Below are 56,349 nucleotides of genomic sequence, written 5' to 3'. Positions count from 1 at the left end.
TCCGTTCTGCTCGCGCAGTCGGGCCGGCGTGAGGCGCACCGAGAGCAGCGTGATGGCGAGGAAGGCAGCCATGCCGAGCAGCCGCTCGAGCCCGATCGGCTGCCCCAGCACCGAGACCTCGCGGAGCGGCGCCACCCCCATGCCGAGCACCACCGCCAGCACGGCGCCGAGCAGTGCGACGTTCAGCCAGCCTTCGACGCGCAGCGCCTCGCGCGCCGCGCTGCGCGGCGGGGGCACCGGGCGCTCCCGCGCCCAGGCAAGGCGGTCCAGCGCGTGGTGCGCCGCCAGCAGCAGCGCCGCGCAGAACAGGAACTTGTCGAACAGGTGCGTGGTCGGCCAGAAGAACGCGACCCCCTTGAGGAAGCCGAGATAGAGCGGGGGGTCGCCGAGCGGCGTCAGGCTCCCGCCGATGTTGCTGACGAGGAAGATGAAGAAGACGAAGGTGTGGGTCTTGCGCCGCCGGAACGCGTTCGCTCGCAGCACGGGCCGGATCAGCACCATCGAGGCCCCGGTCGTGCCCATCACGCTCGCCAGCGCCGTGCCGGCGGCGAGCAGCGCGGTGTTGACCGCCGGGGTGCCGACCAGCGTGCCGCGCAGCAGGACACCCCCGCCCGTGGTGTAGAGCGCGAGCAGCAGGGCAAGGAACGGCAGGTATTCCTGCACCAGGACGTGGGCGAATTCCTCCCACGCTGCCTCGGGCCCGAACGCCAGGGCGTAGGGCACGAGGAACAGCGCCGCCCAGCCGGCGGAGATCTTCCCGTAATGGTGGTGCCAGACCCGCCCCGCCGCGAGCGGCATCAGCGCGATCGAGAGCAGCACGCCGAGGAAGGGGAGGCCCCAGAGGGGCGACAGCCCGCCCCCATGCGCGGCGGCCGTCTCCGCCCCGAGCGCGGGCGATGCGACCAGAAGCGGCAACGAGGCCGCCGCGAGCACGGCGAAGTACATCCCTGCGCGGTTCTCCGGAGCGGGATCGGGCCCCGTCCGGCCCTCCTACACCAAGATCGGCAGCGTCACGAGTGCACCGCCGCCGCGCGGGCCGCGCCGCGGCGGCCGGCGGCGCGCCGGGGACCGGTCCCCGCGCATCGTCGACCGCCGGCGGCAGGGTCCGCGACGCAGCCGAGTCCGGCGAAGCCCCGCGCCGGAGCGGCTGCCGGTTGCGATCGGCGGGCGGCTGCGCGATCGCATCCTCGCGTAGCCGGGCTTCCGACCCCGCGGGCGCCGCGCCGGTCTTGATCGGAGCCTTTCGCCGGCGACGGTCGCGCGCCCGCCTGGTCCGGCGTGCTGCCGCCGATCATGGAGGGGCAGCGGCCTGCCGGTCCACGACCCGGCCCTGGCGGGGACCTTGCGGCCGAGGCGAACCCGGCGCCCACCGGACCCGCTTCCGCCGCGCCTGCCACGGCGTCCCACGGTTTCACCCTTTTGCGAAGGAGTCAGGCACGGCCGTGCCTCGCAGCGCCGAAAGGCTCCTGCCCTGTCGCGGCGATCCGCGCCCAGCCGGGGCGCCCGACCGCAGCACGCACCTCCGCGCAACCGCAAGTGTCCATGCCCGCGGCCCATCGCGCCCGTCGGGGGGTTTCCGGGCCCGTCCCGCCGCCCTAGTGTCCGGCCCGAACATGCTGCGCGATCGCGGTCGGCCGCCCGCCACGGCGCCGCCGGCAGGTCGTTCCGCGCCGCGAGATGGAGGCGACCATGGAGATGACCGGTGAGCGGCGCATCCCCGCGCCGCGCCAGCGCGTCTGGGAGGCCCTGAACGACCCCGAGGTGCTTCGCGCCTCCATCCCCGGCTGCGAATCGATCGAGAAGACCGGCGACGATTCCTTCTCCGCCCGCGTGGCGGTGAAGATCGGCCCCATGTCGGCCAAGTTCACCGGCAAGGTCCGCCTTGAGAACCTCGACCCGCCGAACGCCTACACCATCGTCGGCGAGGGCCAGGGCGGCGCGATGGGCTTCGCCAAGGGCGGCGCCGACGTCGCCCTGCGCGAGGAAGGCCCGGCCGAGACGGTGCTCACCTACGCGGTGAAGGCCCAGGTCGGCGGCAAGATGGCCCAGCTCGGCGCGCGGCTGATCGATTCCACGGCCCGGCAGATGGCCGACCAGTTCTTCGACCGCTTCGCCCGTCTGCTCACCCCGGCCGAGGCGGTGGCGGTCGCCGGCGCGGCGGCGGGTGCGGAGGCGCCCGGGGCGGCCGGCGTCACGCCCGTGCCCGGCACCGACACCGAGTACCTTGCGGACCGCGAGCGGCTCGCGGCCAGCCCGATCGCGCAGCACGGCGTGCCGCCGGTGCCCGGCACCCGCCCCGGTGCGATCGCGCCGCCGCCGGCCGAGCCCTTCGACCTGAGGCCGCTCCGGCTGTTCTTCGCGATGGAGCCCTTCGGGCTGCCGATGCAGTTCTGGATCGGCGCGGTGCTGATGCTGATCATCCTGATCCTGCTGTTCGTGGTGGGCTGACCCGGTGGCGCTTCCCGCAACGGTCGAGGCGACCCAGCGCCTGCTCGCCGCCGGCGGCTACGTCGCCGACCGCGCCCTCGCCACCACGGTGCATCTCGCGCTGCGCATGGGCCGGCCGCTGTTCCTCGAGGGCGAGCCGGGCACCGGCAAGACCGAGATCGCCAAGGTGCTGGCGGCGCAGCTCCCCCGCCGCCTGGTGCGGCTGCAGTGCTACGACGGCATGGACCTCGCCGCCGCGGCCTACGAGTGGAACCACGCGCGCCAGCTCATGGCGATCCGCCTCGCCGAGGCCACCGGCGAGGTCCAGGACCGCGCGGCGCTCGAGCGCGGCATCTACGACCGGCGCTTCCTCCAGGAGCGGCCGCTGCTCCAGGCGCTGGACGGCGACCCGGCGGTGCTGCTGATCGACGAGCTCGACCGCGCCGACGAGCCCTTCGAGGCCTTCCTCCTCGAGATCCTCGCCGACTTCCAGATCACCATCCCGGAGCTCGGCACGATCAAGGCGAAGGTCCCGCCGGTCGTCGTCATCACCTCCAACCGCACGCGCGAGGTGCACGACGCGATCCGCCGCCGCTGCCTCTACCACTGGGTGGACTACCCGGACGCGGCGCGCGAGCGGGCGATCCTGCGCATCCGCGCCCCCGACGTGCCGGAGAAGCTCTCCGCCGAGGTCGTCGCCTTCGTCCAGCGCCTGCGGCAGGGGGACTACTTCAAGCTGCCGGGCGTGGCGGAGACGATCGACTGGGCGATGGCGCTCAACGCCCTCGACCGCCAGGAGCTGGAGCCGGCCGCGGTGGACGAGACGCTCGGCGCGCTGCTCAAGTACCAGGACGACATCGCCAGGCTGCGCGGCGCCGAGGCGGCGAGGCTGGTGGCCGAGGCGAAGCAGGCGGCGGCCGCCTGATGGCCCTCGCCCCGGCCAGCGCGATCGTCCGGGCGGGGGTCGGCGGCGGTCACCTGGTCTCGAACCTCCTCGCCTTCGTCCGGCTGCTGCGCCGCGCCGGCCTGCCCGTCGGCGCCGGCGAGGCGATCGCCGCGGCCGAGGCGCTGACGATCGTGGACCTCGCCGACCGCGCGCAGGTGCATGGCGCGCTGCGCGCCGTCATGGTCCACCGCCGCGAGCATTTCGAGCTGTTCGACCAGGCCTTCACCCTGTTCTGGCGCAGCCCCGAGGCCGGCCGCCAGGCCGCCGCGCTCGAACTGTTCGAGGCCGGCAAGGAGAAGGAGCGCCCGCCGCCCACCGCCCGCCGCGTCGCCGAGGCGCTGATGGCCGACCGGCCCCGCCCGCCGCCGCAGGAGGCCGAGCCCCCTCCCCCGCTGCGCGAGGCGACCCTCACCGTCTCGGACCGCGAGCGCCTGCAGAGGATGGACTTCGAGGCGATGGGCGCGGCCGAGATCGCCGAGGCGAAGCGCGAGATCCGCCGGCTCGTCCTGCCGCTCGACGAGCGCCGCACCCGCCGCTTCCGCGCCGATCCCTCCGGCCCCGGCCTGGACCTGCGCGCCACCATCCGCGCCTCCCTGCGCGAGGGCGGCGAGATCCTGGCCCTGGCGCGGCGCCGGCGGATCACCCGCCCGCCGCCGCTGGTCGCGCTCTGCGACATCTCGGGCTCGATGGCGCGCTACGCGCAGATCCTGCTGCACTTCCTGCACGCCGTGACGAACGAGCGCGACCGCGTCCACACTTTCCTGTTCGGCACCCGGCTCACCAACGTCACGCGCCAGCTCCGCCATCGCGACGCCGAGGTGGCCTTCGAGCTGGTCGCGCAGGCCGTCCCCGACTGGTCCGGCGGCACGCGGATCGGCGAGTCGCTCGCCCGGTTCAACCGCCTCTGGGCCCGGCGCGTGCTCGGCCAGGGGGCGGTCGTGCTGCTGATCACCGACGGGCTCGATCGCGAGGGCGCCAAGGGCCTCGCCGAGGCCACCGACCGGCTGCGCCGCTCCTGCCGGCGGCTGATCTGGCTGAACCCGCTGTTGCGCTACGCGGGATTTCAACCCAAATCCCAGGGCATCCGGGCGATGCTCCCCCATGTGGACGAGTTCCGCCCGGTGCACAACCTTGAAAGCCTGCGCGCGCTGGTCGAGAGCCTCTCCGCTCCGCAGCCGCGCGCCGGGCACGGGAGGAGGGCCGCATGACCAGCCGCGATTCGGAGGACGTCCTCGGCACCGCCGCCGCGTGGCGCGCCGCGGGCGAGACGGTGGCGCTGGCGACGGTGGTCGAGACCTGGGGCAGCTCGCCCCGCCCCGCCGGCAGCCGCATGGCGGTGACGGCGAGCGGGCGGATGGCCGGCAGCGTCTCCGGCGGCTGCATCGAGGGCGCGGTCGCGGACGCGGCGAAGCAGACCATGGCGACCGGCGCGCCGCAGCTCCTCGACTTCGGCATCAGCGACGAGCGCGCCTGGGAGGTCGGCCTCGCCTGCGGCGGCAAGCTCAAGGTCTTCGTGGAGAAGCTGTCGTGACGCCGGAGATCCTCCAGCGCCTGCTCGCCGACCGCGACGCCGGCCGGCCGGTGGCGCTGCTGACGCGCCTCACCGACGGCCGACAGTGCCTCTGGCCCGACGACGCCTGCCCGGGCGCGCTCGCCGAGGCCGCGGCGGCGGCGCTGCGCGACGACACGGCGCGCACGGTGAGCCTCGACGGCGAGCCCTGGTTCGTCCACCCGCACAACCCGCCGCTGCGCCTCATCGTCGTCGGCGCCGTGCACGTCGCCCAGGCGCTGGTGCCGATGGCGGCGCGGCTCGGCTTCGCCGTCACCGTCGTGGACCCGCGCCGCGCCTTCGCCACCGAGGAGCGCTTCGAGGGCGTCACCCTCTCCACCGACTGGCCCGACGAGGCGATGGACGCGCTGCGCCCCGACGCGCGCACCGCGGTCGTCACCCTCACCCACGACCCGAAGCTCGACGACCCCGCGCTGGAGCGCGCCCTGAAGAGCCCCGCCTTCTACATCGGCGCGCTCGGCAGCCGGCGCACCCACGCCAAGCGCGTCGCGCGGCTGAAGGAGATGGGCTTCGACGACGCCGCGATCGCGCGCATCCACGCGCCCGTGGGCCTCGACATCGAGGCGGTGACGGCGCCCGAGATCGCGCTCTCCATCCTCGCCGAGATCGTCGCGGTGCGCCGCGGCGCCGCGATCGCCACGAAGAAGGCCGCTTCGGCCCCCGGGGCGGCAGCCGCATGATCTTCGGTCCCACGCCGCTCGAGGAAGCGCGTGGCGCCATCCTCGCCCATACGGTCCGGCTGCCCGGCGGCCGCGTCATCAAGAAGGGTTCCGTGCTCGACGAGGGCGCGCTGACGGCGCTGCGCGAGGCCGGCCGGCGCGAGGTCGTCGCCGCCCGCCTCGAGACCGGCGACGTCCCGGAGGACGAGGCCGCCGATCGCGTGGCCGAGGCGCTGCGCGCGCCGCTCGTCGCCCGCTCCCGCGCCTCGACCGGCCGGGTCAACCTGTTCGCCGAGACGGCCGGCCTGCTCGTCCTCGACGCCCGAAGGATCGACCGCATCAACGCGGTGGACGAGTCGGTCACCGTCGCCACGCTGCCGCCCTACGCGGTGGTCGAGCCGCGCGAGATGATCGCGACGATCAAGATCATCCCCTTCGCCGTCCCCGGCACGGTGCTCCAGGTCGTCGAGGCGGTCGCCCGCTCCGGCGCGCCGGCGTTGCAGGTCAAGCCGTTCCGCCCGCTCCAGGTCGGCCTGGTCTTCACCGAGCTGCCCGGCCTCAAGGAGAGCATCATGGAAGGCGCGGTGGAGGCCACGCGCGCCCGGATCGAGGCGCTGCGCGGCACGCTCCTTCCCGTCGAGCGCTGCCGTCACGAGGAGCCGGCGGTCGCCGAGGCCCTGAACCGCCTGAAGCGCGCCGGGGCGGAGCTGCTGCTGATCGCCGGCGCCTCGGCGGTGGTGGACCGGCGCGACGTGGGCCCGGCCGCGATCGTGCGCGCGGGCGGGACGGTCGAGCATTTCGGCATGCCGGTGGATCCCGGCAACCTGATCTGCACCGGTCGCATCGGCGACATCCCCGCCTTCGTCCTGCCCGGCTGCGCGCGCAGCCCGAAGCTCAACGGCTTCGACTGGGTGCTGCAGCGCACCTTCGCGGGGGTACCGGTGACGCCGCGCGACATCATGGCGATGGGGGTCGGCGGTCTGCTCAAGGAGATCGAGACCCGTCCGCTGCCGCGTGAGCAGGCGCCGAAGACCCCGCCGCCGGCCACCGCGCCGCGGCGCCCCCGCAAGATCGCGGCGCTGGTGCTCGCCGCCGGCCGCTCGCGGCGGATGGCGCCGCTCAACAAGCTGCTCGTCACCGACCCGCGCGGCACGCCGATGATCGCGCGGGTGGTGGACAACGTCCTCGCCTCGCACGCCCGGCCGGTGATCGTCGTCACCGGCCACGAGCGCGAGCGGATCGAGGAGGCGCTGACCGGCCGACCGGTGCTGTTCGCCCATGCGGAGGACTATGCCGAGGGCCTGTCGGCCAGCCTCAAGGCCGGGCTGCGCGCCCTGCCGCCGGACGCCGAGGGCGTGCTGGTCTGCCTCGGCGACATGCCGCTGGTCACGGGTGCGATGATCGACCGGCTGCTCGCCGCCTTCGACCCGGAAGAGGGCCGGGCCATCGTCATGCCGACCTTCCGCGGCAAGCAGGGCAACCCGATGCTGTGGAGCCGCGAGTTCGTGCCGGAGATGATGGCGATTACTGGCGACGTCGGCGCCCGCCACCTGGCCGGCACCCACGCGGACCGGGTGGTCGAGGTGGAGATGGCTTCGGACGCCGTGCTGCGCGACTTCGACACCACCGATGCGCTGAAGGCCGCCGCCGGGCTCGCCGCGCCGGCGCGCTGAGCCGGCCGCGCCCCGGCAGCGGCGGGAGGGCCCTCAGAAGTGGCTCCAGCCCTCGCGCGCCAGGGTGAGCGGCGCGCCGTCCCGGCCCCGGACCGTAACCTCCGGGGGGCCGGCGACGAAGCGCCCGATCCGCATGACAGGCGTGCCGGCGGCGGCGGCGCGCCGCGCGACCTCCGCCTCCGCCCCCGCCGGCGCCGCGAACAGCAGCTCGTAGTCGTCGCCGCCCGTGAGCGCGAGGAGGAGCCGCGCCGGGTCCTCCTCGACCAGCGCGCGCGCCGGCGGCGAGAGCGGCACGGCGGCCGCCTCGATCTCCGCCCCGCAGCCGGCCGCGCGGCAGAGATGGCCGAGGTCCTGCACCAGCCCGTCCGAGACATCGAGCGCCGCGCGCGCCAGGCCGCGCAGCGCCCGGCTGAGCGCCAGCCGCGGCTCCGGCAGCCGGTAGCGCCGGGCGAGATGCCCCTCCGCGTCGCCCGGCAGCTCGCCGCGCAGCACCCGCAGCCCGAGCGCGCCGTCGCCGAGCGTGCCCGAGACCCAGACGGCATCGCCCGGCCGCGCGCCCGCCCGCCGCAGCGCCTGGCCGGGCGGCACGGTCCCGAGGATGGTCAGCGACAGGCAGGCCGGCCCCGGCGTCGCCGTCGTGTCGCCGCCGAGCAGCGAGAGGCCGAAGATCCGCTGGTCCTCGGCGAGGCCGGCGACGAAGCCGGCGATCCAGGAATCCGCCACCCCGCGGGGCAGGCTCGTCGTCATCAGGTAGCCGAGCGGCTCGGCGCCCATCGCGGCGAGGTCGGAGAGGTTCACGCGCAGCAGCTTCCGCCCCACCGTCTCCGGCGGGTCGGCGGGGAGGAAATGCACCCCCTCCACCATCGCGTCCGCCGCCAGCACGAGCTGGCGCCCGGGCGGCGGGTCGAGCAGCGCCGCGTCGTCGAGCAGGTCGAGCGCGCCGGGTCCGGCGAGCGGCCGGAAATGCCGGGCGATCAGCGCGAATTCCGGCGGCAGGCTCAAGCCGTCCCGTCCCGCGCCGCCGAACCGGGCGCGAACTCCGCCGGGCGGAGGCGCTTGGCCACCGCGTCCAGCACGCCGTTGGCGAAGCGCACGCCCTCGGCGTCGAGGAAGCCGTGCGCCACGTCGAGATACTCGTTGATCACCACCCGCGCCGGCGGCCCGGCGGGATCGCGCAGCTCCGCCGCGGCGGCGCGGAACAGGGCGCGCAGCACGGGGTCTATGCGCTCCATCGGCCAGTCGGCGGCGAGCGCCGCGCGCACCACCTGGTCGAGCGCCCCGGCCTCGCGCGTCGCGGCGCGGACGATGGCGGCGAAGAGCGGCACGTCCGCCTGCGGCACGCGGCCTTCCTCGAAGCCGCCCGTCCCCGGCAGCGCGCCGATGCGGTGGCGCACGAACTGCTCGATCACCGCCTCGGCCGGGTCGCCGGTCTGCTCGGCCTGGAACAGCGCCTGCACCGCGGCGACACGCGCGCCGGTGCGGGGGCGGCTCGGCGGGGCGGCGGCGGCGCGCGACGGCTTGCGGCGTTTGCCCCCGCTCATGCCACGCCCCAGCGCCGGGCGAGGGCAAGCTGCATCAGCAGCGCGTTCGCCGCCTCCGCGCCCTTGTTGTGGCGGTCCTCCGGCCGCGAGCGCGCCTCGGCCTGGGCGAGGCTGTGCACGGTGAGCAGGCCGAAGCCGATCGGCACCCCCGTCTCCACCGCGATGTCCATCACGCCGCGGCAGGCCTCGCGGCAGATGTGGTCGTAATGGTCGGTCTCCCCCTTCACCACGCAGCCGAGCACCAGGAACCCGTCCCAGCGGCGGCCGCGCGGCGCCTTGAGCGCGAGGCGGAGCGCGCCGGGCAGCTCGAAGGCGCCGGCGACCTCCGCGGTCTCGACCTCGGCGCCGACCGCGGCGAGCAGCGCATCGGCGCCGCGCCGCATGCCCTCGATGACGGCGCGGTAATAGGGCGCCTGCAGGACGAGGATGCGCGGCGGCGGCCCCTCGATCCGCGGCGGCGGCCGCTCCGGGCTGTCGGCCGTGCTCAACAGCAGGCCTCCTGGGCCGGCAGGGGGATCGGCCGCGTCTCCACCACGCGCAGGCCGTAGCCCTCGAGCCCGACCACCGGACGGGGGTTGTTGGACAGGCGGATCATCTCCCGCACGCCGAGATCGGCGAGGATCTGCGCGCCGATGCCGTAGTCGCGGATCTCCGGGGCGAGCGCGCGGCGCTCGCGGATGCGCCGGACCTGCTCGGAGAGGCCGGTGGCGCGCCAGTCGCGGAGCAGCACGACGACGCCGCGGCCCTCGGCGGCGATCATGCGCATCGCGGCGTAGAGCTCGCGCATGTTCCGCCCCGCCGCGGCCTCCAGCATGTTCGCCGCGTGCATGCGGACCAGCACCGGGCCGGGGCCGTCGAGGTCGCCCTTGACCAGCGCCGCGTGCTCGCCGGGCTCGAGCGTCGTCTGGAACACCACCACGCGCCATTCGCCGCCGACGGCGCTCGGCAGCACCCCCTCCTCGACGCGCCGCACCAGCCGCTCGGTGCGGCGGCGGTGGGCGATCAGGTCGGCGATGGTGCCGAGCTTGAGGCCGTGGTGCTGCGCGAAGGCGACCAGGTCCGGCATGCGGGCCATGGTGCCGTCGTCGTTCATGATCTCGCAGATCACGCCGGCGGGGATCAGGCCGGCGAGCCGCGCGAGGTCCACCGCCGCCTCGGTGTGGCCGGCGCGGACCAGCACCCCGCCCTCGCGCGCCACCAGCGGGAAGACGTGGCCCGGCGTGACGATGTGCTCCCGCCCCAGCTCCGGGTTGATCGCGACCGCGATGGTGCGGGCGCGGTCGTGGGCGGAGATGCCGGTGGTCACGCCGTCCCGCGCCTCGATCGAGACGGTGAAGGCGGTCTGGTGCCGCGTGCCGTTGGCCTGGGCCATCAGCGGCAGGCCGAGCTGCTCGACGCGGCTCCGCGTCAGCGCGAGGCAGACCAGGCCGCGCGCGTGCTTGGCCATGAAGTTGATCGCGTCCGGCGTCGCGAACTGCGCGGGGATGACGAGGTCGCCCTCGTTCTCGCGGTCCTCGTCGTCCACGAGGATGAACATGCGCCCGCGCCGCGCCTCCTCGATCAGCTCCTCGGTCGGGGCGACGAAGTCGTGCAAGCTGGCGCGCAGGGGGCGGGTCCCGCTCGCGGCGGCGCTCATGTCCGGGCCTCCAGAAGGCGAGCGACGTAGCGGGCGAGCACGTCGGTCTCGAGGTTCACCGCGTCGCCCGGCCGCAGCGTGCCGAAGGTGGTGACGGCGCTGGTGTGGGGGATGATGTTGACGCCGAAGACGGCGCCGTCAACCTCGTTGACGGTCAGGGAGACGCCGTCGAGCGCCACCGACCCCTTCGGCGCGATCAGCGGCGCCAGCGCCGCCGGCGCGCGGAAGCGCCAGCGGACCGAGGCGTTCTCGGGCGTCGCCGACAGCACCTCCGCCACCCCGTCCACATGGCCGCTGACCAGGTGCCCGCCGAGCTCGTCGCCGAGGCGGAGGGGCCGCTCCAGGTTCACCCGGCTGCCGGCGCGCCAGCGGCCGAGCGTCGTGCGGGACAGCGTCTCGGCGGAGGCGTCCACGGCGAACCAGTCGTCGCCGAGCTGCACCGCGGTCAGGCAGCAGCCCGAGCAGGCGATCGAGGCGCCGGGCGCCGCCGGCGCGGGCTCGCGCAGGAAGGCGGGCGCCACCCCGACGACCAGGCGCAGGTCGTGGCCCCCGCCGATCGGCTGCACCTCGCGCACCATGCCGAGGGCCGTGACGATTCCGGTGAACATGCCTTCCCTGCGCCCCGCTCGTCAGTTGCCGCGTTCGAATTCGGTGAGCCAGTCCTCGCCCAGGGGGCGAGAGGCGACGCGCTGGAATCTGGGCATCTGCGCCAGCCCTGTCACCGGCAGGTGGTCCACCGCCGCCCGCCCCTCGGCCCCGAGGATGCCGGGGGCGTGGAACCAGGCGATCCGGTCCACCAGGTCGGCCCGCAGCAGGGCGGCGGCGAGCGCCGCCCCGCCCTCGGCGAGCACCCGCGTCACGCCGCGCTGCCCGAGCGCCCCGAGCAGCGCGCGCAGGTCGAGGCCGCCGTCGGGCTCGGCCGCCGGCACGGCCAGGATCTCCACCCCGGCCTCCTGGTAGGGGGCGCGCCGGGCCGGCGGATGGCCGGGGCGGGTCGCGAGCCAGGTCGGGATCTGCCGCGCGGTCGCGACCAGCCGGGCGGAGAGCGGCGTGCGCAGCCGCGAATCGGCGACCACCCGCAGCGCGGGCACCGCCGCCATGCCCGGCAGGCGGCAGGTGAGGTCCGGATCGTCGGCCAGCACCGTGCCGCTGCCGACCAGCACCGCGTCGTGGCGGGCGCGCATCGCATGCCCCTCCCGCCGGGCGGCGGGGCCGGTGATCCAGCGGCTCTCCCCGGTGGCGGTGGCGATGCGGCCGTCGAGGGTGGTGGCGAGCTTCAGCGTCACCAGCGGCAGGCCGAGGCGGATGCGGCGGATGAAGCCGGCGTTGACCGCCCGCGCCTCGGCCTCGCAGAGGCCGGTCTCGACGGCGATCCCGGCGGCGCGCAGCCGGTCGAGGCCGCGGCCGTTCACCCGCGAATCCGGGTCCTGCAGGGCGACCACGACGCGGGCGACGCCGGCGGCGATCAGCGCGTCGCAGCAGGGCGGCGTGCGGCCGTGGTGGGAGCAGGGCTCGAGGGTGACATAGGCGGTGGCGCCGCGCGCGGCCTCGGGCCCGGCGCGACGCAGCGCCTCGGTCTCGGCGTGCGGGCGGCCGCCGGGCTGGGTCCAGCCGCGGCCGACCACGCGGCCGTCGCGCACCAGGACGCAGCCCACCGCCGGATTGGGCCAAGCATTGCCGAGCCCGCGCCGGGCCAGGGCGAGGGCGGCGCGCATGTGGGCGAGGTCGTCGGATGCGGCGGCGGGCGGCATGCGGAGGGGGTTAGACCGCCCCGGAGGCGCCGCCGCAAGGCGCCGCGGCGCGCGGCCCGGGGCGCCGCGCGGCCCCGGTCGCGGGGACCGGGGCGCGCCCCCCGAGCGGAAGACCCGCCCCGTCGCCTCAGCCGGCGTCGAGCTGCCCCAGGAACGCCTGGAAATCCTTCGCCTCGCGGAAGTTCCGGTAGACGCTGGCGAAGCGCACATACGCCACCTGGTCGAGCTCCTTCAGCACCTCCATCACCATCTCGCCGATCTGGCGCGAGGTGATCTCCTGCTCGCCCTCGGTCTCCAGCCGCCGCTGGATGCCGTTGACGATGCGCTCGATGCGGTCCTCGTCCACCGGGCGCTTGCGCAGCGCCACGCGGATCGAGCGCGCGAGCTTCTCGCGGTCGAAGGGCACGCGCCGGCCGTCGGACTTGATGACGGTGAGCTCGCGGAGCTGCACCCGCTCGAAGGTGGTGAAGCGCGCGCCGCAGGACGGGCAGGCGCGCCGGCGCCGGATCGCGCCGCCCTCCTCGGCCGGGCGGCTGTCCTTCACCTGCGTGTCCTCGCCTCCGCAGAACGGGCAGCGCATGGTCTCCTCCCTGCCTCCAGCGCGCCGCCGCCGTCCCTAGGCCGCCTGATAGATCGGGAAGCGCCGGCAGAGCGCGAGCACGCGCGCCTTCACCGCCTGCTCCACCGCCTCGTTGGCCTCCGGCCCGTCGGCGCGCGCGAGGCCGTCCAGCACCTCGCCGATCATCGCCGCCACCTCGCGGAACTCCGCCTCCCCGAAGCCGCGGGTCGTGCCCGCCGGCGTGCCGAGGCGGATGCCGGAGGTGACCATCGGCTTCTCCGGGTCGAAGGGGATGGCGTTCTTGTTGCAGGTGAGGTGGGCGCGGTTCAGCGACGCCTCCGCCGCCTTGCCGGTCAGGCGCTTCGGGCGCAGGTCCACCAGCACCAGGTGGTTGTCGGTGCCGCCGGTGACGATGCCGACCCCCTGCCCCGCCAGCGTCTCCGCCAGCGCCCGGGCGTTGGCCACCACCTGCCGGGCATAGGCGCGGAATTCCGGCCGCAGCGCCTCGCCCAGCGCGACCGCCTTGGCGGCGATCACGTGCATCAGCGGCCCGCCCTGGGTGCCGGGGAAGACCGCGGCGTTGACCTTCCTCGCGATCGCCTCGTCGTTCGTCAGGATCATCCCGCCGCGCGGCCCGCGCAGCGTCTTGTGCGTCGTGGTGGTGACGACGTGCGCGTGCGGGAAGGGAGAGGGATGCGCCCCGCCCGCCACCAGCCCGGCGAAATGCGCCATGTCCACCATGAAGTGGGCGCCGACCTCGTCGGCGATCTCGCGGAACCGCGCGAAGTCCCAGTGGCGCGCATAGGCGCTGCCGCCGGCGATGATCAGCCTCGGCCGGCTCTCGCGCGCGATGCGTGCGACCTCCTCCATGTCTATGCGCTGGTCCTCGCGGCGCACCGTGTAGGGCACGGGCCGGAACCACCGGCCGGAGATGTTGACCGGCGAGCCGTGCGTCAGGTGCCCGCCCGCGGCGAGGTCGAGCCCCATGAAGGCGTCGCCGGGCTGCAGCAGGGCGAAGAACACCGCCGCGTTGGCCTGCGCCCCGGAGTGCGGCTGCACGTTGGCGAAGCCGCAGCCGAACAGCCGCTTCGCCCGCTCGATCGCCAGCGTCTCGGCCACGTCCACGAACTCGCAGCCGCCGTAGTAGCGGCGGCCGGGATAGCCCTCGGCGTACTTGTTGGTCAGCACGCTGCCCTGCGCCTCCAGCACGGCGCGGGAGACGAGGTTCTCGCTCGCGATCAGCTCGATCCCGTCCTGCTGGCGCGCGAGCTCGCGCGCGACCGCCTCGGCGATCTCCGGGTCGGCCTCGGCGAGTGGGGCGGTGAAGAGGCGGGCCGGGGCGACGGCCGGGCGGCTCTGTTCGTTCATGGCGGCGGGATCCAGTCCGGGCTGAGCTTGGCGACACGGCGGTCGTGCCGGCCGCCCTCGTAGGGCGTGGCGAGGAAGGTGCGCAGCGCCTCCAGGGCCACCTCCGGCCCGGTCAGCCGGGCGCCGAAGGCGATCACGTTGGCGTCGTTGTGGGCGCGGGTCAGCCGCGCCGAGGTCACGTCGTGCACCACGGCGCAGCGGATGGCGTGGTCGCGGTTGGCGGCCATGGCGATGCCGATGCCGGTGCCGCAGACCAGCACGCCGAAGCGGGCGCGGCCCTCCTTCACCGCGGCGCAGACGGCCTGGGCGAAGTCGGGGTAGTCCACGCTCTCCTCCCCGTCGGTGCCGAGGTCGAGCACGGGGTGGCCGGCGGTGCGGAGCGCCTCCCGCAGCACGGCCTTCAGGCCGACGCCGGCGTGGTCGGCGCCCAGGGCGATCGGGGTCTCGGCGGGCGTCATCGGGGGCCTCCTACCACGTCCTGTGGTGCGGTGGAACGCGCGGCCCAAGTCCTTGTCGCCCCGCCCCTCGCCCGCCGTCACCCGGAGACGTGATCGCCGGGCTCCGGCCGGCCCCGCCAGCATGCGGCGGACCGGTCCCGGCAGGGCCGGGCCGGCCGAAGGAGAGGGGAACGGAGGGAACAGCCATGCAACGGGTCCCCTCGCGCCGCGCCTTCCTCGGCGCCGCCTGCGTCGCCTGCGGCGGTGCGCATCTGGGCTTCCACGCCACCCCGGTCCAGGCCCAGCAGCCCCCGGCCCCTCCCGCCGCCGCCGGGGCCGCGGCGGCGGCCCGGCGCCGCGACTGGTTCCCCTCCCGCTGGGGCCCGCAGGACGAGATCGGCGCGGCCAATCTCCTCACCCCCCAGAAGGTCCTGGAGGCCATCCGCCTGGCGCGCGAGGGCAAGACCTACCGGCTCGGCATCGTCGTGGACCGCAACACGCCGGCCTTCCCCCCGCGCAGCGTCGCGGTGACGGTGATGATGCCGGACCAGTTCGGCGGCGCCGTGGTCGGCGAGTCCGAGAACAGGATGAGCTACTGCGACGACATGGTGACCGGATGGTTCGGCGTCGGCACCCAGATCGACGGCCTCGCCCACCTCGGCATCGACGGCGTCTTCTACAACGGCAACAAGGCGCAGGACTTCGTCCGCACCACCGGCGTCACCAGGCTCGGCATCGAGAAGATCCCGCCCTTCGTCACCCGCGCGGTGCTGGTGGACCTGGCCCGGTTCCGGAACAGGCCGCGGCTCGACGGCGGCGAGCTGGTCACCGCCGACGAGCTGCGCGCCGCCATGCAGCAGCAGAACGTTCGGGTGACGCCGGGCGACGTCGTCGTCCTGCACACCGGCTGGCTGTCCCTGATCGAGCAGGACCCGCGCCGCTTCGGCTCCGAGGAGCCGGGGATCGACGCCGCCGGGGCCGAGTACCTCGCCTCGCTCCAGCCCCTCGCCGTGGGCGCCGACACCTGGGGGGTGGAGGCGGTCCCCTTCAAGAACCCCAAGGTGATCTGGCAGGGCCACCAGGTGCTGCTGGCGCAGAACGGCATCTACATCCTGGAGAACCTCGACACCCGCGAGCTGGTCCGCGACGGCGTGACGGAGTTCCTGTTCGTCCTCGGCCAGCCGCTCTACCGGGGCGCGGTCCAGGGCATCATCAACCCGGTCGCGATCCGCTAGGCGCGGCCTGCGCCCCTGCCGCTGGAAAGCCGGCGCGCAAGGCCCTAGGTTGGCCCCGGACCCATACCGGACCGAGGGCCAGCCGCATGACCGACACCCCCGCCTCCTCCCGCCCGGAAACCGTCGTCCTGCACGCCGGCTGGCGGGCCGATCCGACCACCGGCTCGGTCGCGGTGCCGATCCACCAGACCACCTCCTTCCAGTTCCAGGACACGGGCCACGCCGCGCGGCTCTTCGCGCTGCAGGAGATGGGGTTCATCTACACCCGCATCATGAACCCCACCCAGGACGTGCTGGAGAAGCGCGTCGCCGCGCTGGAGGGGGGTGTCGCGGCCCTCGCCCTCGGCTCCGGGCAGGCGGCGACCGCCTTCTCGGTCCTCAACCTGACCGAGCCCGGGGACAACATCGTCTCCTCGACCGACCTCTACGGCGGCACCTGGAACCTCTTCGCCAACACGCTGAAGGGCCTCGGCGTCGAGGTCCGCTTCGTGGACCCGGCCGACCCGGAGGCCTTCGCCCGCGCCACGGATTCCCGCACCCGCGCCTACTACGCCGAGACCCTGCCCAACCCGAAGCTCGAGGTCTTCCCGATCGCCGAGGTGGCGGCGATCGGCCGCCGGCTCGGCGTGCCGCTGATCATGGACAACACCGCCGCGCCCGTCCTCTGCCGCCCGATCGAGCACGGCGCGGCGGTGGTGATGCACTCGCTCACCAAGTGGATCGGCGGCCACGGCACCTCGATCGGCGGCATCGTCGTGGACGGCGGCAATTTCGACTGGGAGAAGCACGCCGAGCGCTTCCCGACGCTGAACAAGCCCGACCCGTCCTACCACGGCGCCGTCTGGACGCAGGCGGTGAAGCCGCTCGGCCCGATCGCCTACATCATCCGCATGCGCACCTGCCTGATGCGCGACCTCGGCGCGCCGCTCGCGCCGATGAACTGCTTCCTCGCGCTGCAGGGCCTGGAGACCCTGCCGCTGCGCATGGAGCGGCACTGCGCCAACGCGCTCAAGGTCGCCGCCTGGCTGGCGAGGCACCCCGCCGTCGGCAAGGTGATCCACCCGAGCCTGATGACCGGCGAGGCGAAGCGCCGCGCCGACGCCTACCTCAAGGGCGGCTACGGCAGCCTGATCGGCTTCGAGCTGAAGGAGGGCGGCGCCGAGGCCGGGCGGCGCTTCATCGAGGCGCTGAAGATGTTCTACCACGTCGCCAACATCGGCGACGCGCGCAGCCTCGCCATCCACCCGGCCACCACCACCCACAGCCAGCTCGACGAGCAGGAGCAGCTCGCCACCGGCGTCACGCCGGGCTACGTGCGGCTCTCCATCGGCATCGAGCACGTGGACGACATCATCGCCGACCTCGACCAGGCGCTCGCGGCCGCGACGGGGACGCGGGTGGCCAAGGCGGCCGAGTGATGGACGCCGCCGGCCCGCTCGGCCGCTTCCCCGCGACGCGGCTGCGCCGCAACCGCCGCGACGCCTGGACGCGGCGGCTGGTGGCCGAGACTGCGCTCTCGGTGGACGACCTGATCTGGCCGGTCTTCGTCATGGAGGGGACCGGCCGGACGAGCGACGTCGCCTCGATGCCGGGGGTGGTGCGGGTCACGCTCGACCGGCTGGAGGGGCATGTCGGGCGCGCCGTCGCGCTCGGCATTCCCGCGGTCGCGCTGTTCCCGATGACGCCGCCGGAGCGCAAGGACGCCGAGGGCACGGAGGCGCTCAACCCCGACAACCTCATGTGCCGCTCGGCGCGGCTCTTGAAGAAGGCGTTCCCCGATCTCGGCCTGGTCGGCGACGTCGCGCTCGACCCCTACACCGACCACGGCCATGACGGCGTGATCCGCGACGGCTACGTCGCCAACGACGAGACGCTGGAGGTGCTGACCCGCCAGGCGGTGATCCAGGCCGAGGCGGGGATAGACGTGATCGCGCCCTCCGACATGATGGACGGGCGCGTCGGCGCGATCCGCGCCGCGCTCGACGCCAGGGGCCTGATCCACACGCGCATCATGTCCTACGCGGCGAAGTACGCGAGCGCCTTCTACGGCCCGTTCCGCGACGCCGTGGGCTCCGCCAGGGCGCTCAGGGGCGACAAGAAGACCTACCAGATGGACCCGGCCAACACCGACGAGGCGCTGCGCGAGGTGGCGATGGACCTCGCCGAGGGCGCCGACATGGTGATGGTCAAGCCGGGCATGCCCTACCTCGACATCGTCCGCCGCGTGAAGGAGGCGTTCGGCGTGCCCACCTTCGCCTACCAGGTCAGCGGCGAGTACGCGATGATCATGGCCGCGGTGCAGAACGGCTGGCTGGAGCGCGAGCGCGCGGTGATGGAGAGCCTGCTCGCCTTCAAGCGCGCCGGCGCCAACGGCGTGCTGACCTACTTCGCCGTCGAGGCGGCGGAGCGACTCCGGCGGGGCTGAGCGCGGAGGGCGCCGCCCGCGCCGCCGCATGCGGGGCGTCGCGAGTCCCCGCCTGGCCCGCCGGGCCTCCGCCTGGCGCCGCGACCTCGCGGCGCGGCTCCGGCATGCCGAGGCGCGCTGGTCGCTGGTCCTGGAAGGCCCGCTCGCGACCGGCGAGACGGCGGCGCGCACCTTCGCCGTGCGCCGCGCCGACGGCGCCGCGGCGGTGCTGAAGCTCGCCCCGCCCGGCCAGGCGCTGGAGGCCGAGGCCACGGCGCTGGCGGCCTTCGCGGGCCGCGGCGCGGCCCGGCTGCTCGCCGCCGACCTGCCCGCCGGCGCGCTGCTGATCGAGCGCCTCTCCCCCGGCACGGCGCTGCGCCACCTCGCCGCGCGCGACGACGATGCCGCGACGCTGGCGGCGGCCGGCGTGATGGCCGCGCTCCGCCGCCCGCCTCCGCCCGGCGCGGTGCTGGCGGAGGCGGCGGGCTGGGTGCGCGCGCTCGACCGGGCGCTGGAGGCGCCCGGGCCCCTGCCCCGCCCGATGCTCGCCCGCGCCGCGCGGCTGATGCGCGAGCTGGCGGCCGGCGCGCCGCCGCCGGTCCTGCTGCACGGCGATCTGCACGCCGGGAACATCCTGCGCGACGGCGCGGCGGGCTGGCGGGCGGTGGACCCCAAGGGGCTGATCGGCGACCCGGCCTTCGAGGCCGCCGCCTTCCTGCGCGATCCGCCCGGCCCCGCCGCGCGCGCCGCGCGCCGCGTCGCGCTGCTTGCCGAGGCGACCGGCCTCCCCCGCGAGCGGATCGCCGCCTGGGGCTACGCCGGCGCCGCGCTCGCCGCCGCCTGGGCGGTGGAGGACGGCTCCGACCCCGCGCGCTGGTGCGCCGCGGCCGAGGCCATGGCGCCGGCCCTCGCCTGAGCGGCCCTGGCGGCCTCCTCCGCGGCCCCCTCGAAGAAGGCCAGCAGCACGCGCGTCTGCATCGGGTCGCGCACGAGGCGCAGGTCGTCGAAGCCGCAATGCCCGCCGCCCGCGGTCAGCACCGGCACGACCGCCGGGCATCGCGACCAGTCCACGGCCTCCAGCGAGGCCGCCGGCACGACCGGGTCATCCGCCGCCTGCAGCAGCAGGGTCGGCACGCGGATCGCCGGCAGCACGCGGTCGGGGCGGATCAGCTCGACGAAGGTCGCGTAGCTCGGATAGCCGAAGCGCGGCGCCGAGACCTTCGCCTCGAACTCCCGCAGCGAGCGCGCTTCCGCCGCCGCGCTGCGCAGCGCCTCGTCGAGGTCGCGCGCCTGCGTCACCGCCAGCACCTCGCGCCGGTAGAGCGCGAGCAGCAGCGGCCCGAGCAGCGGATGCGCGTCGATCGCCGCATGCGCCGCCGCGGGATCGAGCGGCGCCGAGATGGCGACGCCCGCGACCAGGCGCGGCATGCCCTCCTCGTCGGCGTGGCGGGCGAGCAGGTTCAGCACCATCGCCCCGCCGAGCGACCAGCCGGCCACCGCCACGCCCGCGCCGGCGAGCGCGGGCGGCAGGGCGCGCAGCACGTCGCGCAGGTCCTCGGCGCGGCCGATGTGGTAGTGGCTCGTGCTGTGCGGGCGCGAGATCGCGTTGCCGCGCAGATTCAGCCGCAGCACCGGGAATCCGCGCTCGAGCAGGGCGCGCGCCGCCGCGCGCAGGTAGGGATCGTCCTCGGTCCCCGTCATGCCGTGCACGAGCAGCGCCAGGGGCCGGCGGCGGTCCTGCCGCGCCGCGTGCGGCAGATGCAGGCAGGCGGCGAGCCGATCGCCGTCGGAGAGCGGGATCCACAGCCGATGCCCCTGCCGCGGCAGTGCCGGCCGGATCGGCCAGCCGACGCCACGGAGCGTCTGGAGGAAGCCGCCGACGAAGGGCGGCGCGGGCAGGAAGCGATGGCGCACCGGTTCGGGCATGGTGCCCGGTGCAACGCACCGCCGCCTGCGGGGTTGGCCCGCCGGCCCGGCGGAGCCTCACGACGCCGAGAGGAAATCGCGCACCAGTCCGATCTGGCTTGGCTCCATCAGCGCCGGCGCGTGGCCGGCGTCGGGGATCTCCGCCACCCGGACGCCGGGCCGCGCCGCCATCCGCGCCGCGGTCTCCGGCAGCAGCAGGTCGCTCCGCGCGCCGCGCAGGACCAGCACCGGCAGGCCGATGCGCTCCCACAGCGGCCACAGGTCGAGGTCCGCCGGATCCGTCGCGCGCAGCGGCGCCGCGATCGCCGGATCGTAGTGCAGCCGCACCGCGCCGGGCGCGTCGCCTTCCCCCGCCGGCCGGGCGGAGGTCTCGGCCAGGTGGCGCCACTGCGCGTCGGTGAGCGGCCCGAAGGGGGCGTGGACGGCGCGCAGATGCGCCTCCAGGGCCGCGAGGTCGGGAAACGCGCCCTCGGTCCCGACGTAGTCGCGGATGCGCGCGAGCGCGGCCTTCGGCACGAAGGGCCCGATGTCGTTCAGCACCAGGCGCCGGATCGGCTGGCCGGGCGCCGCGGCGACCGCCATGCCGCACAGCCCGCCGAGGGAGGTGCCGACCCAGTCCACCGGCCCGTCGAGCCGCGCCAGCAGATGCGCCAGCGCGGCGACATAGGTCGGCAGCACGTAGAGGTCCGGGTCCGGCAGCCAGTCGCTCGCCCCGCGCCCGGGCAGGTCGGGGCAGAGCACGCGCCGCCCCTGCGCGGCCAGCGCCTCGGCGAGGGCGTCGAAGTCGCGGCCCGTGCGCGTCAGGCCGTGGACGCAGAGGACCGGCGCGCCGTCGGGCGGGCCCCACTCCCACCAGCGCAGCGTCAGGAACGCGCCGGCGCAGAGCCAGCGCAGCGCGCCCCGCCGCGGCGCGCCCGTGGGCGCCATCAGACGACGCCCTTCGCCTTCAGCGCCGCCACCTCGGCCTCGCTCATCCCGAGCATCCCGCGCAGCACCGCCTCGGTGTGCTCGCCGAGCACCGGCGGCGCGGTGCGGTAGTCGGGCGGCGTCGCCGAGAGCCGCACCGGGTTGGCGATCACCCGCACCGTCGCGCCGCTCGCGTGCGGCATCTCGACGACGCAGCCGCGCGCCTGCACGTGCGGGTCGGCGAACACGTCCTTCAGCGTGTTGATCGGGCCGCAGCCGATCTTCAGCGCCTCCAGCGCCTCGATCCACTCCTTCGTGGTCCTGGACCGCATCACCGGCGTCAGCGTGTCGGTGACGAGCTGGCGGTTCTCGACGCGCCGGGGGTTGGTGGCGAAGCGCTCGTCGGCCAGCAGGTGCTCCTGCCCGAAGGCCTTGCAGAAGCGCTCGAAGGTCGGGTCGTTGCCGATCGCGAGGATGATGTAGCCGTCCTTGGTCGGGAATTCCTGGTAGGGCGCGATGTTCGGGTGCTGGTTGCCGAGCCGCGGCGGGTTCTCCCCGGTCGCCAGGTAGTTCATCCCCTGGTTGGCGAGCCAGGCGACGTGCGTGTCCAGCATGCCGATGTCGATGTGCTGGCCCTGTCCCGTCTCGCGCCGGTGGTTGAGCGCGGCGAGGATGCCGATGCAGCCGTAGAGGCCGGCGAACAGGTCGGCGACCGGGATGCCCACCTTCTGCGGGGTGCCGTTCGGCTCCCCGGTCAGGGACATGACGCCGCCCATCGCCTGGATCAGCGCGTCGTAGCCCGGACGCGGCGCGTAGGGGCCGGTCTGCCCGAAGCCCGTGATCGAGCAGTAGATCAGCCCGGGGTACTTCTTCGAGAGCTGCTCCCACCCGAGCCCGTACTTCGCCAGCGCGCCGACCTTGAAGTTCTCGACCAGGACGTCGCAGGTCTCGAGCAGGCGGTGCACGATCGCCTGGCCCTCGGGCTTCGCGATGTCGAGCGTGAGCGAGAGCTTGTTGCGGTTGACGCCGAGGAAGTAGGCGCTCTCCTTCGTCTCCGGCCAGAAGGGGGGCGCGAAGCCGCGGGTGTCGTCGCCGGCCTCGGGCCGCTCGACCTTGATCACCTCGGCGCCGAGGTCGCCGAGCATCTGCGTGCAGGTCGGGCCCGCCAGCACGCGCGTCAGGTCCAGCACGCGCAGGCCCTTCAGCGGGCCGGTGGGGGTATGGCTCATCTCCAGTGGACTCCGTGCTTGCCGACACTGCTCGCCCGGCCGGGGGGCGTTACGGCCGGCTGGGTTGCGGTATAGGGCCCTTGCGGCCGACCGGACATCCGCGGCCCGAAGGGGGCCCTTCGTGCGGGCCGCGGAGGACGCATGCGCCACCACCGCCAGGTCCGGCGACCGGTGCCGAGGCCGCCGCCATCCGCCGGGCGCGCCCTGGCCGCACGGATGCTCGCGGTCCTCGCGGCCGCCGCGCTGCTGGTCTGGCCGGCCGCGGTCAACGGCTATCCGATCCTGTTCATCGACACCGTCTCCTACCTGGTCCACACCATCACCGGCCAGCCGCCCTGGGACAAGACCGTGGTCTACGGGCCGTTCATCGCCCTGTTCCACCAGGGGAGGACGCTCTGGCTGCCGCTGGTCGCGCAGGGACTCATCCTCTCGCACCTGCTCTGGCTGACCCAGCGCGTGGCCTGCGGCGAGGTCGGCCCGGCCCGGCACCTCGCGCTGGCGGCGGGGCTCGCCGCCCTGACGGCCGCCCCCTGGTTCGCCGCGACCCTGATGCCGGACTTCTTCACGCCGGTCGTCGTGCTGTGCCTGTTCGTGCTCGGCTTCGGCGAGACGCGGCTGGGGCGCCTGGAGACGGCCTCGACCGCGCTGGTCGCGGCGATCGGCATCGCCGCGCATCTCTCGCATCTGCCGACCGCCCTGGCGCTGGTCGTGCTGCTGCCGCTGCTGCGCCGGAGCTGGCGGCCCCTGCTGCGGGTCGCCCCGCCGGTGGCGGCGGCGATGCTGTTCCTGGTCGGCGCCAACTGGCAGGCCTTCGGCCGCCCGACGCTCGCCGCGCACGGCTCGGTCTTCCTGCTCGCGCGGCTGCAGGCGGATGGGCCCGCGACATGGACGCTTCGTGCGCGCTGCCCGGAGTCGGGCTGGCACCTGTGCGCCTTCCTCGACCGCCTGCCGATGGACAGCGACGAGTTCCTGTGGAGCCCGGAGAGCCCGCCGTCGCGTGATGCCGCCGGCGCCTACCGGCCGGATGGCCTCGTGCTGCTCGCGCCCGAGGCGCGCGGGGTGGTCGCCGCGACGCTGCGCGACCAACCGCTGGCGGTGGCGCGCGCGGCCCTGGGCAATGCCGTGGCGCAACTGTTCAAGGTCCGCCTCGGCGACACGCTGAATTATCCCGAACTGCGCAGCATGCATGGCTGGGACATCTGGGACGCCTTCCCCCCGAGCGAGCGGGACCGGTTCCGGGCGGGAGCGCAAGCCCGGGGCGAGCTCCTGCCGCTCGCCGCGGCCGCGGGAGCGCTTCACCTGCCGGTGCTGGCGCTGTCCGTCGCGGCGGCGCTGGCGGCGTGCCGGAGGCTTTCCGCGCGCGAGGGCGACGCCGCGCGGTTCGGCCTCGTGCTCAGCGTGCTGGTCGCGCTTGCGGCCAACGCCTGCACCACGGGGGCGCTCTCCAAGCCGCACCATCGCTATCAGGCGCGGATCGTCTGGCTGCTGCCCCTCTGCGCGGCGCTTGCATCCCGGCCGGCGTGGCGCGCGGCGCCGCATCGCGCCGGAGAGCTCCCCCCGCGTGCGCCGCCGCGGCAGGCAGGCCCGCGCACGCCTGCGTGAGGCTCCCCCCGGGCCGGGCGACGATCGGCCGGCATGTGGCCGCGCCACGCGGCCGCCCGCTGCGGCGGGGCGGCGCCACGCTTGCCGGCCGCCCCGCCGCGTGGTCAAGGTCCCGCCGACGCGACCCATTCGGGAGGACCCCGCGCCATGCTCGACCGCCCGCACCCCACGCCCGAGGCGCCGACCACGGACCCCTTCGCCCTCGCCAAGGCCCTCTCCGGCGCGCACTTCATCGGCGGCCGCTACGTCCCCGCCCGCTCCGGCAGGACCTTCCCCGTGGTGAACCCCGCCACCGGCGAGGAGGTCGCGCGCGCCGCCGAGGGCGACGCCGCCGACGTGGACGCCGCGGTCGAGAACGCCGCCGCGGCGCAGAAGGAATGGGCGAAGCTCGCCGCCCGCAGGCGCGGCGCGCTCGTCCACCAGTGCGCCCAGGTGCTCAAGGCCCATGTCGAGGAGCTGGCGCGCCTGATCGCGCTCGAGACCGGCAAGGCGCTGCGCACCGAATCGCGCGTCGAGGCCAACGTCGTCGCCGACATCTTCGAGTTCTATGGCGGCCTCGGCTCCGAGCTGAAGGGCGAGAGCGTGCCCTTCGCCCCCAACGTCCTCTCGGTGACGGTGCGCGAGCCGCTCGGCGTGGTCGGCGCCATCATCCCGTGGAACGTGCCGATGCTGCTGATGGCGCTGAAGGTCGCCCCGGCGCTCGTCGCGGGCAACAGCGTCGTCGTGAAGTCGGCGGAGGAGGCGCCGCTCGCGGTGCTGCGCATCTGCGAGCTGCTGAACCGCGTCCTGCCGCCCGGCGTGTTCAACATGGTGTCCGGCTTCGGCCCGGAGTGCGGCGCGCCGCTCGTCGCCCATCCGAAGGTGCGGAAGGTGACGTTCACCGGCTCGGTCGAGACCGGGAAGATCGTCTACAGGACGGCGGCGGAGAAGATCATCCCGGTCACGCTCGAGCTCGGCGGCAAGTCGCCGATGATCGTCTTCGCCGACTGCGACTTCGAGAAGACGGTGCAGGGCGCGCTCACCTCGATGCGCTTCACCCGGCAGGGCCAGAGCTGCACCGCCGCCTCGCGCATCTACGTCGAGCGCCCGATCTTCGACCGCTTCGTCGCCGCGATGAAGGACGCGGTGGACAGGATGGTGATGGGCGACCCGCTCGACGAGAGGACCGACATCGGCACCATCATCTCGCCCGCGCAGTTCGAGAAGGTGCGGGGCTTCATCGAGGAGGGCCGGCGCACCGCCGGCGCGCAGGCGCTGGTCTGCAGCCGCCTGCCCGACGATCCGGCGCTGAAGAAGGGCCTTTTCCTGCAGCCCGTGATCTTCACGGGCCTGCCGAAGGAGAGCCGGCTGGTGCGCGAGGAGATCTTCGGGCCCGTCACCGCGATCTTCCCCTTCGACGACGCGGAGAAGGTCCTCGCCGACGCCAACGATTCCGACTACGGCCTCGCCGCCTCGATCTGGACCAACAACCTCAGGATCGGCCTCGACCTCGCCCACCGGCTGGAGGCCGGCCTGGTGCAGATCAACCAGAACCTCGTCGTGCAGGCGAACCTGTCCTACGGCGGCGTCAAGCAGTCCGGCCTCGGCAAGGAGGCCTCGCTCGAGGCGATGCTCGAGCACTTCACGCACAAGAAGACGATCATGGTGAACATGGGCTGAGAGCGGCGCGGACGAGGCGCCCACGCGGTCCGAGCCGGGACTCCCTCGTCCGACCGGCCCGGGCGGATGCGGGCCGGCGGCCGGAGCGCCGAGCCGGTCGGTCCGCCGTCCCGGTGCGCCGCGCGGCGCCCCGTCGCCCTGGCCGCGGCGGACGCCGCCGCGCCGGAAGGCCGGAGCTGCCGCGAGGCGGCGCCGCGGCCGCACGCCGCCACCGTGCCGCCCTGCACGGCGCCGGACCGGGCGCGGCGTCCGACCGGTCCGGCCGGCGGGCCGCCCCGATCTCGCCATCGCCATGGCGCCCCGGAGCGCGCGGCGTCCCCGCCATTCGCGCAGCGACACCGGCGCCAGGGCGCCGGGCGGTGAACGGCGGGAGCACCGCGAACGACGCGCGCCGTTGGAGCCTGGCGCGATTGCGGGGGCTCGATCCACGGCCGGCGGCGGGGCAGCGTGGACCCGGCCCCCTCCCGACCCGGGGGCGCACGCCGCGCCTCCGGCCGCCCGGCCCCCGCCATCCGCCCTGCGCGCTTGACCGCCCCGGCGGGTGCGCGAGGATGGGCCGGCCAGAAGGGGAGACGCTTCATGGCCGCCGAGATCCGCATCCTGGCGCGAGGCCTGGGCTTCCCGGAGGGGCCGGTGGCGATGCCGGACGGCTCCGTGATCCTCACCGAGATCAACGGCGGGCGCATCACGCGTGTCGGCCCCGACGGAACGGTGACGCGGCTCGGCCCGGCGGGCGGCGGCCCGAACGGCCTGGCGATGGGGCCGGATGGGATGCTCTACCTCTGCGACAACGGCGGCAGCCGCTACGTGCCGGGTCACTTCATGGGCCAGGGGCCGTCGGACGACTACGCCGGCGGCTGCATCGCGCGGGTGGACCCGGCGACCGGCGCGCGCACCGTGCTCTACACCGAATGCAACGGGCGCCGCCTCTCGGCGCCGAACGACCTGGTGTTCGACCGCCATGGCGGCTTCTGGTTCACCGACCTCGGCAAGCGCTACGCCGGGCACCGCGACCATGGCGGGCTCTACTACGCCCTTCCTGACGGCTCCTCGATCCGGGAGGTCGCCTACCCGATCCTGAGCCCGAACGGCGTCGGCCTGTCGCCGGACGAGCGCACGGTCTACGTCGCCGACACCGAGTCGGCGCGCCTCTGGGCGTTCGACGTCGAGGCGCCGGGCATCGTCCGCAAGCAGCCATTCCCCTCGCCGCACGGCGGGCGCTTCGTCGCCGGCCTGCCGACGTTCTGCCGCTTCGACAGCCTGGCGGTCGAGGCCTCGGGCAACGTCGCGGTGGCGACGCTGGTGACCGGGCGCATCACCGTCTTCGCCCCGGACGGCCGCCTGGTGCGGGAGGTGCCGATGCCCGACAGCCACCCGACCAACATCTGCTTCGGCGGGCCCGACATGCGCACCGCCTACGTCACGCTGTCCGAGAAGGGCGAGCTCGCCGCCCTGCGGTGGCCCGAACCGGGGCTGAGGCTCAACTTCCAGCGCTAGTCCGGCCGCGCGGGCCGGAGGTGACGATGGACCTGAACTTCTCCGAGAAGCACAGGGCCTTCCAGGCGGAGGTGCGGGAGTTCATCCGCCGCCACGGTCCCGCCTCGCCGAAGACCGGCGGCGGGCGTAAGCGCCCCGACCGGAAGACGCTCGACTGGCAGCGCCTGCTGATCGAGCACGGCTACGCCGGGCGGACGATCCCGCGCGAGTACGGCGGCTACGGCGCCGCGCCCGACGTGCTGGAGGCCGCGATCATCGCCGAGGAGTTCGGCCGCGCCAACGTGCATCCCGGCATCATGAACCAGGGCATCAGCATGCTCGTCCCCACCCTCCTCGAGGTGGGCACCCGGGAGCAGTGCGAGCGCTGGGTGCGCCCGACGATCCGCGGCGAGATCATCTGGTGCCAGGGCTATTCCGAGCCCGAGGCCGGCAGCGACCTCGCGTCGGTGCGGACGCGCGCGGTCGTCGAGGACGGGCACTTCGTGGTCAACGGCCACAAGATCTGGACGAGCTCCGCGCACTACGCGGACATGATGTTCCTGCTGTGCCGCACGGAGCCCGACAAGCCGAAGCACGAGGGGCTGTCCTACCTGCTGCTGTCCATGCGGACGCCGGGCATCGAGGTGCGCCCGCTGCGCACCATGACGGGACGCGCCGAGTTCAACGAGGTGTTCTTCACCGACGTCCGCGTGCCGCTGGACCAGATCGTGATGGGCCGAGGGCATGGCTGGCACGTCGCCAACATCACGCTGAAGCACGAGCGCATGGGGATCGGCGACGCCGGAAAGCTGACGCACCGCCTGCAGCGGCTCGTCGAGCTCCTCCGCGCGACCAAGGTCGACGGCGTCCCGCTGATCGCCGCGGCCGAATTCCGGTCGCGCCTGCTCCGGCTGCAGGGCGAGGTCCTGGCCTGGCGCGCCCACAACCTCCGCCTGCTCACCGACCAGGCGAGGGGCGAGGATCCGGGGCTTCGCCGCCTGATCGTGAAGTACGGGGGGACCGTGCTCGGACACCGCCTCTCGGCGCTCGCGGTCGACGCGCTCGGCGCGGAGGGGCTGACCGCCCTCTCGCAAGGAGAGGACGCCCAGGACGACGACGCGGCGAACTGGAACAACGACTACCTCTACGACATCGGCCTCCTCATCGGCGGCGGCACCTCGAACATCCAGCGGAACATCATCGGCGAGCGCGGCCTCGGCCTGCCGCGCGAGCCCAGGGTCCCGGGCACCGGCGGAAGGGGGGCCTAGGCCATGGAGTTCGCGCTGAGCCACGAGCAGACGCTGCTCGGCGAGTCGGTGCGGTCGTTCCTGCGCGACCACTGCCCCATCGAGGCCGTGCGGGCGCAGGCGGCGACCGGCACGGGCTGCGAGGAAGGACTCTGGCGAGGCCTCCTCGACCTCGGCGTGCAGGGCCTGCTGGTGCCGGAGCGGCATGGCGGCACGGGGCTCGGGCTGCTGGAGGCGGCCGTCGTCGCGCAGGCCCTGGGCGGAGCCGCGGCGCCGGTCCCCTTCCTGTGCAGCGTCGCGATGGCGCCGCTCGCGCTGCTCCGCAGCGGCAGTGCGGCGCAGCAGGACCGCTGGCTGCCGCGGATCGCGGGCGGCGAGGCCCGCATCGCCATGGGCTTCGTCGGCTATGTCGGCGGACGCGGCGGGGCGGCGCTCTCGCTCGACCGGGACCGGCTGAGCGGGGCTGCGGAGGCGGTGCTGGACGCGGGCGCGCCCACGCATTTCCTCGTCTACCTGCCCGACGGACGGGCGGCGATCCTGGGCGCGGGCGACGCCGGGGTCTCCGTCGCCCTGCGCCGGACGCTGGACGGGACGAGGCCGCTCGCCGAAGTCGCGTTCGACGGCGTCGAGGCGGAGGTGCTCGAGGCGGCGGCCGATCCGCGCGCCGCGGCGCTCCAGGTCCTCGACGCGGGCCGCGTGGTGCTCGCCGCCGACACGCTCGGCGCGGCCCAGGCCATGCTCGACCGGGCGGTGGCCTGGGCGAAGCAGCGCGTGCAGTTCGGGCGCGTGATCGGCAGCTTCCAAGGCGTCAAGCACATGTGCGCCGACATGGCCACCATGCTCGAGCCGTGCCACGCCTTCGTCTGGCACGCGGCCTACGCGCAGGACACGCGCTCGGCGGAGGCGCGCCTGATGGCGTGCCACGCGAAGGCCCACCTCGACGAGGTCGGCCGCGAGGTGGCGCGCATGGCGACCGAGGTGCACGGGGGCATGGGCTTCACCGACCTGTCGGGGCTGCACTACTGGCTGAAGCGCATCGGCTTCAACCGCCAGGTCCTCGGCGGGCCCGAGCGCTGCCGCGAGGAGGCGGCAGCGCTCCAGGGCTGGACCGCGTAAGGCATCCGCGCCTGCCGCCGGCGCCTCCCGCGCGCCGCGACCGCGGCAGCCGGGCGGCCGCCTGCGGCCGGCCGCGAAGGTCGCCTGCGGCGGGCCCTACTTGTCGAGCCACATGGTGTCCATCCGCACGACGTCGTAGATCCCGAAGTACTCGTACGGCACATGGCCCTTCACATAATTGTACCAGCCGTCGTTGATCTTTTCCCAGGCGACGGGCAGCAGGGGCGGGTTCTCCTCCATGATCGCCTCCGCCTGGCGGATCAGCGCGAGCCGCTTCTCCCGGTCCACCTCGCGGTCGATCTGCGGCACCAGGGCCTCGAAGCGCGGGTCCTTCCAGTTCGAGTAGTTCTGCGGACCGCCGTCGCGGTACCAGGCGTTGAAGTAGTCCGAGGGGTCGATCAGCGTGGAGACGATGGCGCCGATCGCCAGGTCGAAATTGCCGGAGCGCACGTCGTCGAACCACACCGACTCCACCACGGTGCGCAGCCGGCACTCGATGTTGAGCGTCTGCTGCAGCATCGCCTGGATCGCCTGCGCCCAGAGCTTGAACGTCGCGACGTCGCGGATGACGAAGTCGAGGCCGCGGATGCCGCGGGCCTGTCCGGCCGCCGCGAGCAGCGCCCGCGCCTCGCGCACGGCCGCGGCGGGATCGGCCTGGTAGCCGAGCCTGCGCGACAGCTCCTCGCGCGGCGTCGCGAACTCGGAGAACGGGTAGATGAACCCGCCGACCATCATCGGCGCGACGTCCTTCACCACCTCGACTAGCACCGCCTTGTCCAGCACGAGGTGCATGGCGCGGCGCACCCGCGGGTCGTCGAACGGGCGCTTCCGGTTGTTCACCCAGGTCGCCTGGATGACGCTCTGGTAGTAGTCCGTGCCCGACATCCCCGGCGTCTCCTTCACGCGCCGCAGCGAGACGGGGTCGAGCAGCCGCGCGTAGTCGGTCCGCCCGGCAAGCAGCGCCGAGCCGAGCTCCGGCGAGAACGGCAGGGCGTGGTAGAACTCGATGCCGTCGAGGTAGGGCAGCCCGCGGTTCCAGTAGTTCGGGTTCCGCTCCATCACCCACACCTCGTTCTCCACCCGCCGGACGGGGCGGAACGGGCCGGTGCCGGGATAGGTGACGACGCGGCGGAGGTTGTAGTTGTTGTCCTCCAGGGTCTTCTTGCGGAGGATCACGTTCCAGCCGCTGGCGAAGGCGCCCATCATGAAGCTCGCGGTGCGCGGCTCGGACAGCTTGAACTCGATCGTGTACCTGTCGCGGGCGTTGATCTCGCTCACCGCGGTGAACAGCGCGCTGCGCGGGATGCTGATCTCGCTCGGCGGACGGACGATGCGGTCGTAGGTCGCCTTCACGTCCTCCGCCGTGAGCTCCGCGCCGTCGTGGAACAGCACGTCGCGCCGCAGGTGGAAGGTGTAGGTCCGGCCGTCGCGCGCGATCTCCCAGCTGTGCGCGAGGTCCGGGATGATCGTCTTGCCGGAATCGCGCGGGTCGCGACGGACCAGGTTGTCGAACATGCAGCCCTGAGAGCCGAGGTTGTTCACCGTGCCGGACTGGTGCACGTCGAAGTGCGGCGGACGGCTGGTGATGCCGTAGCGCAGCACGCCGCCGCGCTTCGGGTTCGGCTCGGGCGCGGCGAGCTGGAAGCTGCGCCCGTCGAATTCCAGGGGGATCTCGGCCGCGAGGCCGGCATCGGGCGAGAGGACGTGCGCGCCAAGCGCGGTGGCGGCGGCGCCCTGCAGTCCGGTCTTGAGGACGCGCCGGCGGCTCCACGCCGCGCTCCGCGTGCGGGGATCATCCATGGGCTTCCCTCCCTGTCGTGGGCCTTTCCATACCGGCCCGTTCTTCGTTCGGCGCGGGAGGCACCATCGATGGACGTTGAGATCGGCGTTCCACCGATGTTACCGTCCCGCGAAAAGGCTACACGCCGGCCTCGGGAGGAGTCACGTGAATCAGGCCGCGTCGGCCGCCCTCGCGGGCGAAGCCGCCCCGCATCGGGCCGCGGGCGAGGTGGTGCTCGCGGTCGAGGGGCTGCGAACGGAGTTCCGCACCCCGGCGGGGGTCATCAGGGCCGTGGACGGCGTGTCCTATTCGGTGCGCCGGGGCGAGACGCTCTGCGTGGTGGGCGAGTCCGGCTGCGGCAAGAGCGTCACCGCGCTCTCCATCCTCCGCCTCATCACCAGCCCGCCGGGCCGGATCGCCGGCGGGCGGATCCTGTTCGAGGGCCGCGACCTCCTCGCGCTCAGCGAGGCGGAGATGGAGCGGGTTCGCGGAAACGCGATCTCGATGATCTTCCAGGAGCCGATGACGTCGCTCAACCCGCTCTACCCGGTCGGGCGGCAGGTCGCCGAGGCGATCGCGCTGCACCAGGGACTGTCGTGGCGCGACGCGATGGCGAAGGCGGTCGGGATGCTGCGCCGCGTCGCCATCCCCGACGCCGAGCGCAGCGCCGCCGCCTATCCGCACCAGCTCTCCGGCGGCATGCGCCAGCGGGTGATGATCGCGATGGCGCTGTCGTGCAACCCGAAGGTCCTGATCGCGGACGAGCCGACGACGGCGCTCGACGTCACCATCCAGGCGCAGATCCTCGAGCTGATCCGCGAGCAGCAGGAGCGGCTCGGGATGGCGGTGATCCTGATCACCCACGACATGGGCGTGGTGGCGGAGAACGCCGATCGCGTGATCGTGATGTACGCCGGGCGGAAGGTCGAGGAGGGGAGCGTCGAGGCGCTGTTCACCCGGCCCGCGCATCCCTACACGCGCGGCCTGCTCGGCTCCATCCCCCACCTCGACGACGCGGCCCGCGGCGGCGCCGGCCCCCGGCGCGCGCGACTGGCCGAGATCAAGGGCCTGGTCCCCTCGCTCCTGCGGCTGCCGCCGGGGTGCAGCTTCGCGCCGCGCTGCGCGCTGGCCGACGCGCGCTGCCGCGAGGCCGCGCCGACGATCGCCCGGCACGGGGACGGCCACGCCGTGGCGTGTTGGAACGCCGGGCATCTCGCGCCCGGCGCCGCGGCATGACCGCGCTGCGCGACCTCGCGCCGTCGCCGGCGCGCGCAGTCCCCGCCGCGCCGGCCGAGGCGCTGGTCGAGGTGCGCGACCTCAGGAAGCACTTCCCGGTGCGGCGCGGCCTGTTCGGCCGCGTCGCGGGCCAGGTCCACGCGGTGGACGGCGTGTCCTTCCACGTCGCGCCCGGCGAGACGCTCGGCCTGGTCGGCGAGAGCGGCTGCGGGAAGTCCACCGCCGGCCGCACGCTGCTCCGCCTGCTCGAGCCGACGGCGGGCGAGATCCGCTTCCGCGGCGAGGACATCACCCGACTCGACGCCCGGGCGATGCTGCCCTTCCGGCGGCGGATGCAGATGGTCCACCAGGACCCCTACGCCTCGCTCAACCCGCGCATGCCGGCCGGCGAGATCGTCGCCGAGCCGCTGGTGATCCACGGCGTCGGCGGCGGGCGGGCGGAACGGCGGGAGCGCGTGGCGCAGCTGTTCGAGCGCGTCGGGCTGCGGCCGGAGCAGATGGACGCCTATCCCCACGAGTTCTCCGGCGGGCAGCGGCAGCGCATCGGCATCGCGCGCGTGCTCGCGCTCGGCCCGGAGCTGATCGTCTGCGACGAGCCGGTTTCCGCGCTCGACGTCTCGATCCAGGCGCAGATCCTCAACCTGCTGATGGACCTGCAGGACGAGTACGGGCTGTCCTACCTGTTCATCGCCCACGATCTCGCGGTGGTGGAGCATATCAGCCAGCGCGTCGCGGTGATGTACCTCGGCAAGATCGTCGAGCTGACCGACCGGGCGAGCCTGTTCGAGATGCCGCTGCACCCCTACACGGAGGCGCTGCTCTCCGCCGTGCCGATCCCCAAGGTGACGGCGCGCAGGCGCAGGCGCGTGATCCTCTCGGGCGACGTGCCGAGCCCGATCAACCGGCCGAGCGGATGCCACTTCCACACGCGCTGCGCCTACGCGCACGCGCGGTGCCGGAGCGAGGCGCCAGCGCTCAGGGAGGTCCGGCCCGGGCATCTCGCCGCGTGCCACCTGCACGACGGCGGCGTGACCTTCCCGCTGGCGAAGCCCGGGTGAGGGCGCGGCGCCGCCTCACGCCGACCCGCGCAGCTTCGGGTCCAGCATGTCGCGGATCCCGTCGCCCAGCAGGTTGAACGCCAGCACCGTGAGGGTGATCGCGAGCCCGGGGAACAGCACGAGCCACCAGGGCGGCACCAGGCCGGCGTTCAGGCTGTCCGCCAGCATGTTGCCCCAGGTCGGCGTGGGCGGCGGGATGCCGACGCCGAGGAAGCCGAGCGAGGCCTCGATGATGATCGCGACGCCGAGGTGCGCCGTCGCCAGGACCAGGTAGGGCGCGACGCACTGCGGCAGGATGTGGCGGAACATCAACCGCCACTTCGACGCGCCGAGCCCCCGCGCCGCCTCGACGAACGGCATCTCCTTCACCGACAGCACGACCGAGCGGATCACCCGCCCGCCGAACGGGATGCGGGTGATCGCGATCGCGACGATCACCGTGCCGGTGCCGGCGCCGAGCGCCATGGCGATCGCCATCGCCAGGATCAGGTCCGGGAAGGACTGCATGAACTCGATGACGCGCTGGCTGACGAGGTCGAACCGCCCGCCGAAGAAGCCGCAGGCGAGGCCCCAGAGCGCGCCGAGCGTCGTCCCGAGCAGCACCGCCCCGAAGGCGACGGTCAGCGACACGCGGCTGCCGTGGATCACGCGCGACAGCACGTCGCGCCCGACCTGGTCGGTGCCGAACCAAGCGGCCTCGCTCGGCGGCCTTCCCATCTGGCGGAAGTTCGCCGCCAGCGGGTCGCTCGGCGCGATCAGCGGCGCGGCGAGCGCGACCAGCACGATCGCCGCGGCCACGACCCCCCAGAAGGCCGAGAGCGGCGACCGTCGCGCGAACGCGGCCAGGGCGACGCCGATGCCGCGCCGCGGCCGCCGCCCGGCGGACGCGACAGCAGCGGATGCGGATTCCGGCGCAGGGGCGGCGACGCTCATCGCAGGCGGATCCTCGGGTCGAGCCAGGCGTTCAGCACGTCCACCAGGATGTTCAGGACGACGAACACCACGGCGTAGAGGAACACCAGGTTCTGCATCACGAACACGTCGCGCTCGCTGACGGCGGTGTACATCGCGTAGCCGAGCCCCGGCGTTCCGAAGGCGCGCTCCACCGGGATCGAGCCGGCGAGCACGAAGCCGAGCAGGATGCCGGAGAGCGTGACCACCGGCAGCAGCGCGTTGGGCAGCGCGTGCAGGACGATGACGGCGCGGCTGTTCAGCCCCTTCGCCCGCGCCGTGCGCACGTAATCCTCGCGGATCACCTCGAGCAGGCTGGAGCGCGCCATGCGCGCGACGTAGGCCGCCTGTCCGAGCCCGAGCACGATCGCCGGGCCGATGATCATCTGCAGCGTGGTCCAGGGATCGGAGAGCAGCGAGGCGCCGGTCAGCGGCGCGCGGTAGCCGAAGGCGAAGAGCAGGCCGAGCACGATCAGCATGCCGAGCCAGAAGCCGGGCACCGCCAGGAACAGGATGCTGAGGACCCTCGCGACGTTGTCGGCGAGGCTGTTGGGCCGGAGCGCGCTGACCAGCGCCACCGGGATGCCGACAAGCCAGGACAGCACCACGGAGAGCAGCGCGATCTGCGCCGTCAGCGGGCCGCGCCGGAGGATCATCTCGGCCACGCTCTCGGACCGGAAGAAGGAGCGGCCGAGTTCGCCCCGCAGGATGTCGCCCATCCAGCGCAGGTACTGCACCGGCAGCGGATCGCTCAGCCCGAGCTCCGCCATGTAGCCGGCGCGCTGCTCCTCGGTGAGCCTGGTGAAGCCGTCCGGGCCGAAGATCGCGACCAGCGGGTCCCCCGGCAGGATCCGCATGATCACGAAGACGACGACCGAGACGCCGAGCACGGTCAGCGCGCCGAACAGGAGCCGGCGAAGGACGTAGGTGAACATCAGACCGCGACCGCACCGGTCATGGCCGTGCCGTCGCACGCCGCGTTGCGGCCATCGGACGCCTCCCCCCCGGCCGCCCGAGGCAGGCCGGGCCGCGCACGCATGGCGCGTTGGGCAGACGGTAGTGTTTGCCCGCGCGGCGGGTCAACCCGAACCGTCGGGCCGCCGCCTCCTCTGCGCGCGCCGGCCGCCCGGTCCGTTCAGCACCGCCCGACCTGGCCCCGCCGCGCGGGAGCCCGATGCCGCTCGGCGCGCCGCGCGGCCGCCGCGGACCGCCGGCCCGATCCCCGCCGCGCGATCAGCGCCGCCGCACCGAATCGACGTCGCGCACGGCACCGCGCGCCGCGCTGGTGGCCATCGCCGCGTAGGCCCGCAGGGCGGTCGAGACCTGCCGCTTGCGCGGCTCGGCCGGCTGCCACGCCGCCTCGCCCCTCGCCTCCATCGCTGCGCGGCGCCGCGCCAAGTCGGCCTCCGGCACGGCGAGGTGGATCCGGCGCCCCGGGATGTCGATCTCGATCCGGTCGCCGTCCTCGACCAGGCCGATCAGCCCGCCCTCCGCCGCCTCGGGCGAGACGTGCCCGATCGAGAGGCCGGAGCTTCCCCCCGAGAAGCGCCCGTCCGTCACCAGCGCGCAGAGCTTCCCGAGGCCCTTCGACTTCAGGTAGCTCGTCGGGTAGAGCATCTCCTGCATCCCCGGCCCGCCGCGCGGCCCCTCGTAGCGGACGATCACGACCTCGCCTGGCTGCACCGCGCCGCCGAGGATGCCCGTCACCGCCGCGTCCTGGCTCTCGAAGACGCGGGCCGGGCCGGCGAAGCGGAGGATGCTCTCGTCCACCCCCGCGGTCTTCACGATGCAGCCCTCCTCGGCGAGGTTGCCGTAGAGCACGGCGAGCCCGCCATCGGCCGAGAAGGCGTGCGCCGCGTCGCGGATCACGCCCGCGCCGCGGTCGAGGTCGAGCGCGTCCCAGCGCGCGCTCTGGCTGAACGCCTCGGTGGTCGGCACGCCGCCCGGCGCGGCGCGGTAGAACACGCGCACCGCCTCGTCCGCGGTGCGCCGCACGTCCCAGCGCTCGAGCGCCTCCGCCAGCGTCGGCGCGTCCACGCGGCCGACCGAGACGTCGAGCAGCCCGGCGCGGTCGAGCTCGCCCAGGATGCCCATGATGCCGCCGGCGCGGTGCACGTCCTCGACGTGCACGTCGGCGACCGAGGGGGCCACCTTGCACAGCACCGGCACCCGCCGCGACAGGCGGTCGATGTCGCGCATGGTGAAGTCCACCCCGGCCTCGTGCGCGGCGGCGAGCAGGTGCAGCACGGTGTTGGTCGAGCCGCCCATGGCGATGTCGAGCGTCATCGCGTTCTCGAAGGCGGCGAAGGTGGCGATGCTGCGCGGCAGCACGGACGTGTCGTCGGTCTCGTAGTAGGCGCGGGTGATCTCGACGATCCGGCGCCCGGCCTCGACGAACAGCCGCCGCCGGTCGGCGTGCGTCGCGACCAGGGTGCCGTTGCCGGGCAGCGCGAGGCCGAGCGCCTCGGTCAGGCAGTTCATCGAGTTGGCGGTGAACATGCCGGAGCAGGAGCCGCAGGTCGGGCAGGCGGAGCGCTCGATCACCCCCACCTCCTCGTCGGTCACCGCGGCGTCGGCGGCGGCGACCATGGCGTCGATCAGGTCCACCGCCCGCTTCCGCCCGCGGTGCACCACCTTGCCGGCCTCCATCGGCCCGCCGGAGACGAAGATCGCCGGGACGTTCAGCCGCATCGCGGCCATCAGCATGCCCGGCGTGATCTTGTCGCAGTTGGAGATGCAGACCATGGCGTCGGCGCAGTGCGCGTTGACCATGTACTCCACGCTGTCGGCGATCAGCTCGCGCGAGGGCAGGCTGTAGAGCATGCCGTCGTGGCCCATGGCGATGCCGTCGTCCACCGCGATGGTGTTGAACTCCTTGGCCACGCCGCCCGCGGCCTCGATCTCCCGCGCGACGAGCTGGCCGAGATCCTTGAGGTGGACGTGGCCGGGCACGAACTGGGTGAAGCTGTTGGCCACCGCGATGATCGGCTTGCCGAAGTCGCCGTCCCTCATGCCGGTGGCGCGCCACAGCCCCCGCGCGCCCGCCATGTTGCGGCCGTGGGTGGTGGTGCGCGAGCGGTACTGCGGCATGGCGGGGTTCCTGAGCGGGCGTCGTTGCGATCGGCCCCGGCGCCCATCCGTGGAGGACGCCGCGGCCGGGTTGGCCGCCGGACGGTAGCCGCTCGGCCGCCGCAGGGCCATCCCGCGGACGCGAGGGCGGCGGCGTCCGGGCCCTGCCCTCCGCCATGTCCGCGGCGGCGGGCCGCGCCGGGGTCGCGCGCCGCCGGCCGCGGCCCCTTCCTCACTCCGGCTCGATGCCGGCAGCGCGGACCATGCTGCCCCAATGGGCGATCTCGCCGCGGATGAACTCGGCGAATTCCTCGGGCGTCGAGGTCTTGGCCTCGAAGCCGATGCCGGCGAGGCGCTGCACCGTCTCCGGCCGCTCCCAGAGCCTGCGGAAGACGGCATTGATGCTCGCCACCACCTCCGGCGGCATCCGCGCCGGCCCCACCAGCCCTGCCCAGGCGACCACGTTGAAGCCGGGCAGGCCGGCCTCGTGCAGGCTCGGCACGTCGGGCACGAGGGCGCTGCGCTCGCGGCTGGTGACGCCGAGCGCGCGGAGCCGCCCCTCCCGGACATGGCCGAGCGAGGCGGAGACGTCCACCACCATGCAGCTCACCCGCCCGGCGATCACGTCGGTCATCGCCGGCGGCGTGCTGCGGTAGGGGACGTGGGTCATCTCCACGCCGCCCATCCGCGCGATCGTCGCGCCGGCGACGATCCCGGTGGAGTTGCCGGAGGCGTAGGTCACCTCGCCCGGCCGGGCGCGCGCCCGGTCCAGCAGCTCGCGCAGCGAACGCACCGGCGATGCCTCGCCGACCACCAGCCAGAAGGTGTAGTTCCCTGCCCGCGCGATCGGCGTGAAGCCGCCCACGGGGTCGTAGTCCAGCCGCTTCATCAGCGCCGGATTGGCCGCGTGCGGCGTGTTCGTCGTCATCATCAGGGTCAGCCCGTCCGGCGCCGCGCGCGCGACCTGGGAGGCGGCGAGCGAGCCGTTCGCGCCGGCCCGGTTCTCCACCACGACCGGCTGCCCCCATTCCGGCTCGAGCTGCTGCGCGAGGATGCGAGTGATGGCGTCGGTGCCCGATCCGGCGGCGAAGGGCACCACGATGGTGACCGTCCGCGGCGGCTTCCAGCCCTGCGACGGCCGCGCCGGCGCCGGCAAGGCGGCACCGAGCATGGCGGTGCCGGCGCCGATCAGCGCAGGGCGCCGGCCGCATGCAGACCTCGTGGTCACTGTGCGATTCTCCTCTTCAGCGACGACCCGGTGTCGTCCGCCGGGGCGCGCCTCCGCGTTCCCCGGCCCGCAACACCATCCCGACAGGCATTGACGATCCCCTGCGCGCGGCCCCTCGACCGTCGCCCCGGCGCCGCCCCTAGCCCGTCGTCTCGGGCGCCAGGACGGTCGTCGGCGACTGGTCCGGCGCCCCGTCCCGCCCGGCATGGTCGGGGAGCGCGCGCCAGAGGCCGCCCGTCAGCACCTCGCTCGGCCGGAAGCGCGACTTGTAGGACATCTTGCGGCTCTCCGGCACCCAGTAGCCGAGGTAGACATAGGGCAGGCGCAGCGCCCTCGCGCGCGCCACCAGCCACAGGATCGCGTAGGTGCCGAGCGAGCGCCGCCCCTCCGCCGGCTCGTAGAAGCTGTACACGGCGGACAGCCCGTCGCTCAGCCAGTCGGTCAGGCACGCGCCCAGCAGCCGGTCGCGGGAGTCGCGGAACTCGACCATGCCGGTGGTGATCGGCGTGTCCTCGACCATGGCGCGGTAGTCGTAGAAGCCCATCGCGGCCATGTCGCCGTCGCCGTGGCGCGCCTTCTGGTAGCGCTGGAACAGCGCGAACTGCTCCGCGGTGGCGCGCGCCGGCATCTCGAAGCCCACCAGGTCGGCATTGGCCCGCTGGATGCGGCGCTGGCCGCGGTCCGGCTCGAACTCGCCGGCGACGATGCGGATCGGGATGCAGGCCGCGCAGCCCGGGCAGACGGGCGAGTAGGCGATGTTGTGGCTGCGCCGGAAGCCCGCCCGCGAGAGGCGGTCGTGCAGCGCCTCCGCATCGGTTCCGGAAAGCTCGGTCACGATCTTCCGCTCCGTCCGCCCGGGCAGGTAGGGGCAGGGCAGCGGCGCGGTGGTATAGAAGAATTGCGGTCGGCGGGCGGTTCGGTGGTGCATCGTGACGCGACCAGTCTCGGCGGGCAGGCGTGGCAAATCAACCGCCCATCCGCCGTCCGGTTCGCCGTGGTACCCCGCCGCCACGCCACGGTGACGGCCCCGCCCGCCTTCCGGCGTCCGCCCGGTCACGGCGCGAGCACGATCCGCGCCGCCGCGCCGCCGGCGGTTGGATTGGCCGTGCCCCCGAGGCGCAGCATGGTCCCGTCCCGCCAGGGCTCCAGCAGGTCGCCCCAGTGGCGCGAGAAGGGGTGGCCGGACTGGCCGGTGGCGATGATCGCGCGCGGCGCCCCGTCGGGATCGCCCAGGTCGAGGACCATCCGCAGCCCCGCGCCCTGGACATGGGCGAAGGCGTCGGGACCGTTTCCTCCCCGCAGCGTGCCGCGGTTGATCGTCTCGCCGTCGCCGGGGGTCGGGACGGCGAGGCGCACCAGCGGCGCGATGCCGGGCACGAAGCGCAGCAGCGGATGCTCGAACCGCGCCACATGCGCCTCGCCCCAGCGCCAGCGCGCCGGGTCGGCGCCGTGCCGCGCCCTGAGCTCCGCGACCGCCTCCTCGAGCGCGGCCCGCGCCAGGGCCGCGCAGCCGCCCGGCCCGCACCAGTGCGCCGCGGAGGCCGCAGCCTCCGGCTCCGAATCGGCGCGGACCGCCGCGCCCAGCAGGGCGCGCAGGAACTCCGGCGCGGACGGCGCCCACGCCCCCTCCGGCACCCCGCCGGTGGCGAGCGCGGCACGGCCGAAGGCGCGCAGCCAGGCGTGGAAGATCAGCGGCTCCGGACGGTCGGCATCCATCCGCCCATCCCAGCCTCCGTCCGCGACGGCTCCCCTCCCCTCGCCCAGAACCAGGCGGTAGGCCGCAAGCGCGACGCCGTCGCCGCCGGCCCCCGGAGGGGCCACCAGGCGGCGCAGCGCGGGCAGCGCCTCCTCGCGCGCGAAGAGCGAGACCGCGTCGGTCTGCATCGCCGCGAAGCCCGCCGCATCGAGGCGCTCGGCACGCCCGAGCAGCTCGAAGATCCGGCGGAACCGCCAGTCGCCGAACCAGTCGCGGCCGAGGAACGCCGTGCCCTCCGCGGGCGCCACGCGGTTGTTGGCGTTGGCCAGCACGCCGCTCGGCGGGTCCACCACATGGGGCAGCGCCGGGAACGGCAGGAACCCCTGCCAGTCCGCCGAGCCGTCCCAGCCGGGCGCCGGCAGCGTCCCGTCGCCGGAACGCCGCACCGGCACCCGCCCGGTCAGATAGAGGGCGATCCGCCCGTCCGCGTCGGCCACCGTCAGGTTCTGCGGCGGGGCCGTGATCAGCGCCGCCGCCCTGGCCGCCTCCTCCACGCTGCGGGCGCGGTTGAGCGCCAGCAGCCCGGCCGCGGCGGTGTCGCCCGGCGCGAGATTCGCCATCGCCACCGCCAGCACCGTGCCGCCGTCACCGACACCCCCCGGCGCGTCGAGGTCGGAGATCACCGGGCCGTGCCGCGTCTCGCGCACCCGCATCGGGACCGGCTCCGCCATGCCGCGCACCCGGATGCGCTCCTCGCGCACGAGGAAGGGGCGCGGCCCCTCGGGCGTCTCGTAATGATCCGGCCGCCCGGGGACGAGACGCTCGACGAACACGTCCTGGGTGTCGGAGTGCGTGGTCGTGAAGCCCCAGGCGAGGCGCTCGTTGCGGCCGATCACGATCAGCGGCACGCCCGGGCTGGTCGCGCCGGCGAGGAAACGCCCGCCGGGGAGCTCGACCCGCACCAGGTACCACTGGATCGGCGCGCCGAAGCCGAGATGGGGGTCGCTGGCGAGCAGCGCCCCGCCCGAGGCCGAACGCGCGCCCGCCACCGCCCAGACGTTGCTCGCGCTCGCGGGCAGCGGCGCGTCGGCGGGGAAGGCCGGCAGCGCGGCGGCGAGCCGGTCCAGGTGCCCGCCCGCCACCGCCCGCGCCGCCGCCAAGGCGCTGCCAGCGGGCGCCGCCGGCCCGGCGGGCGAGGCGGCATCGCTTCGCCCGTCCGGCGCCGCGCCGCCCGGCGCCGGCCGCGGCGGCAGGTCCGGGCGCCCGGCGCTGGCGTCCTCGGGCCAGAGGTCGCGCAGCCGCTCGGCCGGCAGGCCGGCCGCCAGGAGCCGGGCGCGGCTCAGCTCCACCCGCCAGTTCCCGGACAGCCAGAGGCCCATCAGCTTCCCCCAGAGCAGGCTGTCCCGCGGCGTCCAGGGCTCCGGCGGGCCGAGCAGCAGGTACTCCGGGGCGGCGAAGCGGCCGCGCTCGGCGATCCAGGCGTTCACGCCGGCGGCGTAGGCCTCCAGCATGTCGCGGACCTCCTCGGGCAGGGCGGCGAGGTCCTCCTCCGCCCGGCGGGCGAGGCCGAGCAGCCGGACGAACCGGTCGGAGCGCAGCATTCCCTCCCCGGCCCATTCCGAGAGCCGCCCGGCGCCGCCGCGACGCATCGCGTCCATCTGGAACATGCGATCGCGCGCATGCAGCCAGCCCATCGCGATCCAGGCGTCCCGCTCCGAGTCCGCGCGGATCAGCGGCACGCCCGCGCCGTCGTAGGTGATGCGCACCGGCGCGGCGAGGCCGGCCGCGGCGAGACCCGTCCGGACCTGCCCTTCCCCGGGCAGGGTCCAGCCCACGAGCCCGGCGCCGCCGAGCGGGACCAGCGCCAGCACGCCCGCCAGGGCAAGCAGGATCCGGCGCAGCCGGCGGCGGCGCGGCCGAGGGGCTTCTCCATCCGACATGGCCGGGTAGATCGCGCGGGCGGGCGCGCTTGACCAGCCCGGTCCCGCCTTCCGCCGGACCGACCACGCGCGCGGGGGTTGGACAGCGCCGCCGGCGCCTGATAGGGCCGCGCCCTGCAGCCGTGTCCTTGCATGCGGCCATCCGAGCGAAGGGGGAACCAGCCCGGCGTGAGCCAGCCCATAACGACCCGCCGCGGCACGAAGGACGCCGCCCTGCTGTATGATTCGAACGGGGTGCAGCTGCGCCACCGCCCGGGCGGATCGGACTTCACGCTGATCGCCTTCGCCGAGAGCACCGCGCACGCCGACGGCCATCGGTGGTGGCCGCGCCGGCTGGCCGAGGCGCACGACCTCGACCTGCTCGCCGTCACCGCGAGCCGGGTGCACTGGTATCCCGCCGAGGCGATGGCGGCGCTGCTGCCGGTCGCGGCCGCGGCGGCGAAGCCGCGGCGCCTGGCCTTCGGGTTCTCGATGGGCGGCTTCGCGGCGCTCAAGTACGGCGCCGCGCTCGGCGCCAGCGCCGCCATCGCCTTCTCGCCCCAGGCCTCGATCGATCCGGCCGACGCGGCCTTCGACCGCCGCTCGCGGCTGCACTTCCTGCCCGCCCTGCATCGCGGGCACCGGGTCGCCGCGGCCGACCTCCCCGCCGCCTCCCTGCTCGCCTACGACCCGCTCGAGCCGACGGACGCGCGCCACGCGGCGCTGCTCGCCGGGCTGCCGGGCGTCGTGCGCGCGCCCCTCGCCCATGCGGGACATGCCAGCATCCGCGTCCTCAGCGAGAGTGGCGACGCCCCCGCCCTCTTCGCCCTCGCCCTTGACGGCCGCATGGCGGAGGCGGCGCGGCTCGTGCGGGCCGCCCGGCGCCGCGCGCCGACGATCTGGCTCGCCCTCGGGATGCGCGCGCAGCTCTCGGGCAGGGCGGCGCGGGCCGAGGCGCTGCTCGCGCGCGCGCGGGAGCTCGGCGCCAAGCCGGGGCGGCTGATCGAGGCCGAGGCCGCGGCCGCCGAGCGGCTCGGCCGGCGGGAGATGAGCCTCGCCGCGCTGCGGCGGCTGCACGCCGAACAGCCGCACGCGCCGCGGCTCGCGATGCGCCTCGGCGGCAAGCTGATGGAGGCGGGACAGTTCGAGGAGGCGGAGGCGGCCTTCCGCGCCGCGCGCGCGGGCGACCCCCATTACGTGCCGATCCATCTCGGCCTGATCGCGGCGCTGGAGGCCGCCGGCAAGACCGAGGCGGCGGCGCAGGCGGCCGCCGAGGCGGTGGAGGCCCTGCCCGAGCCGCCGATCCTGCGCCTGCGCCTGGGCAAGGCCCTGCTCGCCGCGGGTCGCCACGCGGCGGCGGCCGCCGCCCTGCGCGAGGCGCTGGCGCGGAACCCCGACCTCGCCGAGGCGCGCGAGGCCCTGGCGGCGGCCGAACGGGCGGGCAGGGCCGCCGCAGGCGATGCCGGTGCCGAGGACGCCGCGGCGCCTCCGGCCCCGGCCGCGCGCGGGCGACCCGGCGCCAGACCGCCCGCCGCCGCGAAGGGCGCCGCCGAGCCGTGCGCCAGCGCGCTGCGGCCCGCCGCACCGCCGGCCGGCGCCGCCCTGCAGCGCCTGCGCCAAGCGGTGGCGCGCGACCCGTCCGACGAGGCCGCCCATCTCGCGCTGATCGACGCCCTGCTCGCCGAGGGGCGCAAGGCCCCGGCGCTCGCGGCGGCGCAGGCGGCGGTGGCGGCCCTCCCCGGCTCCGGCGCCTGCCGGGCGCGGCTCGGGGTGCTGCTGCTGCCGCGCCGTCCCGCGGACGCCGTCGGTCCGCTGCGCGCCGCGATCGCGCTCGGCCACGCCACGGAGCAGGTGCGCCTCGGGCTCGCCCAGGGCCTCAACCTGCTCGGCCGCAAGGACGAGGCGCTGGCGGTGGCGCGCGAGACCGTCGCCGCCTTTCCGGACTCGATGCATGCGCAGGCGCAGCTCGGCATGCTCGCGCTCCACGCCGATCCGGCGGAGGCCGTGCCGGCGCTGCGCGCCGCGATCGCGCTCGGCCACGGCCATCACGGCATCGCGCACGCCCTGGCGCACGGGCTGCGCGCCCTGGGCGACCAGGCCGGCGCCATCGCCGCGCTGCGCGAGGCCGCCGAACGCGAGCCGACGAATCTCCACACCCGCTTCCTGCTCGGCCGGCTGCTCGAGGAGGCCGAGGACTGGCCCGCCGCGGAGGAGGCCTTCCGCAGCGTCCTGGCGCTCGACGAGGCGCACGCGGACGCGCACCTGCACCTCAGCGAGGCGCTGCGGCGGCAGAAGCGCATCAGGGAGGCCGTCGCCGCCTTCCGCCGCGGCGAGGCCCTCGGCCCGAGCCAGAGCCTGCTGCGCGCGCAGCGCTACCGGATGTTCGGCGAGCTCGCGTAGGTCGAGGCATCCGCGCCGGCCCGCGCGCGGCGCCACGGGCGGGCAGGACCGGCCGCGGCCGGCGCGGACGTGAGCACCCCGGCCGGCAGCGCCCTCCCCTCACACCAGCTGGTCGAGCTGCGCCGCGGTGATGCCGGCGAAGAACAGCAGGTCGCCCTCCGCCGTGGTCGCCAGCGCCCCGTTCGCCACCGCAGCGCCGGCGGGCGGCGCGCTCTCGACCGAGAGCAGGACGGCCATCTGGTCCTCGACCGGCGCCTCGCCGGCCTCCGACACCCGCCCGGACACGTCGCCCGAGAACACGCCGTGCCGGCGCAGCAGGCCAAGGACGCCGGTGAAGTCGAGCGCGCCGTCCTCGATCGAGACGATGCTCGCGACGACCTCCGGCGCGATCTGGACGCGGTCCACGCCGGGCACGAAGTCGAGCGCGATGACCACGTCGGGGCTGCGGTTGCCCGCGATCTCCGGACCGACCGCGAAGAGATCGGACCCCGGGCCGCCGATGTGCACGCCCACGCCGGTGCCGGTGTTCAGGATATCGCTGCCGTCGCCGCCGACCGCGATGTCCAGGTACCCGCCGCCGCCGATCAGCGTGTCGTCGCCGTTGCCGCCGAACATGAGGTTGTCGCCGAGGCCGGCGATGAGCCGGTCGCGGCCGTCGCCGCCGAACATCAGCGTCACCCCGCCCGCGCCCTCGGTGGAGAGAAGCAGGTCGTCGCCCGAGTTGCCGGCGAGCACGTCGAGGCCGATGCCGCCGGTGATGGTGTCGTCGCCCACGCCGCCGACGGCGAGATCGTTGCCGGCGCCGGTCGGGCCGAGCACGTCGTTGCCGACGCCGCCGAACAGGCGGTCGTGACCGGGCGTCCCCTCGATCGTGTCGTCGCTGAGCCGGCCGCCGAGTTCCGAACGCACGCTTTCGCCGATCTGCTGCAGGAGATCGCTGATCCTGGATAGGAAGCCGCTCATCTGGTTGATCCTCGTCCGGAAAGCCCGGTGTGCGGGCGATGCCGGGCACGGAACCGCCCGGAAGGGCGAGGGACGGTTCCGGCCGCACGTGCGGCGCTAACGAGGATCGGGGCCGCGATGTTCCCCGCCGAGCCCGTTCCGCTGCTTCAGCCTTCCCGTTCAGCCGCCGAACCGGTTCGACCGCGGGAATCCGCTCGGCGGCGCCTTGCCCGCGCCGGCGCGGTTGCCGCGCCAGTAGGCGAGGTCGGTCTCGACGCGCACGCGCTCGCCGAGCCGCCAGGAGAGGCCGTCCTTGCGCCAGAACACCTTGGCGTCGGCGAGGCCGCCGTCGCGGAAGGACTGGAGCTGCACGCCGCGGCCGCGCGCCATCTCCGGCACCTGCTCGAGCGGGAAGAGCAGCAGCTTCCGGTTCTCGCCGATGGTCGCGACGGTGTCGCCGTCCGCCGGCGCGCAGACCACCGCGCGCGCCGGCGGCTCGACCGCGAGCACCTGCTTGCCCGTGCGCCGCTCGGCGAGCAGGTCCTCGCCCTTCACCACGAACCCCTTGCCGTCGGAGGCGGCGACGAGCCGGCGCGCGCCCTCGCGGTGGACGAAGAGGGCGACGATCTCGTCCTCGTTGCCGAGGTCCACCATCAGCCGCACCGGCTGGCCGTCGCCCCGGCCGCGCGGGATGGCGTCGGCGCGCAGCGTGTAGGACCTGCCGTTGGAGCCGAAGAGAACGATGCGGTCGGTCGTCTCCGCGTGCACCAGGCCGTGCAGCGCGTCGCCTTCCTTGAAGCGCAGCTCCGCGTCCTCCGGCAGGTGGCCCTTCTGGGCGCGGATCCAGCCCTTCTGCGAGAGGATGACGGTGATCGGCTCGCGCTCGACGAAGTGGTCCCCCTCCAGCGCGACCGGGGCCGGCGCCCTGCCGATCTCGGTCCGGCGCCGGCCGAGCGCGCCCTCGCCGAACCGCGCGCGCGTCGCCTCCAGCTCCTCGGCGATCGCCTCCCAGCGCTTCGCCTCCGACCGCATCAGCGCCTGCAGCTTCCTCTGCTCCGCGGAGAGCCTCTTGTGCTCCCTGCGGATCTCCATCTCCTCGAGCTTGCGCAGGGCGCGCAGGCGCATGTTGAGGACCGCCTCCGCCTGCGCCTCGGTGAGCGAGAAGGCCTTCATCAGCTCGGCCTTCGGCTCGTCCTCCTCGCGGACGATGCGGATCACCTCGTCGAGGTTGAGATAGACGACCAGGTAGCCGTCGAGGATCTCCAGCCGCCGCGCGATCGCGGCGAGGCGGTGCTCCGTGCGGCGCTTCAGCACGACGTGCCGGTGGTCGAGCCAGGCGCGCAGCACCTCGCGCAGGCCCATCACCCGCGGCGTGCGCTCGGCGTCGAGCACGTTCATGTTGAGGGAGAAGCGGCTCTCCAGCGCCGTGGCGCGGAACAGCGTCTCCATCATCACCGCCGGGTCCACGGCGCGCGACTTCGGCTCCAGCACCAGGCGCACCGCGTCCGTGCTCTCGTCGCGCACGTCGCCGAGCAGCGGCAGCTTCCGCTCCTCCATGAGCTGCGCGATCTGCTCGACGAGCTTCGCCTTGGCGACCTGGTAGGGGATCTCGGTGACGACGACCTGCCAGGTGCCGTGCCGGCCTTTCTCGACCTGCCACCTCGCGCGCAGGCGGAAGCCGCCGCGGCCCGTCGCGTAGGCCTCGGCGATCGCCTCCGGCGGCTCGACCAGGATGCCGCCGGTCGGGAAGTCCGGCCCCGGCATGTGGCGCAGCAGCTCGGCGGTCGTGGCCTGCGGGCTGCGGATCAGCTCGAGCGCCGCGGCGCAGACCTCGCCCGCGTTGTGCGGCGGGATCGAGGTCGCCATGCCGACCGCGATGCCGCTGGCGCCGTTCGCGAGCAGGTTCGGGAAGGCGGCCGGCAGGACGACCGGCTCCTGCTCCTCGCCGTCGTAGGTCGGGCGGAAGTCCACGGCATCCTCGTCGATGCCCTGGAGCAGCGCCTGCGCGACTTCGGTCAGCCGCGCCTCGGTGTAGCGCATGGCGGCGGCGTTGTCGCCGTCGATGTTGCCGAAGTTGCCCTGGCCCTCGACCAGCGGATAGCGCGCGGCGAAGTCCTGCGCGAGCCGCACCAGCGCCTCGTAGACCGCGGCGTCGCCGTGCGGGTGGTACTTGCCGATCACGTCGCCGACGACGCGCGCGCACTTCTTGAAGCCGGCCGCCGGGTCGAGCCTGAGCTGGTGCATCGCCCAGAGCAGGCGCCGGTGCACCGGCTTCAGCCCGTCGCGCACGTCGGGCAGGGAGCGCGACATGATCGTCGAGAGGGCGTAGGCGAGGTAGCGTTCCGACAGCGCGTCGGCGAGGCGGGTCTCGCGCACCTCCCCGCCCTCGGGGAGGGTCTTCAGGTCGTCAGGCATCGTGTCCCAATCTGGGTCAGCGGGCCGAGTCGGCGGAAGCGGGCCGTATCGGCCCCGCGGTGGCAGGGATCAGCGCCGCCACGCGGGCCAGGAGCAGCCCGCGCGCCGCGGGCAGCGGCCGGTGGTGGTGCCCATAGGCGTCTTTTCCCAGGAAATGGCCGGTCAGGCGCAGCCCGGCAAGCCATGCCTCGGGCCCGGAAGGACCCTGGCCGAGCAGGAAGGCCGGCAGGGGCAGCAGCCGGTCGGCGTAGGGCGCGCCCGCGGCGGCCGACACCGCGCGGCCGGTCCGCGGCGAGACCCAGACGAGGTCCTCCGTCGTCCCGGTCGCGGCGCAGCGCGTCAGGTCGAGGCCGTAGCCGAGCTCGGCCAGCAGCGCCGCCTCCCAGCGGACGTAGTCGGGCAGCACCGCCTCGGCCCCCTGCCCCAGGCGGCCGATGATCGAGAGCAGGCCGTCGAAGCTGCGCGGATGCGGCTCGCGCTCCGGCAGCGCCCCCTCCGCCACGGCGCAGGCGGAGGCGAGCAGGGCGAGCGCCAGCGGATCGTCCATCGCCAGCGCCGCCGCGGGATGGACCAGCTCGCCCGACAGCGCGCCGAGCTGGTCCGGCAGCCGCGCCACCCAGCGCGCCTCGACCAGGTTGCCGGGCTGCCACACCCCCCGCCGGGTGCGCGAGAAGCCGCCCTTCACCAGGCCGGCATGGCGCCCGTGCTCCTCGGTCAGCAGCGTGACCACGGCCCCGCCCTCGCCGAAGGGCCGGGCGTCGAGCACGATCGCGGGGGCGCGCCATTCCATGGGCCGAAGATGGCGCCTCGCGGCCGCGGATGCACGGGTCCGGGCCGCGATCCGGGCGCGGCGTTCCGGTCCCGTCGCGGAGGGCCGCCCGGCCCTAGCCCGTGTCCTCCAGCCCGAGCGCCCGGATCCGCGCCCGCTCCTCGTCCCAGTGCGGGCGCTCCTTCACGTTCAGGAACAGGTGCACGCGCCTCTCCAGCAGCGCCTCCAGCTCGCGCCGGGCCCGCTGGCCGATCTCCTTGATCCGCGCGCCGCGGTCGCCGATCAGGATCGCCTTCTGGCCGGCCCGCGCGACGTAGATCGTGCAGTCTATGCGCACGCTGCCGTCCTCGCGCTCGGTCCACTGCTCGGTCTCCACCGTCGCGTGGTGCGGCACCTCCTCGTGCGTCTGGCGCAGGATCTGCTCGCGCACGATCTCGGCCGCCAGCATGCGCTGGGGCAGGTCGGAGAGCTCGTCCTCCGGGAACAGCCAGGGCCCCTCCGGCATCGCCTCCGCCAGCCGGTCGAGCAGCCGGTCGAGCCCGTCGCCGGTCGCGGCCGAGACCATGAAGGTCTCGCCGAAAGGCAGCAGCGCGTTCAGCTCGGCGGCGAGCGGCAGCAGGCGCGGCCGCTCCACGAGGTCGGTCTTGTTCAGCACCAGCCAGGCCGGCCGGCCGCCCCGGCGCAGCCCCTCGACGATGCCGCGCACCTCCTCCGTCAGCCCGGCGCGCGCGTCCACGATCAGCAGCGCGAGGTCGGCGTCCCGCGCCCCGCCCCAGGCCGCCGCCACCATGGCGCGGTCGAGCCGCCGGCGCGGGCGGAAGATGCCCGGCGTGTCCACCAGCACGATCTGCGAGGCCCCGCGCATCACCACGGCGCGGATGCGGAAGCGCGTCGTCTGCGGCTTGGGCGAGACGATGCTCACCTTGGCGCCGGCGAGCGCGTTCACCAGCGTGGACTTGCCGGCGTTCGGCGCGCCCACCACGGCGACCAGGCCGCAGCGCGTCGGCGCGCCCTTCCCTGCCGCCTCGCCGCCGCCGCTCACGCGCCCTCCAGCCCCGCCAGCCACGCTTCCGCCGCGGCCTGCTCCGCGGCACGCTTGGATTCGCCCACGCCTTCGGCCTCGCGTCCGGCCGCGCTCACCGCCACGACGAAGACGGGCCGGTGCGGCGGCCCCGCGGTCGAGACCAGGCGGTACTCCGGCAGGCCGAGCCCGCGCGCCAGCGTCCATTCCTGCAGCCGGCTCTTGGGCGAGTGCGGCGGGCGCGGGCTGGCCTCGATCAGCGGCGCCCAGGCGCGCCGGACGAAGGCGCGCGCCGGCTCCAGCCCACCGTCGCGGTAGATGGCGCCGAGCAGCGCCTCCAGCGCGTCGGCCAGCACGCTGGCGCGGCCGCGCAGGCCGGTGCGGCCCTCCGCCGCCGGCACCCGCAGCGCGGCGCCGAGGCCGAGCCCCTCCGCCACCTGCGCCAGCGCGTCCTGGGCCACGAGGGAGGCGAGCCGCTTGCCGAGGTCGCCCTCGCGCTCCTCGGGAAAGCGCTCGGCGAGCCATTCCGCGATCAGCAGGGCGAGCACCCGGTCGCCCACGAATTCCAGCCGCTCGTTCGAATCGAGCTGGCCGCGCCTGGGATCGGCGGCGGAGCGATGGGTCAGCGCCTGGCGCAGCAGCGAGGGGTCGGCGAAGACGTAGCCGAGCCGGGCCTCGAGCCCTGCCTCGCCGGGGCCGCGCGCCTCGCCCGCGCCGGCAGCGGGCGGCGCGGCGCCGCCGGTCTCAGCCTGCATCGCCATCGGCGCCGCGGCCCGTCAGCGCACGGCGGAGAACAGCCGGTTCCAGCGGATCGCGCGAGGCCACGTCCAGACCTCCCACCACGAGCCGGTATCGCCATCGACCGAGAAGAAGATGAACTCCGCCCGGCCGACGAGGTTCTCCAGCGGCACGAACCCCACCGCGTTCATCGCCCGGCTGTCCAGGCTGTTGTCGCGGTTGTCGCCCATGGCGAAGACGTGACCGTCCGGCACCCGGAACTCCGGGGTGTTGTCGAACGGCCCGTCGTCCGTCGTCTCGAGGATCTCGTGGGACCGCGCCGCCTGGCCGCCGCCCGGCGCGGGCAGCGTCTCGCGGTAGCGTCGCGCGGGGGAGGGCCGCGGCCCGTCGCCCTCCACGAGGTAGGGGCCGAGGTAGTCGCGCCGCACCGCCTGGCCGTTGACGTAGAGCAGGCCGTTGCGGACCTGCACGCGGTCGCCCGGCAGGCCGATGATGCGCTTGATGTAGTCGGTCGAGTTGTCGCGCGGCAGCTTGAACACCGCCACGTCGCCGCGCTCCGGCAGGGAGGCGAAGATCCGGCCGGAGAACAGGTTCGGGCTGAACGGCAGCGAGTGGCGCGAATAGCCGTAGGAGTACTTCGAGACGAACAGGTAGTCGCCCACCAGCAGGGTCGGCATCATGCTGCCGGAGGGGATGTTGAACGGCTCGAACGCCACGGTGCGGATGACCACCGCGATCAGCGCGGCGTAGAGGATCGTCCTGGCGCTCTCCAGCCAGCCGCCGCTGCTCTTCCGCTTCGCCATCGCAGGAGTTTTCGCCGGCATCCGACTTCTCTGCCCTCCGCTCGCGCCGTCCCGTCATGCGCCGCGCCCGACGCCCCGGATGGCCGCGGAGGAACTGCGTCACGCCGGCGGATTCCCGCCCGGGCGGGCGGGGACAGAAGCCCGGCGACGGCCCGGATGTCAAGGAAGCGGCACCGCGGCAATGACCACCATCGCCTGGGCGTAGGGGTACTCGTCGGTCATGGTCAGCGTGACCTGCGCGGCGTGCCCCGGCGGCGTGATCGCCCGCAGCCGCTCCGCCGCCCCGCCGGTCAGGCAGAGCGTCGGCTGGCCGGAGGGCAGGTTCACCACCCCGAGGTCGCGCCAGAACACCCCCGCCCGGAAGCCGGTGCCGAGTGCCTTCGCCGCCGCCTCCTTCGCCGCGAAGCGCTTGGCATAGGTGGCGACGCGGATGCGCTCCGTGCGCTGCTCGGCCTTGGCGCGCTCGACCGGAGTGAAGATCCGCTCGATGAAGCGGTCGCCGTACTTCGCGATCGTCCGCTCCATCCGGCGGATGTCGATCACGTCCGACCCGAGGCCGATGATCATCCGCGCGCCCGCTCCACCTCCGACACGCCGGGGCAGGCGCGCAGCGCGGCGATGATGTTGGCGAGGTGGCGCAGGTCGCTGACCTCGACGTCCACGAGCATCTCGAGATGGTCGGCGGCGCGGTGGACGATGCGCAGGTTGCTCACCTGTCCCTCCTGCTTGGCGATGGCGGTGGTGAGCGCGGCGAGCGCGCCCGGCGCGTTCTCGGCCACGAGGCCGATGCGCCCGGTGTGGGTGACGCCGGGCGGCAGCCCGCCGCCATAGTCCCATTCCACGTCGAGGAACCGCTCCGGCGTCTGGGCGAAGCTCTCCAGGGTGTGGCAGTCCGAGCGGTGGATGGTCACGCCGCGGCCGGTGGTGACGATGCCGACGATGCGCTCGCCCGGCAGCGGATGGCAGCAGCCGGCGAAGTGCACCGCCATCCCCGGGATGAGGCCGAGGATGCCCATCGCCGAATCGCGGGGCCCGCTGCCCGGCCCCCGCCGGCCGGCCGCGCCGCCCCGCGCCTCCCCCTTGCCCTCGATGGCCGCGGCGGTCAGCAGCGGCCCGGCGCCGAGCCGTCCGCGCGGCCGGGCGAGCGTCGGCGCCCCGGCCGGGCGCGGCGGCGTGCGCAGTTCCGGCACCGCGGCGTGGACCACCTCCCGCGCGGTGATGCTGCCCGAGCCGACGGCATGCCACAGCGCGTCGAGGTCGGGCTGCTTCAGCGCCTTCAGCGCCGGCTCGACCAGCTTCTCCGAGAAGTCGAGCCCCTCCTGGCGGAACGCCTTGGCGACCGCGGCGCGGCCGTTCTCCTGCTGCTCCTGGCGCTGGCGGGCGTGGACGAAGCGGCGGATGCGCGCCCGCGCCTTGCCGGTGACGACGAAGCGCTCCCAGGCCGGGTTGGGCGTGCCGCCGCGGGCGGTGATGATCTCGACCTGGTCGCCGTTCTCGAGCTGGTGGCGGAGCGGCACGATGCGGCCGTTGACCTTGGCGCCGACGCAGGAATCGCCGACCTCGCTGTGCACCTGGTAGGCGAAGTCCACCGGCGTGGCGCCGCGCGGCAGCTCGATCAGGTCGCCCTTGGGGGTGAAGCAGAACACCTGGTCGCGGTGCAGCTCGAGCTTGGTGTGCTCGAGGAATTCCTGCGGCTCGGCGGCGTTCTCCAGGATCTCGAGCAGCGCCCGCACCCACGGGTAGCGCCGCCCCTGCTCGCGCGCCGCCTCGCCGCCCTGCTTGTAGAGCCAGTGGGCGGCGACGCCGTACTCCGCCACCTCGTGCATCTCGCGGGTGCGGATCTGGATCTCGATCTTGGCGTTGCGCCGCGCCGGCACCGTCACGCCGGTGTGCAGGCTCTGGTAGCCGTTGGTCTTGGGGGTGGAGATGTAGTCCTTGAACCGCCCGGGCACGACGCGGTAGGCGGAGTGGATGGCGCCGAGCGCGGCGTAGCAGTCCGCCTTGTCGGGGACGATGACGCGGAAGGCCATGATGTCCGAGAGCTGCTCGAACGCCACGTTCTTCCGCTGCATCTTCAGCCAGATCGAGTAGGGCGCCTTCTCCCGCCCCTGCACCTCGATCACCGGCACCTCGGCCTCGGCCAGCACCCGGCGCAGGTCCTCCTCGATCTCGGCGATCAGGTCGGCGCCCTGGCCGCGCAGGAAGGAGAGCCGCGCCGCGATCGTCGCCCAGGCGTCGGGGTTCAGCTCGCGGAAGGCGAGCGTCTCCAGCTCGGTCTTCAGCGCCTCCATGCCGATGCGCTCGGCGAGCGGCGCGTAGATCTCCATCGTCTCGCGCGCCGTGCGGCGCCGCCGCTCCGGCTGGGCGACGTGATCCAGGGTGCGCATGTTGTGCAGCCGGTCGGCGAGCTTGACGAGCAGGACGCGGATGTCCTCGCTCATCGCCAGCACCAGCTTGCGGAAGTTCTCCGCCTGCTTGGTGCGCTCCGACTGCAGCTCGAGGCGCGTCAGCTTGGTCACGCCGTCCACGAGGCGCGCGATGTCGGCGCCGAAGCGCTTCTGGATCTCCTTCAGCCCGACCGGGGTGTCCTCGGCGACGTCGTGCAGCAGGGCGGTGGCGATCGTGCCGGCGTCGAGCCGGAAGCCGGCGAGGATCTCCGCCACGGCGAGCGGATGGGTGATGTAGGGGTCGCCGTTCTCGCGCTGCTGCCCGGCATGCGCCTCCGCGGCGAAGCGGTAGGCGGCCTCGACCAGACCGAGGTCGGCCTTGGGGTCGTTCGCCGCCAGCCGCCGCAGCAGCGCGGCCGCCATCGCGTCCGGCTCCGCGCCGCCCGGCGCCATGGCCGGCGGCGCCACGGCGACGGCCGCCGCCGGCTCCGCCATCCCGCCGGAGAGCCCCTCCGGCGCGCGCGGCGCCGGGGCCTCCGCCCGGGCGTCGCGCGCCGTCGTCATGGCGAACCCGTCCTCAGCGTCCGGCGGTGCCGCCGTTGCCGCCGCCGAGCTCGGCGGCGATCGCCGCCTCGATCTCCTCGGGCGAAAGCTCCTCGGAGCCGCCGCCGGCCTCGGGCAGCGGCTCCTCGTTCACGTCCATCACGCCGAAGATGTTCTCGTCGGTGGCGATCAGGTCGAGCACCTCCTCGTCGGCGGGCTCCGGCTCCGGCGCGCGCTGCAGCGACTTGACCAGGTCCGCCTCCAGCGCGGAGAGGTCGATGAGCCCTTCCGCGATCTCGCGCAGCGCGACGACGGGATTCTTGTCGTTGTCGCGGTCCACGAGGATCTCCGCGCCGCGGCTGATGTTGCGCGCGCGCTGGGCGGCGAGCAGGACCAGCTCGAAGCGGTTGGGGACCTTGAGGATGCAATCCTCGACGGTTACGCGGGCCATGGGCAATCGGCTCCGATCGCGGAAGAAGGGGGCGGCTTCGGGGCGGCGGAGGCGCCGAATCGCGGGTGAACCTCCCAGATAGCCAGCGCCTCGCGACGCCGCAAGGCGTCCGGCCGCCATGGGCGGGGGGACATGCGCCGGCTGCCGCGCTCAGTCGGGCAGCCGTTCCGGCCGCGACTCCCCTTCCGGCAGCGCCGCGATCAGCGCCTCGACCGTGAGGCCAAGCCGCGGATGCCGCCAGCCCGGCGCCACCTCGGCGAGCGGGCACAGCACGAAGCCGCGCCGATGGGCGCGCGGATGCGGCAGCACCGGGTCCGGCGCGTCGCGCACGATCCCGCCCCAGGCGATCAGGTCGAGGTCGAGGCTTCGCGGCGCGTTCGGGTAGGGCCGCCGCCGCCCCGCAGCGGCCTCCAGCCGGTGCAGCGCCGCCAGCAGGGCCGCCGGCGGATCGGGCGCCATCTCGCCGCGCGCCCGCAGCCGCGCCACGCCGTTGATGAAGCGTGGCGCGCCGGGCTGGGGCGGCACCGGCTCCGAGGCCCACCAGCCCGAGAGCGCGACGAGGCGCAGCCCCGGCAGCGCCCGATCAAGCGCCACCGCCGCGCGGCGGCAGGTCTCGAGCGGCGGGGTCCCGTCGGGTGCCGGCAGGTTCGCCCCGATCGCGACCAGGATGTCTCCGGTTTCGGTTCCGCCGCCGCCCTCACGAGTCGATCCGTTCACGATTTTGTGTTTCCATTGACGGAACGAAGCGCTATCGTCCGCGTTCCATGAGGGCCCGCCGCCCCGGCGGGCCGTTGTGTTCCGGACGATCGCCACCTTGCATTTCGAGCGGACCGAACGCCTCGCGCTCTTCATCGACGGGGCGAATCTCTACGCCGCATCCCGCACGCTGGGATTCGACGTGGACTACAAGAACCTCCTGGCGCATTTCCGCAAGCAGGGCGTCCTCGTGCGCGCCTACTACTACACCGCGCTGCTCGAGACCGAGGAGTATTCCCCCCTCCGCCCGCTCGTGGACTGGCTCGGCTACAACGGCTACGCCGTGGTCACCAAGCCGGCCAAGGAGTTCACCGACGCCACCGGCAAGCGGCGGGTCAAGGGCAACATCGACGTCGAGCTCGCCGTGGACGTGATGGAGCTCGCCCCGAGGCTCGATCACGCGGTGATCTTCTCTGGCGACGGCGACCTCCGCCGCCTCGTCGAGGCGGTGCAGCGGCGCGGGGTGCGCGTCACCGTGGTCTCCACGATCCGCACCCAGCCGGCGATGATCGCCGACGAGCTGCGCCGCCAAGCCGACGCCTATCTCGACCTCGCCGACCTCGCGCCGGAAATCACCCGCCGCCAGGTGGAGCCGCGGCCGCGCGTCGCCGGCGCCGCGACCAGCGGGCCGGCGCGCGGCCTCGCCCCGCCGCGCGCGGCACCGTCTGCGATCGAGACCGCCGCGGGCGCCGCGGAATAGCGCGCCGAACTCCGCCCGTCCCTGGCGGCGAGGGCGGTCCTCCGCGTCCTGGCCCCCCGTCCGATCCGCTCGCGCGCGATCGCTGCGGCGCCAGGCCGTCGCCTGCCCTGGTGGCGCCGG

At 74.6% G+C, this 56,349-nt stretch carries 49 protein-coding genes (1 of these 49 only partly in view); 19 read left to right on the top strand and 30 right to left on the bottom strand.

Translation table 11 applies throughout. The features are described from left to right. Positions 1-945, bottom strand: the 5' portion of a protein-coding gene (locus tag IEX99_RS06190; RefSeq protein WP_188899145.1) for a sodium:proton antiporter. Its footprint begins 465 nt before the window's first position; 945 of the gene's 1,410 nt are visible here — the first part of the coding sequence; the start codon lies at positions 943-945; its stop codon lies beyond the left edge, outside the window. Positions 946-1,689: 744 nt separating this feature from the next. Between IEX99_RS06190 and IEX99_RS06185 the strand changes: the two genes are divergently transcribed. From IEX99_RS06185 to IEX99_RS06160, 6 genes are read left to right on the top strand one after another with little or no spacing between them, the layout of a single operon-like run. Next, on the top strand, positions 1,690-2,448 hold the full coding sequence (locus IEX99_RS06185) for an SRPBCC family protein (protein ID WP_188899144.1): 759 nt from the start codon (positions 1,690-1,692) through the stop codon (positions 2,446-2,448). A 4-nt stretch (positions 2,449-2,452) separates the two neighbouring features. Next, entirely contained in the window at positions 2,453-3,352 is a 900-nt protein-coding gene (locus IEX99_RS06180) for an AAA family ATPase (protein WP_188899143.1), read from the top strand. Continuing rightward, a complete protein-coding gene (locus IEX99_RS06175; protein ID WP_188899142.1) occupies positions 3,352-4,581 on the top strand; it encodes a vWA domain-containing protein in 1,230 nt (409 codons plus the stop codon). The genes IEX99_RS06180 and IEX99_RS06175 overlap by 1 nt, the downstream gene beginning before the upstream one ends. Next, positions 4,578-4,904: an XdhC family protein gene (locus tag IEX99_RS06170; protein ID WP_188899141.1), complete on the top strand. Its 327-nt coding sequence runs from the start codon at positions 4,578-4,580 to the stop codon at positions 4,902-4,904. The genes IEX99_RS06175 and IEX99_RS06170 overlap by 4 nt, the downstream gene beginning before the upstream one ends. Further along, positions 4,901-5,623, top strand: coding sequence for an XdhC family protein (locus IEX99_RS06165; protein ID WP_188899140.1), 723 nt, complete (start codon positions 4,901-4,903; stop codon positions 5,621-5,623). The genes IEX99_RS06170 and IEX99_RS06165 overlap by 4 nt, the downstream gene beginning before the upstream one ends. Then, complete coding sequence (locus IEX99_RS06160; RefSeq protein ID WP_188899139.1) at positions 5,620-7,275, top strand: NTP transferase domain-containing protein; 1,656 nt, start codon at positions 5,620-5,622, stop codon at positions 7,273-7,275. The genes IEX99_RS06165 and IEX99_RS06160 overlap by 4 nt, the downstream gene beginning before the upstream one ends. 33 nt (positions 7,276-7,308) lie before the next feature. On the opposite strand, the gene thiL is transcribed toward IEX99_RS06160, so the two are convergent. The 9 genes from thiL to rpiB form a co-directional block, all read right to left on the bottom strand. Continuing rightward, a complete protein-coding gene (gene thiL, locus IEX99_RS06155) occupies positions 7,309-8,277 on the bottom strand; it encodes a thiamine-phosphate kinase (protein WP_188899138.1) in 969 nt (322 codons plus the stop codon). After that, positions 8,274-8,816 (bottom strand): transcription antitermination factor NusB, encoded by a 543-nt coding sequence (nusB, locus tag IEX99_RS06150; RefSeq protein WP_188899137.1) that lies wholly within the window; start codon positions 8,814-8,816, stop codon positions 8,274-8,276. Before nusB ends, thiL begins: the two co-directional genes overlap by 4 nt. Continuing rightward, entirely contained in the window at positions 8,813-9,304 is a 492-nt protein-coding gene (ribH, locus tag IEX99_RS06145) for a 6,7-dimethyl-8-ribityllumazine synthase (RefSeq protein ID WP_188899136.1), read from the bottom strand. Before ribH ends, nusB begins: the two co-directional genes overlap by 4 nt. Further along, complete coding sequence (gene ribB, locus IEX99_RS06140) at positions 9,301-10,452, bottom strand: 3,4-dihydroxy-2-butanone-4-phosphate synthase (RefSeq protein WP_188899135.1); 1,152 nt, start codon at positions 10,450-10,452, stop codon at positions 9,301-9,303. Before ribB ends, ribH begins: the two co-directional genes overlap by 4 nt. Then, entirely contained in the window at positions 10,449-11,060 is a 612-nt protein-coding gene (locus IEX99_RS06135) for a riboflavin synthase (protein WP_188899134.1), read from the bottom strand. Before IEX99_RS06135 ends, ribB begins: the two co-directional genes overlap by 4 nt. A 21-nt stretch (positions 11,061-11,081) precedes the next feature. Continuing rightward, positions 11,082-12,203, bottom strand: a complete 1,122-nt coding sequence (gene ribD, locus IEX99_RS06130) for a bifunctional diaminohydroxyphosphoribosylaminopyrimidine deaminase/5-amino-6-(5-phosphoribosylamino)uracil reductase RibD (RefSeq protein WP_229677841.1) — start codon at positions 12,201-12,203, stop codon at positions 11,082-11,084. Between the two features lie 127 nt (positions 12,204-12,330). Then, positions 12,331-12,783, bottom strand: coding sequence for a transcriptional regulator NrdR (gene nrdR, locus IEX99_RS06125; RefSeq protein ID WP_188899133.1), 453 nt, complete (start codon positions 12,781-12,783; stop codon positions 12,331-12,333). Positions 12,784-12,819: 36 nt separating this feature from the next. Beyond that, positions 12,820-14,130 (bottom strand): serine hydroxymethyltransferase, encoded by a 1,311-nt coding sequence (gene glyA, locus IEX99_RS06120; protein WP_188899132.1) that lies wholly within the window; start codon positions 14,128-14,130, stop codon positions 12,820-12,822. Next, entirely contained in the window at positions 14,127-14,588 is a 462-nt protein-coding gene (gene rpiB / locus IEX99_RS06115) for a ribose 5-phosphate isomerase B (RefSeq protein ID WP_188899131.1), read from the bottom strand. Before rpiB ends, glyA begins: the two co-directional genes overlap by 4 nt. A gap of 185 nt (positions 14,589-14,773) precedes the next feature. Here rpiB and IEX99_RS06110 point away from each other — a divergent pair, with 185 nt between their 5' ends. From IEX99_RS06110 to IEX99_RS06095, 4 genes are all read left to right on the top strand, one after another. Beyond that, on the top strand, positions 14,774-15,802 hold the full coding sequence (locus tag IEX99_RS06110; RefSeq protein WP_188899130.1) for a cyclase family protein: 1,029 nt from the start codon (positions 14,774-14,776) through the stop codon (positions 15,800-15,802). Positions 15,803-15,888: 86 nt separating this feature from the next. Further along, entirely contained in the window at positions 15,889-17,220 is a 1,332-nt protein-coding gene (locus IEX99_RS06105; RefSeq protein WP_188899129.1) for an O-acetylhomoserine aminocarboxypropyltransferase/cysteine synthase family protein, read from the top strand. Further along, positions 17,220-18,227 carry a porphobilinogen synthase gene (gene hemB / locus IEX99_RS06100; RefSeq protein WP_188899128.1) on the top strand — a complete coding sequence of 336 codons (1,008 nt, stop codon included), beginning with the start codon at positions 17,220-17,222 and terminating at the stop codon, positions 18,225-18,227. The genes IEX99_RS06105 and hemB overlap by 1 nt, the downstream gene beginning before the upstream one ends. Positions 18,228-18,255: 28 nt before the next feature. Further along, complete coding sequence (locus tag IEX99_RS06095) at positions 18,256-19,122, top strand: aminoglycoside phosphotransferase family protein (protein WP_188899127.1); 867 nt, start codon at positions 18,256-18,258, stop codon at positions 19,120-19,122. Here IEX99_RS06095 and IEX99_RS06090 read toward each other — a convergent pair. Genes IEX99_RS06090 through IEX99_RS06080 form a run of 3 tightly spaced genes read right to left on the bottom strand, consistent with a single transcriptional unit; the run spans position 19,020 to position 22,267 of the window. Further along, on the bottom strand, positions 19,020-20,132 hold the full coding sequence (locus IEX99_RS06090) for an alpha/beta fold hydrolase (RefSeq protein WP_188899126.1): 1,113 nt from the start codon (positions 20,130-20,132) through the stop codon (positions 19,020-19,022). The genes IEX99_RS06095 and IEX99_RS06090 overlap by 103 nt on opposite strands. A gap of 57 nt (positions 20,133-20,189) precedes the next feature. Beyond that, entirely contained in the window at positions 20,190-21,059 is an 870-nt protein-coding gene (locus tag IEX99_RS06085; RefSeq protein ID WP_188899125.1) for an alpha/beta fold hydrolase, read from the bottom strand. After that, entirely contained in the window at positions 21,059-22,267 is a 1,209-nt protein-coding gene (locus tag IEX99_RS06080; protein ID WP_188899124.1) for a CaiB/BaiF CoA transferase family protein, read from the bottom strand. Before IEX99_RS06080 ends, IEX99_RS06085 begins: the two co-directional genes overlap by 1 nt. A 216-nt stretch (positions 22,268-22,483) precedes the next feature. On the opposite strand from IEX99_RS06080, the gene IEX99_RS06075 reads away from it, so the two are divergent. The 5 genes from IEX99_RS06075 (at position 22,484) to IEX99_RS06055 (ending at position 29,367) form a co-directional block, all read left to right on the top strand. Next, a complete protein-coding gene (locus IEX99_RS06075; RefSeq protein WP_188899123.1) occupies positions 22,484-23,869 on the top strand; it encodes a hypothetical protein in 1,386 nt (461 codons plus the stop codon). Between the two features lie 147 nt (positions 23,870-24,016). Then, entirely contained in the window at positions 24,017-25,528 is a 1,512-nt protein-coding gene (locus IEX99_RS06070; protein ID WP_188899122.1) for an aldehyde dehydrogenase family protein, read from the top strand. A 579-nt stretch (positions 25,529-26,107) separates the two neighbouring features. After that, positions 26,108-27,025, top strand: a complete 918-nt coding sequence (locus IEX99_RS06065; RefSeq protein ID WP_188899121.1) for an SMP-30/gluconolactonase/LRE family protein — start codon at positions 26,108-26,110, stop codon at positions 27,023-27,025. A 26-nt stretch (positions 27,026-27,051) separates the two neighbouring features. Next, complete coding sequence (locus IEX99_RS06060; RefSeq protein ID WP_188899120.1) at positions 27,052-28,272, top strand: acyl-CoA dehydrogenase family protein; 1,221 nt, start codon at positions 27,052-27,054, stop codon at positions 28,270-28,272. A gap of 3 nt (positions 28,273-28,275) precedes the next feature. Continuing rightward, complete coding sequence (locus IEX99_RS06055) at positions 28,276-29,367, top strand: acyl-CoA dehydrogenase family protein (RefSeq protein ID WP_188899119.1); 1,092 nt, start codon at positions 28,276-28,278, stop codon at positions 29,365-29,367. Positions 29,368-29,463: 96 nt separating this feature from the next. Here the strand turns inward: IEX99_RS06055 and IEX99_RS06050 are convergent, their stop codons facing one another. Then, positions 29,464-31,167: an ABC transporter substrate-binding protein gene (locus tag IEX99_RS06050; RefSeq protein ID WP_188899118.1), complete on the bottom strand. Its 1,704-nt coding sequence runs from the start codon at positions 31,165-31,167 to the stop codon at positions 29,464-29,466. A 208-nt stretch (positions 31,168-31,375) separates the two neighbouring features. On the opposite strand from IEX99_RS06050, the gene IEX99_RS06045 reads away from it, so the two are divergent. Continuing rightward, entirely contained in the window at positions 31,376-32,383 is a 1,008-nt protein-coding gene (locus IEX99_RS06045) for an ABC transporter ATP-binding protein (RefSeq protein WP_229677862.1), read from the top strand. Next, positions 32,380-33,441 (top strand): ABC transporter ATP-binding protein, encoded by a 1,062-nt coding sequence (locus IEX99_RS06040; RefSeq protein WP_188899116.1) that lies wholly within the window; start codon positions 32,380-32,382, stop codon positions 33,439-33,441. Before IEX99_RS06045 ends, IEX99_RS06040 begins: the two co-directional genes overlap by 4 nt. A gap of 15 nt (positions 33,442-33,456) precedes the next feature. Here IEX99_RS06040 and IEX99_RS06035 read toward each other — a convergent pair whose 3' ends face one another. The 6 genes from IEX99_RS06035 to IEX99_RS06010 form a co-directional block, all read right to left on the bottom strand. Next, positions 33,457-34,374, bottom strand: a complete 918-nt coding sequence (locus IEX99_RS06035; RefSeq protein ID WP_188899115.1) for an ABC transporter permease — start codon at positions 34,372-34,374, stop codon at positions 33,457-33,459. After that, entirely contained in the window at positions 34,371-35,327 is a 957-nt protein-coding gene (locus IEX99_RS06030) for an ABC transporter permease (RefSeq protein ID WP_188899114.1), read from the bottom strand. The genes IEX99_RS06035 and IEX99_RS06030 overlap by 4 nt, the downstream gene beginning before the upstream one ends. Positions 35,328-35,625: 298 nt before the next feature. Next, on the bottom strand, positions 35,626-37,482 hold the full coding sequence (ilvD, locus tag IEX99_RS06025) for a dihydroxy-acid dehydratase (RefSeq protein WP_188899113.1): 1,857 nt from the start codon (positions 37,480-37,482) through the stop codon (positions 35,626-35,628). A 211-nt stretch (positions 37,483-37,693) separates the two neighbouring features. After that, positions 37,694-38,689 carry a Bug family tripartite tricarboxylate transporter substrate binding protein gene (locus IEX99_RS06020; RefSeq protein WP_229677840.1) on the bottom strand — a complete coding sequence of 332 codons (996 nt, stop codon included), beginning with the start codon at positions 38,687-38,689 and terminating at the stop codon, positions 37,694-37,696. Between the two features lie 139 nt (positions 38,690-38,828). Then, entirely contained in the window at positions 38,829-39,617 is a 789-nt protein-coding gene (locus tag IEX99_RS06015; RefSeq protein WP_188899112.1) for an arginyltransferase, read from the bottom strand. A gap of 125 nt (positions 39,618-39,742) precedes the next feature. Beyond that, the gene (locus IEX99_RS06010) at positions 39,743-42,325 is read right to left on the bottom strand and encodes a penicillin acylase family protein (RefSeq protein ID WP_188899111.1); all 2,583 of its coding nucleotides are present in this window, start codon (positions 42,323-42,325) and stop codon (positions 39,743-39,745) included. A gap of 168 nt (positions 42,326-42,493) precedes the next feature. On the opposite strand from IEX99_RS06010, the gene IEX99_RS06005 reads away from it, so the two are divergent. Continuing rightward, positions 42,494-44,704: a tetratricopeptide repeat protein gene (locus tag IEX99_RS06005; RefSeq protein ID WP_188899110.1), complete on the top strand. Its 2,211-nt coding sequence runs from the start codon at positions 42,494-42,496 to the stop codon at positions 44,702-44,704. 99 nt (positions 44,705-44,803) lie between these two features. On the opposite strand, the gene IEX99_RS06000 is transcribed toward IEX99_RS06005, so the two are convergent. The 10 genes from IEX99_RS06000 to folK form a co-directional block, all read right to left on the bottom strand. After that, the gene (locus IEX99_RS06000) at positions 44,804-45,667 is read right to left on the bottom strand and encodes a calcium-binding protein (RefSeq protein ID WP_188899109.1); all 864 of its coding nucleotides are present in this window, start codon (positions 45,665-45,667) and stop codon (positions 44,804-44,806) included. A gap of 159 nt (positions 45,668-45,826) precedes the next feature. After that, positions 45,827-48,061, bottom strand: a complete 2,235-nt coding sequence (parC, locus tag IEX99_RS05995; protein ID WP_188899108.1) for a DNA topoisomerase IV subunit A — start codon at positions 48,059-48,061, stop codon at positions 45,827-45,829. A gap of 16 nt (positions 48,062-48,077) precedes the next feature. Next, on the bottom strand, positions 48,078-48,851 hold the full coding sequence (gene recO / locus IEX99_RS05990) for a DNA repair protein RecO (protein WP_188899107.1): 774 nt from the start codon (positions 48,849-48,851) through the stop codon (positions 48,078-48,080). 94 nt (positions 48,852-48,945) lie between these two features. After that, positions 48,946-49,872 carry a GTPase Era gene (gene era / locus IEX99_RS05985; protein WP_188899106.1) on the bottom strand — a complete coding sequence of 309 codons (927 nt, stop codon included), beginning with the start codon at positions 49,870-49,872 and terminating at the stop codon, positions 48,946-48,948. Beyond that, the gene (gene rnc / locus IEX99_RS05980; RefSeq protein WP_188899105.1) at positions 49,869-50,606 is read right to left on the bottom strand and encodes a ribonuclease III; all 738 of its coding nucleotides are present in this window, start codon (positions 50,604-50,606) and stop codon (positions 49,869-49,871) included. The genes era and rnc overlap by 4 nt, the downstream gene beginning before the upstream one ends. A gap of 21 nt (positions 50,607-50,627) precedes the next feature. Continuing rightward, entirely contained in the window at positions 50,628-51,392 is a 765-nt protein-coding gene (lepB, locus tag IEX99_RS05975) for a signal peptidase I (protein ID WP_188899104.1), read from the bottom strand. 159 nt (positions 51,393-51,551) lie between these two features. Next, a complete protein-coding gene (acpS, locus tag IEX99_RS05970; RefSeq protein WP_188899103.1) occupies positions 51,552-51,959 on the bottom strand; it encodes a holo-ACP synthase in 408 nt (135 codons plus the stop codon). Next, on the bottom strand, positions 51,956-54,343 hold the full coding sequence (locus IEX99_RS05965; RefSeq protein WP_373285162.1) for a RelA/SpoT family protein: 2,388 nt from the start codon (positions 54,341-54,343) through the stop codon (positions 51,956-51,958). Before IEX99_RS05965 ends, acpS begins: the two co-directional genes overlap by 4 nt. A gap of 13 nt (positions 54,344-54,356) precedes the next feature. Beyond that, positions 54,357-54,773 (bottom strand): DNA-directed RNA polymerase subunit omega, encoded by a 417-nt coding sequence (gene rpoZ / locus IEX99_RS05960; protein ID WP_188899102.1) that lies wholly within the window; start codon positions 54,771-54,773, stop codon positions 54,357-54,359. 150 nt (positions 54,774-54,923) lie between these two features. Continuing rightward, complete coding sequence (gene folK / locus IEX99_RS05955) at positions 54,924-55,490, bottom strand: 2-amino-4-hydroxy-6-hydroxymethyldihydropteridine diphosphokinase (protein WP_229677839.1); 567 nt, start codon at positions 55,488-55,490, stop codon at positions 54,924-54,926. Positions 55,491-55,587: 97 nt separating this feature from the next. Here folK and IEX99_RS05950 point away from each other — a divergent pair, with 97 nt between their 5' ends. Then, a complete protein-coding gene (locus IEX99_RS05950; RefSeq protein WP_188899100.1) occupies positions 55,588-56,229 on the top strand; it encodes a LabA-like NYN domain-containing protein in 642 nt (213 codons plus the stop codon). The last annotated feature ends 120 nt before the right edge of the window (positions 56,230-56,349 follow it).

The sequence above is a fragment of the Caldovatus sediminis genome (assembly GCF_014644455.1).
Lineage (GTDB): Bacteria > Pseudomonadota > Alphaproteobacteria > Acetobacterales > Acetobacteraceae > Caldovatus > Caldovatus sediminis.
The sequence above is the reverse complement of the archived record's forward strand: the minus strand, read 5'-3'. Positions and strand labels throughout refer to the sequence as shown.

What these genes read in the sequence shown, in the direction of transcription:
- IEX99_RS06015 (WP_188899112.1), bottom strand. Translation starts at nt 39,617, where the DNA reads ATGCACCACCGAACCGCCCGCCGACCGCAATTCTTCTATACCACCGCG.
- rpiB (WP_188899131.1), bottom strand. Translation starts at nt 14,588, where the DNA reads ATGACGCCCGCCGAGACCCCGATCGCCCTGGGCGCCGACCACGCCGGC.
- hemB (WP_188899128.1), top strand. Translation starts at nt 17,220, where the DNA reads ATGGACGCCGCCGGCCCGCTCGGCCGCTTCCCCGCGACGCGGCTGCGC.
- IEX99_RS06010 (WP_188899111.1), bottom strand. Translation starts at nt 42,325, where the DNA reads ATGTCGGATGGAGAAGCCCCTCGGCCGCGCCGCCGCCGGCTGCGCCGG.
- IEX99_RS05965 (WP_373285162.1), bottom strand. Translation starts at nt 54,343, where the DNA reads ATGACGACGGCGCGCGACGCCCGGGCGGAGGCCCCGGCGCCGCGCGCG.
- rpoZ (WP_188899102.1), bottom strand. Translation starts at nt 54,773, where the DNA reads ATGGCCCGCGTAACCGTCGAGGATTGCATCCTCAAGGTCCCCAACCGC.
- IEX99_RS06095 (WP_188899127.1), top strand. Translation starts at nt 18,256, where the DNA reads ATGCGGGGCGTCGCGAGTCCCCGCCTGGCCCGCCGGGCCTCCGCCTGG.
- IEX99_RS06035 (WP_188899115.1), bottom strand. Translation starts at nt 34,374, where the DNA reads ATGAGCGTCGCCGCCCCTGCGCCGGAATCCGCATCCGCTGCTGTCGCG.
- IEX99_RS06060 (WP_188899120.1), top strand. Translation starts at nt 27,052, where the DNA reads ATGGACCTGAACTTCTCCGAGAAGCACAGGGCCTTCCAGGCGGAGGTG.
- IEX99_RS06050 (WP_188899118.1), bottom strand. Translation starts at nt 31,167, where the DNA reads ATGGATGATCCCCGCACGCGGAGCGCGGCGTGGAGCCGCCGGCGCGTC.
- IEX99_RS06070 (WP_188899122.1), top strand. Translation starts at nt 24,017, where the DNA reads ATGCTCGACCGCCCGCACCCCACGCCCGAGGCGCCGACCACGGACCCC.
- acpS (WP_188899103.1), bottom strand. Translation starts at nt 51,959, where the DNA reads ATGATCATCGGCCTCGGGTCGGACGTGATCGACATCCGCCGGATGGAG.
- ribB (WP_188899135.1), bottom strand. Translation starts at nt 10,452, where the DNA reads ATGAGCGCCGCCGCGAGCGGGACCCGCCCCCTGCGCGCCAGCTTGCAC.
- IEX99_RS06185 (WP_188899144.1), top strand. Translation starts at nt 1,690, where the DNA reads ATGGAGATGACCGGTGAGCGGCGCATCCCCGCGCCGCGCCAGCGCGTC.
- IEX99_RS06000 (WP_188899109.1), bottom strand. Translation starts at nt 45,667, where the DNA reads ATGAGCGGCTTCCTATCCAGGATCAGCGATCTCCTGCAGCAGATCGGC.
- IEX99_RS06090 (WP_188899126.1), bottom strand. Translation starts at nt 20,132, where the DNA reads ATGCCCGAACCGGTGCGCCATCGCTTCCTGCCCGCGCCGCCCTTCGTC.
- IEX99_RS06055 (WP_188899119.1), top strand. Translation starts at nt 28,276, where the DNA reads ATGGAGTTCGCGCTGAGCCACGAGCAGACGCTGCTCGGCGAGTCGGTG.
- rnc (WP_188899105.1), bottom strand. Translation starts at nt 50,606, where the DNA reads ATGCAGGCTGAGACCGGCGGCGCCGCGCCGCCCGCTGCCGGCGCGGGC.
- IEX99_RS06175 (WP_188899142.1), top strand. Translation starts at nt 3,352, where the DNA reads ATGGCCCTCGCCCCGGCCAGCGCGATCGTCCGGGCGGGGGTCGGCGGC.
- IEX99_RS06160 (WP_188899139.1), top strand. Translation starts at nt 5,620, where the DNA reads ATGATCTTCGGTCCCACGCCGCTCGAGGAAGCGCGTGGCGCCATCCTC.
- recO (WP_188899107.1), bottom strand. Translation starts at nt 48,851, where the DNA reads ATGGAATGGCGCGCCCCCGCGATCGTGCTCGACGCCCGGCCCTTCGGC.
- IEX99_RS06030 (WP_188899114.1), bottom strand. Translation starts at nt 35,327, where the DNA reads ATGTTCACCTACGTCCTTCGCCGGCTCCTGTTCGGCGCGCTGACCGTG.
- IEX99_RS06085 (WP_188899125.1), bottom strand. Translation starts at nt 21,059, where the DNA reads ATGGCGCCCACGGGCGCGCCGCGGCGGGGCGCGCTGCGCTGGCTCTGC.
- glyA (WP_188899132.1), bottom strand. Translation starts at nt 14,130, where the DNA reads ATGAACGAACAGAGCCGCCCGGCCGTCGCCCCGGCCCGCCTCTTCACC.
- IEX99_RS06040 (WP_188899116.1), top strand. Translation starts at nt 32,380, where the DNA reads ATGACCGCGCTGCGCGACCTCGCGCCGTCGCCGGCGCGCGCAGTCCCC.
- IEX99_RS06135 (WP_188899134.1), bottom strand. Translation starts at nt 11,060, where the DNA reads ATGTTCACCGGAATCGTCACGGCCCTCGGCATGGTGCGCGAGGTGCAG.
- parC (WP_188899108.1), bottom strand. Translation starts at nt 48,061, where the DNA reads ATGCCTGACGACCTGAAGACCCTCCCCGAGGGCGGGGAGGTGCGCGAG.
- IEX99_RS06065 (WP_188899121.1), top strand. Translation starts at nt 26,108, where the DNA reads ATGGCCGCCGAGATCCGCATCCTGGCGCGAGGCCTGGGCTTCCCGGAG.
- IEX99_RS06080 (WP_188899124.1), bottom strand. Translation starts at nt 22,267, where the DNA reads ATGAGCCATACCCCCACCGGCCCGCTGAAGGGCCTGCGCGTGCTGGAC.
- IEX99_RS06105 (WP_188899129.1), top strand. Translation starts at nt 15,889, where the DNA reads ATGACCGACACCCCCGCCTCCTCCCGCCCGGAAACCGTCGTCCTGCAC.
- ilvD (WP_188899113.1), bottom strand. Translation starts at nt 37,482, where the DNA reads ATGCCGCAGTACCGCTCGCGCACCACCACCCACGGCCGCAACATGGCG.
- IEX99_RS06075 (WP_188899123.1), top strand. Translation starts at nt 22,484, where the DNA reads ATGCTCGCGGTCCTCGCGGCCGCCGCGCTGCTGGTCTGGCCGGCCGCG.
- nrdR (WP_188899133.1), bottom strand. Translation starts at nt 12,783, where the DNA reads ATGCGCTGCCCGTTCTGCGGAGGCGAGGACACGCAGGTGAAGGACAGC.
- IEX99_RS06170 (WP_188899141.1), top strand. Translation starts at nt 4,578, where the DNA reads ATGACCAGCCGCGATTCGGAGGACGTCCTCGGCACCGCCGCCGCGTGG.
- lepB (WP_188899104.1), bottom strand. Translation starts at nt 51,392, where the DNA reads ATGGCGAAGCGGAAGAGCAGCGGCGGCTGGCTGGAGAGCGCCAGGACG.
- nusB (WP_188899137.1), bottom strand. Translation starts at nt 8,816, where the DNA reads ATGAGCGGGGGCAAACGCCGCAAGCCGTCGCGCGCCGCCGCCGCCCCG.
- ribD (WP_229677841.1), bottom strand. Translation starts at nt 12,203, where the DNA reads ATGCCGCCCGCCGCCGCATCCGACGACCTCGCCCACATGCGCGCCGCC.
- IEX99_RS06110 (WP_188899130.1), top strand. Translation starts at nt 14,774, where the DNA reads ATGCAACGGGTCCCCTCGCGCCGCGCCTTCCTCGGCGCCGCCTGCGTC.